The 52,027-nt window shown below is 55.0% G+C and carries 69 protein-coding genes, 3 tRNA genes and 4 rRNA genes (2 of these 76 only partly in view); 12 read left to right on the top strand and 64 right to left on the bottom strand.

Annotated elements, in window-relative coordinates:
* Positions 1–576, top strand: partial view of an amino acid ABC transporter ATP-binding protein gene (locus AC6I8F_RS01890; protein ID WP_283342576.1) — the 3' portion only. 186 nt of this gene lie to the left of the window's left edge; the window shows 576 of its 762 coding nt (coding positions 187–762); its start codon lies off the left edge, out of view; its stop codon occupies positions 574–576.
* 150 nt (positions 577–726) lie between these two features.
* On the opposite strand, the gene rrf (AC6I8F_RS01885) is transcribed toward AC6I8F_RS01890, so the two are convergent.
* The 7 genes from rrf (AC6I8F_RS01885) to AC6I8F_RS01855 form a co-directional block, all read right to left on the bottom strand.
* Positions 727–842, bottom strand: a 5S ribosomal RNA gene (gene rrf / locus AC6I8F_RS01885).
* A 32-nt stretch (positions 843–874) separates the two neighbouring features.
* Positions 875–950, bottom strand: a tRNA-Thr gene (locus AC6I8F_RS01880).
* 14 nt (positions 951–964) lie between these two features.
* Positions 965–1,080 (bottom strand): 5S ribosomal RNA (gene rrf / locus AC6I8F_RS01875).
* A 223-nt stretch (positions 1,081–1,303) separates the two neighbouring features.
* Positions 1,304–4,207: ribosomal RNA gene (locus AC6I8F_RS01870) — 23S ribosomal RNA — on the bottom strand.
* Positions 4,208–4,405: 198 nt separating this feature from the next.
* Positions 4,406–4,481 (bottom strand) — tRNA-Ala (locus tag AC6I8F_RS01865).
* Between the two features lie 149 nt (positions 4,482–4,630).
* Positions 4,631–4,707 (bottom strand) — tRNA-Ile (locus tag AC6I8F_RS01860).
* Positions 4,708–4,781: 74 nt separating this feature from the next.
* Positions 4,782–6,323: ribosomal RNA gene (locus tag AC6I8F_RS01855) — 16S ribosomal RNA — on the bottom strand.
* Together the 16S, 23S and 5S rRNA genes with 3 tRNA genes alongside form the textbook arrangement of a ribosomal RNA operon.
* 492 nt (positions 6,324–6,815) lie before the next feature.
* Between AC6I8F_RS01855 and AC6I8F_RS01850 the strand changes: the two genes are divergently transcribed.
* Entirely contained in the window at positions 6,816–7,370 is a 555-nt protein-coding gene (locus tag AC6I8F_RS01850; protein WP_059011757.1) for a gamma carbonic anhydrase family protein, read from the top strand.
* Here the strand turns inward: AC6I8F_RS01850 and AC6I8F_RS01845 are convergent.
* From AC6I8F_RS01845 to dprA, 6 genes are read right to left on the bottom strand one after another with little or no spacing between them, the layout of a single operon-like run.
* The gene (locus AC6I8F_RS01845; protein WP_058759902.1) at positions 7,346–7,594 is read right to left on the bottom strand and encodes a DUF1488 family protein; all 249 of its coding nucleotides are present in this window, start codon (positions 7,592–7,594) and stop codon (positions 7,346–7,348) included. The genes AC6I8F_RS01850 and AC6I8F_RS01845 overlap by 25 nt on opposite strands.
* Positions 7,591–8,409: a shikimate dehydrogenase gene (gene aroE, locus AC6I8F_RS01840; protein ID WP_059011755.1), complete on the bottom strand. Its 819-nt coding sequence runs from the start codon at positions 8,407–8,409 to the stop codon at positions 7,591–7,593. Before aroE ends, AC6I8F_RS01845 begins: the two co-directional genes overlap by 4 nt.
* 2 nt (positions 8,410–8,411) lie before the next feature.
* On the bottom strand, positions 8,412–8,987 hold the full coding sequence (gene tsaC, locus AC6I8F_RS01835) for an L-threonylcarbamoyladenylate synthase type 1 TsaC (protein ID WP_059011753.1): 576 nt from the start codon (positions 8,985–8,987) through the stop codon (positions 8,412–8,414).
* A gap of 2 nt (positions 8,988–8,989) precedes the next feature.
* Positions 8,990–9,538, bottom strand: coding sequence for a DNA topoisomerase family protein (locus tag AC6I8F_RS01830; protein WP_031279837.1), 549 nt, complete (start codon positions 9,536–9,538; stop codon positions 8,990–8,992).
* Between the two features lie 24 nt (positions 9,539–9,562).
* Positions 9,563–10,036, bottom strand: a complete 474-nt coding sequence (gene smg, locus AC6I8F_RS01825) for a DUF494 family protein Smg (RefSeq protein ID WP_031279836.1) — start codon at positions 10,034–10,036, stop codon at positions 9,563–9,565.
* Positions 10,008–11,132: a DNA-protecting protein DprA gene (gene dprA / locus AC6I8F_RS01820; protein WP_059011752.1), complete on the bottom strand. Its 1,125-nt coding sequence runs from the start codon at positions 11,130–11,132 to the stop codon at positions 10,008–10,010. The genes smg and dprA overlap by 29 nt, the downstream gene beginning before the upstream one ends.
* Before the next feature lie 115 nt (positions 11,133–11,247).
* On the opposite strand from dprA, the gene def reads away from it, so the two are divergent.
* From def to mscL, 5 genes are all read left to right on the top strand, one after another.
* The gene (gene def / locus AC6I8F_RS01815) at positions 11,248–11,760 is read left to right on the top strand and encodes a peptide deformylase (protein ID WP_021508231.1); all 513 of its coding nucleotides are present in this window, start codon (positions 11,248–11,250) and stop codon (positions 11,758–11,760) included.
* Positions 11,761–11,781: 21 nt separating this feature from the next.
* Positions 11,782–12,726, top strand: coding sequence for a methionyl-tRNA formyltransferase (gene fmt, locus AC6I8F_RS01810; protein ID WP_058759898.1), 945 nt, complete (start codon positions 11,782–11,784; stop codon positions 12,724–12,726).
* Between the two features lie 45 nt (positions 12,727–12,771).
* Positions 12,772–14,058 carry a 16S rRNA (cytosine(967)-C(5))-methyltransferase RsmB gene (gene rsmB / locus AC6I8F_RS01805; RefSeq protein ID WP_238561428.1) on the top strand — a complete coding sequence of 429 codons (1,287 nt, stop codon included), beginning with the start codon at positions 12,772–12,774 and terminating at the stop codon, positions 14,056–14,058.
* Between the two features lie 31 nt (positions 14,059–14,089).
* The gene (trkA, locus tag AC6I8F_RS01800; protein WP_021508228.1) at positions 14,090–15,466 is read left to right on the top strand and encodes a Trk system potassium transporter TrkA; all 1,377 of its coding nucleotides are present in this window, start codon (positions 14,090–14,092) and stop codon (positions 15,464–15,466) included.
* 108 nt (positions 15,467–15,574) lie between these two features.
* A complete protein-coding gene (gene mscL / locus AC6I8F_RS01795) occupies positions 15,575–15,985 on the top strand; it encodes a large-conductance mechanosensitive channel protein MscL (RefSeq protein WP_021508227.1) in 411 nt (136 codons plus the stop codon).
* 19 nt (positions 15,986–16,004) lie between these two features.
* On the opposite strand, the gene AC6I8F_RS01790 is transcribed toward mscL, so the two are convergent.
* The 42 genes from AC6I8F_RS01790 to fkpA form a co-directional block, all read right to left on the bottom strand.
* Positions 16,005–16,223, bottom strand: a complete 219-nt coding sequence (locus AC6I8F_RS01790; protein ID WP_021508226.1) for an alternative ribosome-rescue factor A — start codon at positions 16,221–16,223, stop codon at positions 16,005–16,007.
* A 50-nt stretch (positions 16,224–16,273) separates the two neighbouring features.
* Positions 16,274–16,711 carry a Zn(2+)-responsive transcriptional regulator gene (gene zntR, locus AC6I8F_RS01785; RefSeq protein WP_021508225.1) on the bottom strand — a complete coding sequence of 146 codons (438 nt, stop codon included), beginning with the start codon at positions 16,709–16,711 and terminating at the stop codon, positions 16,274–16,276.
* Position 16,712: 1 nt separating this feature from the next.
* On the bottom strand, positions 16,713–17,084 hold the full coding sequence (locus AC6I8F_RS01780) for a DnaJ family domain-containing protein (RefSeq protein WP_058759896.1): 372 nt from the start codon (positions 17,082–17,084) through the stop codon (positions 16,713–16,715).
* 111 nt (positions 17,085–17,195) lie between these two features.
* Positions 17,196–17,582: a 50S ribosomal protein L17 gene (gene rplQ, locus AC6I8F_RS01775; RefSeq protein ID WP_003850180.1), complete on the bottom strand. Its 387-nt coding sequence runs from the start codon at positions 17,580–17,582 to the stop codon at positions 17,196–17,198.
* Between the two features lie 40 nt (positions 17,583–17,622).
* A complete protein-coding gene (locus tag AC6I8F_RS01770; RefSeq protein WP_007891688.1) occupies positions 17,623–18,612 on the bottom strand; it encodes a DNA-directed RNA polymerase subunit alpha in 990 nt (329 codons plus the stop codon).
* Between the two features lie 25 nt (positions 18,613–18,637).
* The gene (rpsD, locus tag AC6I8F_RS01765) at positions 18,638–19,258 is read right to left on the bottom strand and encodes a 30S ribosomal protein S4 (protein ID WP_010618555.1); all 621 of its coding nucleotides are present in this window, start codon (positions 19,256–19,258) and stop codon (positions 18,638–18,640) included.
* 33 nt (positions 19,259–19,291) lie between these two features.
* Positions 19,292–19,681, bottom strand: coding sequence for a 30S ribosomal protein S11 (gene rpsK, locus AC6I8F_RS01760; protein WP_004160563.1), 390 nt, complete (start codon positions 19,679–19,681; stop codon positions 19,292–19,294).
* A 16-nt stretch (positions 19,682–19,697) separates the two neighbouring features.
* Entirely contained in the window at positions 19,698–20,054 is a 357-nt protein-coding gene (gene rpsM, locus AC6I8F_RS01755) for a 30S ribosomal protein S13 (protein ID WP_021508223.1), read from the bottom strand.
* A 146-nt stretch (positions 20,055–20,200) separates the two neighbouring features.
* Positions 20,201–20,317, bottom strand: coding sequence for a 50S ribosomal protein L36 (gene rpmJ / locus AC6I8F_RS01750; protein ID WP_071813610.1), 117 nt, complete (start codon positions 20,315–20,317; stop codon positions 20,201–20,203).
* A gap of 32 nt (positions 20,318–20,349) precedes the next feature.
* Positions 20,350–21,681: a preprotein translocase subunit SecY gene (secY, locus tag AC6I8F_RS01745; protein ID WP_498028423.1), complete on the bottom strand. Its 1,332-nt coding sequence runs from the start codon at positions 21,679–21,681 to the stop codon at positions 20,350–20,352.
* Positions 21,682–21,688: 7 nt separating this feature from the next.
* The gene (rplO, locus tag AC6I8F_RS01740) at positions 21,689–22,123 is read right to left on the bottom strand and encodes a 50S ribosomal protein L15 (protein WP_021508221.1); all 435 of its coding nucleotides are present in this window, start codon (positions 22,121–22,123) and stop codon (positions 21,689–21,691) included.
* Positions 22,124–22,126: 3 nt separating this feature from the next.
* Positions 22,127–22,306: a 50S ribosomal protein L30 gene (gene rpmD, locus AC6I8F_RS01735; protein WP_013510758.1), complete on the bottom strand. Its 180-nt coding sequence runs from the start codon at positions 22,304–22,306 to the stop codon at positions 22,127–22,129.
* 5 nt (positions 22,307–22,311) lie between these two features.
* Complete coding sequence (gene rpsE / locus AC6I8F_RS01730; protein ID WP_010618560.1) at positions 22,312–22,812, bottom strand: 30S ribosomal protein S5; 501 nt, start codon at positions 22,810–22,812, stop codon at positions 22,312–22,314.
* A 14-nt stretch (positions 22,813–22,826) separates the two neighbouring features.
* Positions 22,827–23,180, bottom strand: a complete 354-nt coding sequence (gene rplR / locus AC6I8F_RS01725; protein WP_013510760.1) for a 50S ribosomal protein L18 — start codon at positions 23,178–23,180, stop codon at positions 22,827–22,829.
* 9 nt (positions 23,181–23,189) lie between these two features.
* The gene (gene rplF / locus AC6I8F_RS01720; protein WP_007891676.1) at positions 23,190–23,723 is read right to left on the bottom strand and encodes a 50S ribosomal protein L6; all 534 of its coding nucleotides are present in this window, start codon (positions 23,721–23,723) and stop codon (positions 23,190–23,192) included.
* Positions 23,724–23,735: 12 nt separating this feature from the next.
* Positions 23,736–24,128 carry a 30S ribosomal protein S8 gene (gene rpsH, locus AC6I8F_RS01715; protein WP_021508220.1) on the bottom strand — a complete coding sequence of 131 codons (393 nt, stop codon included), beginning with the start codon at positions 24,126–24,128 and terminating at the stop codon, positions 23,736–23,738.
* A gap of 32 nt (positions 24,129–24,160) precedes the next feature.
* Positions 24,161–24,466: a 30S ribosomal protein S14 gene (gene rpsN / locus AC6I8F_RS01710; RefSeq protein WP_010618564.1), complete on the bottom strand. Its 306-nt coding sequence runs from the start codon at positions 24,464–24,466 to the stop codon at positions 24,161–24,163.
* A 14-nt stretch (positions 24,467–24,480) separates the two neighbouring features.
* Entirely contained in the window at positions 24,481–25,020 is a 540-nt protein-coding gene (rplE, locus tag AC6I8F_RS01705; RefSeq protein ID WP_013510763.1) for a 50S ribosomal protein L5, read from the bottom strand.
* Positions 25,021–25,034: 14 nt separating this feature from the next.
* On the bottom strand, positions 25,035–25,349 hold the full coding sequence (gene rplX, locus AC6I8F_RS01700) for a 50S ribosomal protein L24 (protein WP_021508218.1): 315 nt from the start codon (positions 25,347–25,349) through the stop codon (positions 25,035–25,037).
* Positions 25,350–25,359: 10 nt separating this feature from the next.
* On the bottom strand, positions 25,360–25,731 hold the full coding sequence (gene rplN, locus AC6I8F_RS01695) for a 50S ribosomal protein L14 (RefSeq protein WP_006120590.1): 372 nt from the start codon (positions 25,729–25,731) through the stop codon (positions 25,360–25,362).
* A 168-nt stretch (positions 25,732–25,899) separates the two neighbouring features.
* Complete coding sequence (rpsQ, locus tag AC6I8F_RS01690; protein WP_010618568.1) at positions 25,900–26,154, bottom strand: 30S ribosomal protein S17; 255 nt, start codon at positions 26,152–26,154, stop codon at positions 25,900–25,902.
* Positions 26,154–26,342 (bottom strand): 50S ribosomal protein L29, encoded by a 189-nt coding sequence (rpmC, locus tag AC6I8F_RS01685; protein ID WP_021508217.1) that lies wholly within the window; start codon positions 26,340–26,342, stop codon positions 26,154–26,156. Before rpmC ends, rpsQ begins: the two co-directional genes overlap by 1 nt.
* On the bottom strand, positions 26,342–26,752 hold the full coding sequence (gene rplP, locus AC6I8F_RS01680; protein ID WP_002438716.1) for a 50S ribosomal protein L16: 411 nt from the start codon (positions 26,750–26,752) through the stop codon (positions 26,342–26,344). Before rplP ends, rpmC begins: the two co-directional genes overlap by 1 nt.
* Before the next feature lie 12 nt (positions 26,753–26,764).
* On the bottom strand, positions 26,765–27,463 hold the full coding sequence (rpsC, locus tag AC6I8F_RS01675; protein ID WP_021508216.1) for a 30S ribosomal protein S3: 699 nt from the start codon (positions 27,461–27,463) through the stop codon (positions 26,765–26,767).
* Between the two features lie 17 nt (positions 27,464–27,480).
* Positions 27,481–27,813: a 50S ribosomal protein L22 gene (rplV, locus tag AC6I8F_RS01670; RefSeq protein ID WP_007891659.1), complete on the bottom strand. Its 333-nt coding sequence runs from the start codon at positions 27,811–27,813 to the stop codon at positions 27,481–27,483.
* Between the two features lie 13 nt (positions 27,814–27,826).
* Positions 27,827–28,105, bottom strand: a complete 279-nt coding sequence (gene rpsS / locus AC6I8F_RS01665) for a 30S ribosomal protein S19 (RefSeq protein WP_001138115.1) — start codon at positions 28,103–28,105, stop codon at positions 27,827–27,829.
* A 16-nt stretch (positions 28,106–28,121) separates the two neighbouring features.
* On the bottom strand, positions 28,122–28,943 hold the full coding sequence (rplB, locus tag AC6I8F_RS01660) for a 50S ribosomal protein L2 (RefSeq protein WP_010618573.1): 822 nt from the start codon (positions 28,941–28,943) through the stop codon (positions 28,122–28,124).
* A 17-nt stretch (positions 28,944–28,960) separates the two neighbouring features.
* The gene (rplW, locus tag AC6I8F_RS01655; RefSeq protein ID WP_010618574.1) at positions 28,961–29,263 is read right to left on the bottom strand and encodes a 50S ribosomal protein L23; all 303 of its coding nucleotides are present in this window, start codon (positions 29,261–29,263) and stop codon (positions 28,961–28,963) included.
* Positions 29,260–29,865, bottom strand: a complete 606-nt coding sequence (gene rplD / locus AC6I8F_RS01650; RefSeq protein ID WP_021508215.1) for a 50S ribosomal protein L4 — start codon at positions 29,863–29,865, stop codon at positions 29,260–29,262. The genes rplW and rplD overlap by 4 nt, the downstream gene beginning before the upstream one ends.
* 10 nt (positions 29,866–29,875) lie before the next feature.
* The gene (gene rplC / locus AC6I8F_RS01645; protein WP_021508214.1) at positions 29,876–30,502 is read right to left on the bottom strand and encodes a 50S ribosomal protein L3; all 627 of its coding nucleotides are present in this window, start codon (positions 30,500–30,502) and stop codon (positions 29,876–29,878) included.
* A 32-nt stretch (positions 30,503–30,534) separates the two neighbouring features.
* Positions 30,535–30,846 (bottom strand): 30S ribosomal protein S10, encoded by a 312-nt coding sequence (rpsJ, locus tag AC6I8F_RS01640; protein ID WP_006120582.1) that lies wholly within the window; start codon positions 30,844–30,846, stop codon positions 30,535–30,537.
* Between the two features lie 306 nt (positions 30,847–31,152).
* Complete coding sequence (gene bfr / locus AC6I8F_RS01635; RefSeq protein WP_021508213.1) at positions 31,153–31,635, bottom strand: bacterioferritin; 483 nt, start codon at positions 31,633–31,635, stop codon at positions 31,153–31,155.
* 103 nt (positions 31,636–31,738) lie between these two features.
* Positions 31,739–31,933, bottom strand: coding sequence for a bacterioferritin-associated ferredoxin (gene bfd, locus AC6I8F_RS01630; RefSeq protein ID WP_021508212.1), 195 nt, complete (start codon positions 31,931–31,933; stop codon positions 31,739–31,741).
* A 177-nt stretch (positions 31,934–32,110) separates the two neighbouring features.
* Positions 32,111–33,295 (bottom strand): elongation factor Tu, encoded by a 1,185-nt coding sequence (gene tuf, locus AC6I8F_RS01625; protein ID WP_058770981.1) that lies wholly within the window; start codon positions 33,293–33,295, stop codon positions 32,111–32,113.
* A 69-nt stretch (positions 33,296–33,364) separates the two neighbouring features.
* Positions 33,365–35,479, bottom strand: coding sequence for an elongation factor G (fusA, locus tag AC6I8F_RS01620; protein WP_021507461.1), 2,115 nt, complete (start codon positions 35,477–35,479; stop codon positions 33,365–33,367).
* A gap of 93 nt (positions 35,480–35,572) precedes the next feature.
* The gene (gene rpsG, locus AC6I8F_RS01615; protein WP_007886246.1) at positions 35,573–36,043 is read right to left on the bottom strand and encodes a 30S ribosomal protein S7; all 471 of its coding nucleotides are present in this window, start codon (positions 36,041–36,043) and stop codon (positions 35,573–35,575) included.
* 96 nt (positions 36,044–36,139) lie between these two features.
* On the bottom strand, positions 36,140–36,514 hold the full coding sequence (rpsL, locus tag AC6I8F_RS01610; protein ID WP_010616440.1) for a 30S ribosomal protein S12: 375 nt from the start codon (positions 36,512–36,514) through the stop codon (positions 36,140–36,142).
* A 124-nt stretch (positions 36,515–36,638) separates the two neighbouring features.
* Complete coding sequence (gene tusB, locus AC6I8F_RS01605) at positions 36,639–36,926, bottom strand: sulfurtransferase complex subunit TusB (RefSeq protein WP_021507460.1); 288 nt, start codon at positions 36,924–36,926, stop codon at positions 36,639–36,641.
* A gap of 9 nt (positions 36,927–36,935) precedes the next feature.
* Positions 36,936–37,295 carry a sulfurtransferase complex subunit TusC gene (gene tusC, locus AC6I8F_RS01600; RefSeq protein ID WP_021507459.1) on the bottom strand — a complete coding sequence of 120 codons (360 nt, stop codon included), beginning with the start codon at positions 37,293–37,295 and terminating at the stop codon, positions 36,936–36,938.
* Positions 37,295–37,681 (bottom strand): sulfurtransferase complex subunit TusD, encoded by a 387-nt coding sequence (gene tusD / locus AC6I8F_RS01595; protein ID WP_021507458.1) that lies wholly within the window; start codon positions 37,679–37,681, stop codon positions 37,295–37,297. The genes tusC and tusD overlap by 1 nt, the downstream gene beginning before the upstream one ends.
* Positions 37,681–38,403 (bottom strand): helix-turn-helix transcriptional regulator, encoded by a 723-nt coding sequence (locus AC6I8F_RS01590; RefSeq protein ID WP_021507457.1) that lies wholly within the window; start codon positions 38,401–38,403, stop codon positions 37,681–37,683. Before AC6I8F_RS01590 ends, tusD begins: the two co-directional genes overlap by 1 nt.
* Before the next feature lie 186 nt (positions 38,404–38,589).
* Positions 38,590–39,420, bottom strand: coding sequence for an FKBP-type peptidyl-prolyl cis-trans isomerase (fkpA, locus tag AC6I8F_RS01585; protein ID WP_021507456.1), 831 nt, complete (start codon positions 39,418–39,420; stop codon positions 38,590–38,592).
* A gap of 280 nt (positions 39,421–39,700) precedes the next feature.
* On the opposite strand from fkpA, the gene AC6I8F_RS01580 reads away from it, so the two are divergent.
* On the top strand, positions 39,701–39,919 hold the full coding sequence (locus AC6I8F_RS01580; protein ID WP_010616434.1) for a SlyX family protein: 219 nt from the start codon (positions 39,701–39,703) through the stop codon (positions 39,917–39,919).
* Between the two features lie 55 nt (positions 39,920–39,974).
* On the opposite strand, the gene slyD is transcribed toward AC6I8F_RS01580, so the two are convergent.
* The 4 genes from slyD to kefG form a co-directional block, all read right to left on the bottom strand.
* The gene (gene slyD / locus AC6I8F_RS01575; RefSeq protein ID WP_021507454.1) at positions 39,975–40,538 is read right to left on the bottom strand and encodes a peptidylprolyl isomerase; all 564 of its coding nucleotides are present in this window, start codon (positions 40,536–40,538) and stop codon (positions 39,975–39,977) included.
* A 195-nt stretch (positions 40,539–40,733) separates the two neighbouring features.
* On the bottom strand, positions 40,734–40,928 hold the full coding sequence (locus AC6I8F_RS01570; RefSeq protein WP_498028422.1) for a YheV family putative zinc ribbon protein: 195 nt from the start codon (positions 40,926–40,928) through the stop codon (positions 40,734–40,736).
* A 44-nt stretch (positions 40,929–40,972) separates the two neighbouring features.
* Complete coding sequence (kefB, locus tag AC6I8F_RS01565) at positions 40,973–42,775, bottom strand: glutathione-regulated potassium-efflux system protein KefB (protein WP_021507452.1); 1,803 nt, start codon at positions 42,773–42,775, stop codon at positions 40,973–40,975.
* The gene (gene kefG / locus AC6I8F_RS01560) at positions 42,775–43,326 is read right to left on the bottom strand and encodes a glutathione-regulated potassium-efflux system ancillary protein KefG (RefSeq protein ID WP_021507451.1); all 552 of its coding nucleotides are present in this window, start codon (positions 43,324–43,326) and stop codon (positions 42,775–42,777) included. Before kefG ends, kefB begins: the two co-directional genes overlap by 1 nt.
* A 114-nt stretch (positions 43,327–43,440) precedes the next feature.
* Here kefG and AC6I8F_RS01555 point away from each other — a divergent pair, with 114 nt between their 5' ends.
* On the top strand, positions 43,441–45,345 hold the full coding sequence (locus AC6I8F_RS01555; protein ID WP_021507450.1) for an ABC transporter ATP-binding protein: 1,905 nt from the start codon (positions 43,441–43,443) through the stop codon (positions 45,343–45,345).
* 212 nt (positions 45,346–45,557) lie between these two features.
* Here AC6I8F_RS01555 and tauD read toward each other — a convergent pair whose 3' ends face one another.
* From tauD to tauA, 4 genes are read right to left on the bottom strand one after another with little or no spacing between them, the layout of a single operon-like run.
* Positions 45,558–46,397, bottom strand: a complete 840-nt coding sequence (tauD, locus tag AC6I8F_RS01550; RefSeq protein ID WP_021507449.1) for a taurine dioxygenase — start codon at positions 46,395–46,397, stop codon at positions 45,558–45,560.
* Positions 46,394–47,224: a taurine ABC transporter permease TauC gene (gene tauC / locus AC6I8F_RS01545; RefSeq protein ID WP_498028421.1), complete on the bottom strand. Its 831-nt coding sequence runs from the start codon at positions 47,222–47,224 to the stop codon at positions 46,394–46,396. Before tauC ends, tauD begins: the two co-directional genes overlap by 4 nt.
* A complete protein-coding gene (tauB, locus tag AC6I8F_RS01540) occupies positions 47,221–47,988 on the bottom strand; it encodes a taurine ABC transporter ATP-binding subunit (protein ID WP_021507447.1) in 768 nt (255 codons plus the stop codon). Before tauB ends, tauC begins: the two co-directional genes overlap by 4 nt.
* Positions 47,989–47,998: 10 nt before the next feature.
* The gene (gene tauA / locus AC6I8F_RS01535) at positions 47,999–48,979 is read right to left on the bottom strand and encodes a taurine ABC transporter substrate-binding protein (RefSeq protein WP_040679688.1); all 981 of its coding nucleotides are present in this window, start codon (positions 48,977–48,979) and stop codon (positions 47,999–48,001) included.
* Between the two features lie 235 nt (positions 48,980–49,214).
* On the opposite strand from tauA, the gene AC6I8F_RS01530 reads away from it, so the two are divergent.
* On the top strand, positions 49,215–50,195 hold the full coding sequence (locus tag AC6I8F_RS01530) for a LacI family DNA-binding transcriptional regulator (protein ID WP_021507445.1): 981 nt from the start codon (positions 49,215–49,217) through the stop codon (positions 50,193–50,195).
* A 1-nt stretch (position 50,196) separates the two neighbouring features.
* Here the strand turns inward: AC6I8F_RS01530 and AC6I8F_RS01525 are convergent, their stop codons facing one another.
* The gene (locus AC6I8F_RS01525) at positions 50,197–50,799 is read right to left on the bottom strand and encodes a LysE family translocator (RefSeq protein ID WP_031279689.1); all 603 of its coding nucleotides are present in this window, start codon (positions 50,797–50,799) and stop codon (positions 50,197–50,199) included.
* Positions 50,800–50,859: 60 nt separating this feature from the next.
* Between AC6I8F_RS01525 and AC6I8F_RS01520 the strand changes: the two genes are divergently transcribed.
* Positions 50,860–51,876, top strand: a complete 1,017-nt coding sequence (locus tag AC6I8F_RS01520) for a hydrolase (RefSeq protein ID WP_498028420.1) — start codon at positions 50,860–50,862, stop codon at positions 51,874–51,876.
* Between the two features lie 2 nt (positions 51,877–51,878).
* Positions 51,879–52,027 carry the 5' portion of a YheU family protein gene (locus tag AC6I8F_RS01515; protein WP_021507442.1) on the top strand. 70 nt of this gene lie beyond the right edge of the window, so the window shows 149 of its 219 coding nt (coding positions 1–149); its start codon is at positions 51,879–51,881; the stop codon falls past the right edge of the window.

Here is a 52,027-nt window from a genome sequence, read left to right as displayed (position 1 = left end):
GAAGAGCATCAGCAGGGACGGATTGTCGTAGACGGCATCCACCTGAATGATGATGTACGCAATATTGAACGCGTGCGCACTGAAGTCGGCATGGTATTTCAGCACTTCAATCTCTTCCCGCATCTGACCGTTCTGCAGAACTGCACGCTGGCACCGATGTGGGTACGCAAGATGCCAAAGAAAGAGGCCGAAGAGCTGGCGATGCACTATCTGCAGCGCGTGCGCATTGCTGAGCATGCCCATAAGTTTCCCGGGCAGCTCTCTGGCGGACAGCAGCAGCGCGTGGCCATCGCCCGTTCGCTGTGTATGAAGCCGAAGATTATGTTATTCGATGAGCCCACCTCCGCGCTCGATCCTGAGATGGTTAAAGAGGTGCTGGATACCATGATCGGTCTGGCGGAAGACGGGATGACGATGCTGTGTGTGACGCATGAGATGGGCTTTGCGCGTACGGTTGCCGATCGGGTGATCTTCATGGATCGCGGTGAAATTGTCGAGATGGCGCCGCCGGATGAGTTCTTTGCGAATCCAAAATCCGAGCGGACCCGGGCGTTTCTGTCGCAGGTTATCCACTAAGCGAACACGATTAGCCGCATCATTCAGCCCTTGCCAGCATGGCAGGGGCTTTTTTTATGCCTGTGGATTTTATTGAGCGTTTATTGAGATAAAGGTCATCGCGGAAAACAAAAAAGCCCTGAACAGATGTTCAGGGCTTTCGTGTTTGATGCCTGGCAGTTCCCTACTCTCGCATGGGGAGACCCCACACTACCATCGGCGCTACGGCGTTTCACTTCTGAGTTCGGCATGGGGTCAGGTGGGACCACCGCGCTGTTGCCGCCAGGCAAATTCTTTTAAACCGAACTCATGCCATAACTGGTGCTGATACCCAGAGTCGAACTGGGGACCTCACCCTTACCAAGGGTGCGCTCTACCAACTGAGCCATATCAGCACACTAAATTTGATGCCTGGCAGTTCCCTACTCTCGCATGGGGAGGCCCCACACTACCATCGGCGCTACGGCGTTTCACTTCTGAGTTCGGCATGGGGTCAGGTGGGACCACCGCGCTGTTGCCGCCAGGCAAATTCTTTGTGCCCTGTCCCGCGTCTTTCGCACTGATGCCGCGTTGGCCGCGCTCGCAAAGTCAGTCACATACTCGTGTATGCTCCTTCCTTTCCTTCGCTTGCCGCCTCGCCTCAGCGCGAAATCCTCCGGACTCGCGTCCGCAGAACAAAGCTGATTCTTTATCCGTCACAGGCTGAAAATTCTTTCGGTCTCTCAGACCAAAACGCCTCTGGCGTTGTAAGGTTAAGCCTCACGGGTCATTAGTACCGGTTAGCTCAACGCATCGCTGCGCTTACACACCCGGCCTATCAACGTCGTCGTCTTCAACGTCCCTTCAGGACCCTTAAAGGGTCAGGGAGAACTCATCTCGGGGCAAGTTTCGTGCTTAGATGCTTTCAGCACTTATCTCTTCCGCACTTAGCTACCGGGCAGTGCCATTGGCATGACAACCCGAACACCAGCGGTGCGTTCACTCCGGTCCTCTCGTACTAGGAGCAACCCCCCTCAATTCTCCAGCGCCCACGGCAGATAGGGACCGAACTGTCTCACGACGTTCTAAACCCAGCTCGCGTACCACTTTAAACGGCGAACAGCCGTACCCTTGGGACCTACTTCAGCCCCAGGATGTGATGAGCCGACATCGAGGTGCCAAACACCGCCGTCGATATGAACTCTTGGGCGGTATCAGCCTGTTATCCCCGGAGTACCTTTTATCCGTTGAGCGATGGCCCTTCCATTCAGAACCACCGGATCACTATGACCTGCTTTCGCACCTGCTCGAGCCGTCACTCTCGCAGTCAAGCTGGCTTATGCCATTGCACTAACCTCCTGATGTCCGACCAGGATTAGCCAACCTTCGTGCTCCTCCGTTACGCTTTGGGAGGAGACCGCCCCAGTCAAACTACCCACCAGACACTGTCCGCAGCCCGGATTACGGGCCTACGTTAGAACATCAAACATTAAAGGGTGGTATTTCAAGGATGGCTCCACGCAGACTGGCGTCCGCGCTTCAAAGCCTCCCACCTATCCTACACATCAAGGCTCAATGTTCAGTGTCAAGCTATAGTAAAGGTTCACGGGGTCTTTCCGTCTTGCCGCGGGTACACTGCATCTTCACAGCGATTTCAATTTCACTGAGTCTCGGGTGGAGACAGCCTGGCCATCATTACGCCATTCGTGCAGGTCGGAACTTACCCGACAAGGAATTTCGCTACCTTAGGACCGTTATAGTTACGGCCGCCGTTTACCGGGGCTTCGATCAAGAGCTTCTCCTTGCGGATAACCCCATCAATTAACCTTCCGGCACCGGGCAGGCGTCACACCGTATACGTCCACTTTCGTGTTTGCACAGTGCTGTGTTTTTAATAAACAGTTGCAGCCAGCTGGTATCTTCGACTGGCTTCGGCTCCGGGAGCAAGTCCCTTCACCTACGCGCCAGCGTGCCTTCTCCCGAAGTTACGGCACCATTTTGCCTAGTTCCTTCACCCGAGTTCTCTCAAGCGCCTTGGTATTCTCTACCTGACCACCTGTGTCGGTTTGGGGTACGATTTCGTGTTACCTGGAGCTTAGAGGCTTTTCCTGGAAGCAGGGCATCAGTTACTTCACCGCCGTAGCGGCTCGTCGTCACGCCTCAGTGTTAAAGAAGACCGGATTTGCCTGGTCTTCACACCTGCACGCTTAAACCGGGACAACCGTCGCCCGGATAACCTAGCCTTCTCCGTCCCCCCTTCGCAGTAACACCAAGTACAGGAATATTAACCTGTTTCCCATCGACTACGCTTTTCAGCCTCGCCTTAGGGGTCGACTCACCCTGCCCCGATTAACGTTGGACAGGAACCCTTGGTCTTCCGGCGAGCGGGCTTTTCACCCGCTTTATCGTTACTTATGTCAGCATTCGCACTTCTGATACCTCCAGCATGCCTCACAGCACACCTTCAGCGGCTTACAGAACGCTCCCCTACCCAACAACACATAGTGTCGCTGCCGCAGCTTCGGTGCATGGTTTAGCCCCGTTACATCTTCCGCGCAGGCCGACTCGACCAGTGAGCTATTACGCTTTCTTTAAATGATGGCTGCTTCTAAGCCAACATCCTGGCTGTCTGTGCCTTCCCACATCGTTTCCCACTTAACCATGACTTTGGGACCTTAGCTGGCGGTCTGGGTTGTTTCCCTCTTCACGACGGACGTTAGCACCCGCCGTGTGTCTCCCGTGATAACATTCTCCGGTATTCGCAGTTTGCATCGGGTTGGTAAGCCGGGATGGCCCCCTAGCCGAAACAGTGCTCTACCCCCGGAGATGAGTTCACGAGGCGCTACCTAAATAGCTTTCGGGGAGAACCAGCTATCTCCCGGTTTGATTGGCCTTTCACCCCCAGCCACAAGTCATCCGCTAATTTTTCAACATTAGTCGGTTCGGTCCTCCAGTTAGTGTTACCCAACCTTCAACCTGCCCATGGCTAGATCACCGGGTTTCGGGTCTATACCCTGCAACTTAACGCCCGGTTAAGACTCGGTTTCCCTTCGGCTCCCCTATGCGGTTAACCTTGCTACAGAATATAAGTCGCTGACCCATTATACAAAAGGTACGCAGTCACACCCTAAAGGTGCTCCCACTGCTTGTACGTACACGGTTTCAGGTTCTGTTTCACTCCCCTCGCCGGGGTTCTTTTCGCCTTTCCCTCACGGTACTGGTTCACTATCGGTCAGTCAGGAGTATTTAGCCTTGGAGGATGGTCCCCCCATGTTCAGACAGGATACCACGTGTCCCGCCCTACTCGTCGGACTCACAACCTGTGCATCTTCGTGTACGGGGCTGTCACCCGGTATCGCGCGACTTTCCAGACGCTTCCACTGATGCACAAGCTGATTCAGGTCCTGGGCTGCTCCCCGTTCGCTCGCCGCTACTGGGGGAATCTCGGTTGATTTCTTTTCCTCGGGGTACTTAGATGTTTCAGTTCCCCCGGTTCGCCTCGTTAACCTATGTATTCAGTTAACGATAATGCACAAGTGCATTGGGTTTCCCCATTCGGACATCGACGGCTGTAGCGGTTCATATCACCTTACCGTCGCTTTTCGCAGATTAGCACGTCCTTCATCGCCTCTGACTGCCAGGGCATCCACCGTGTACGCTTAGTCGCTTAACCTCACAACCCACAGGCGTTTTGCAACGCTGCAGACTGCAAGCATTTGAGAGACCCGAACGCATCGCCATTTCATTCTTATTACGGAGAATGAATACGACGCGTCGTTTCAAATTTTCAGCTTGTTCCGGATTGTTAAAGAGCAAATACTTCGCAGCACACCGTCGCCGGTATACTCTGAAGTAAGTTTCAGTACTGTAATGGTGGAGCTAAGCGGGATCGAACCGCTGACCTCCTGCGTGCAAGGCAGGCGCTCTCCCAGCTGAGCTATAGCCCCATACAGTCACTGCAGAGACCATCTACATCCACTCACCAGGAGTCACGTTTCTCACACGGGAAATGTGATTTCGTCTCAGGCAAGGCATGTTTTCGCGAAGCATAGTGAACTATGCGAGCCGGAAACATAACGCGGCATGAGAAGAAATCTGGTAGGCCTGAGTGGACTTGAACCACCGACCTCACCCTTATCAGGGGTGCGCTCTAACCACCTGAGCTACAAGCCTGTAGAGGTTTTTTCTGCTCGTTACTTTTCTATCAGACAATCTGTGTGAGCACTTCGCGGGAAGGTATCTTCAGGTAAGGAGGTGATCCAACCGCAGGTTCCCCTACGGTTACCTTGTTACGACTTCACCCCAGTCATGAATCACAAAGTGGTAAGCGCCCTCCCGAAGGTTAAGCTACCTACTTCTTTTGCAACCCACTCCCATGGTGTGACGGGCGGTGTGTACAAGGCCCGGGAACGTATTCACCGTAGCATTCTGATCTACGATTACTAGCGATTCCGACTTCATGGAGTCGAGTTGCAGACTCCAATCCGGACTACGACGCACTTTATGAGGTCCGCTTGCTCTCGCGAGGTCGCTTCTCTTTGTATGCGCCATTGTAGCACGTGTGTAGCCCTGGCCGTAAGGGCCATGATGACTTGACGTCATCCCCACCTTCCTCCGGTTTATCACCGGCAGTCTCCTTTGAGTTCCCGACCGAATCGCTGGCAACAAAGGATAAGGGTTGCGCTCGTTGCGGGACTTAACCCAACATTTCACAACACGAGCTGACGACAGCCATGCAGCACCTGTCTCAGAGTTCCCGAAGGCACCAAAGCATCTCTGCTAAGTTCTCTGGATGTCAAGGCCAGGTAAGGTTCTTCGCGTTGCATCGAATTAAACCACATGCTCCACCGCTTGTGCGGGCCCCCGTCAATTCATTTGAGTTTTAACCTTGCGGCCGTACTCCCCAGGCGGTCGACTTAACGCGTTAGCTCCGGAAGCCACGCCTCAAGGGCACAACCTCCAAGTCGACATCGTTTACGGCGTGGACTACCAGGGTATCTAATCCTGTTTGCTCCCCACGCTTTCGCACCTGAGCGTCAGTCTTCGTCCAGGGGGCCGCCTTCGCCACCGGTATTCCTCCAGATCTCTACGCATTTCACCGCTACACCTGGAATTCTACCCCCCTCTACGAGACTCAAGCCTGCCAGTTTCAAATGCAGTTCCCAGGTTAAGCCCGGGGATTTCACATCTGACTTAACAGACCGCCTGCGTGCGCTTTACGCCCAGTAATTCCGATTAACGCTTGCACCCTCCGTATTACCGCGGCTGCTGGCACGGAGTTAGCCGGTGCTTCTTCTGCGGGTAACGTCAATCGGCAAGGTTATTAACCTCACCGCCTTCCTCCCCGCTGAAAGTACTTTACAACCCGAAGGCCTTCTTCATACACGCGGCATGGCTGCATCAGGCTTGCGCCCATTGTGCAATATTCCCCACTGCTGCCTCCCGTAGGAGTCTGGACCGTGTCTCAGTTCCAGTGTGGCTGGTCATCCTCTCAGACCAGCTAGGGATCGTCGCCTAGGTGAGCCATTACCCCACCTACTAGCTAATCCCATCTGGGCACATCCGATGGTGTGAGGCCCGAAGGTCCCCCACTTTGGTCTTGCGACGTTATGCGGTATTAGCTACCGTTTCCAGTAGTTATCCCCCTCCATCGGGCAGTTTCCCAGACATTACTCACCCGTCCGCCACTCGCCACCCAAAGAGCAAGCTCTTCTGTGCTGCCGTTCGACTTGCATGTGTTAGGCCTGCCGCCAGCGTTCAATCTGAGCCATGATCAAACTCTTCAATTTAAGTTTGATTTGCTGCAACCAGTGCAGCGATGCTCTGTGAATTAAACTTCGTAATGAATTACGTGTTCACTCAGCAAAGACTTGATATTTTTTTACGTCCGGAGACGCTGATATCAATCCTGCGAGTGCCCACACAGATTGTCTGATAAATTGTTAAAGAGCGGTGCGACGCGGCGTTCGGCCTGCTGTCGCGAGGTGGCGTATATTACGCTTTCCTCCTTCAGAGTCAAACACTTTTTTCAGCGTTTTTCTCCGGCGGGGTGAATCACTTCACGCCCTGCTGAGCCGCCTGCGTTGCCGCTTTGCCGTCTCAGTGGTGGCGCATTATAGGGATCCGGATTTTTTGCACAACCCCTTTTTTCGATCTTTTTTATCGACTGGCGAGTTTTCACTCTTTTCGCTGCGATCGCGAGCGATCCGCGCAAAAATCAGCTTGTTTACCCGCACCGGAAGCCGCAGGCTAGCGGGAAACATCAGAAAAGGAGAAATAGAATGTCTGTAGCCCTGCGCCCTTATAAGCAACATATTCCCCATACCGGCGAACGTGTGATGGTGGATAGCAGCAGCGTGCTCGTTGGCGAAGTCGAACTGGCTGATGATGTCAGCATCTGGCCACTGGTAGCAATCCGCGGTGACGTGAATAAAGTGGTGATTGGTAAACGCAGCAATATCCAGGATGGCAGCGTGCTGCACGTTACGCATAAATCCAGCAGTAATCCCGATGGCTTTCCATTGATCATCGGTGAAGACGTAACGGTGGGCCATAAAGCAATGCTGCATGGCTGCACCATTGGCAACCGCGTACTGGTGGGTATGGGCTCGATCCTGCTGGATGGTGCGATCGTCGAAGATGAGGTGATGATTGGCGCCGGCAGCCTGGTGCCACCCGGTAAACGCCTGCAAAGCGGCTATCTCTATTTAGGCAGCCCGGTGAAGCAGATCAGACCACTAAGCGAAGCGGAAATAGCCGGACTGCTTTACTCCGCCAGCAATTATGTCGGCTGGAAAGATGAATATCTGGCTCAGGGCAGCCACAGCCAGCCCTGATCGTCGGCCTGTTCCGCCCGGAGCAACTGCTCGGCCTCTTCCTCCAGATCCCAGCGATGCGCGCTAAACAGCGCCATCGCCTCTCCGGCACCAAAACGCTGCTGCAGCGCCGGCAGCGATATTGCGCAGGTCAGTCCCATACCATTCACTAATACCGGGAACAGCACCGCCTGCCGGACTGCGTCCCAGCTTTCCCGATCGGGAAACTGGATAGCCTGGTTCATGCCTGCATCGCCTGTTTAAGTTGATCGATGACCGGCGCGATCTCCGGCATAACACCATGCCACAGCTGAAACGCATGCGCCGCCTGGCCCACCAGCATGCCAAGTCCATCCGCCAGCTGCTGTGTGCCGTGCTGCTGGCACCACGCCAGAAATGGCGTCAGCCCCTGCTGATAAAACATGTCGTAACAGCGCACCTGCGCATCAATCAGCGTAACCGGCAGCGGCGGCACGTCGCCCGCTACGCCGCTGGAGGTGGCATTGATGATCAGATCAAAACGTTCGCCGGCCAGTTGATCAAAACTCATCGCCTGGATCGCCCCACTGTGCTGGAAAAGCTCAGCCAGCTGTTGCGCGCGTTCTGCCGTGCGGTTAACTACCACCAGCGCGCAGCCCGTCGAGAGCAGCGGCAGGATCACCCCACGCGCCGCTCCGCCCGCACCCACCAGCAGAATGCGATCGCCCGGCCGGATCAGCAGCAGCCGTTGCAGATCGCTCAGCAGGCCGATGCCGTCCGTGTTATCACCCAGAATCGAACCATCGGCTCGCTTCTTTAAGGTATTTACCGCGCCGGACAACGCCGCGCGTTCGCTGAGCTCATCCGCGAACTCCCATGCCTGCTGTTTAAACGGCAGCGTAACATTGGCGCCTTTGCCACCGGCCGCAAAAAACGCCTCTATCGCCTGCGGGAACCCTTCCAGCGGTGCGCAGATGCGTCCGTAAGGATGTTCAATACCGGTCTGCTCAGCAAAAGCGGCGTGAATAAACGGAGATTTGCTGTGGGCGATGGGATGACCAAAAACGGCAAACTTTTCCATAATCAGCCCTGACGAATGAGTTCACCGCTGATGGCATCGCGGATTTCAGAAGGATTCAGGCGACCGCCGGTGGCCGCCTGCAATACCGGAAACTGCGGGCCAAACTGCTCTGCCACTTCGGCAGCACTGCGGCACGGCGGCTGACCGGTTAAATTCGCGCTGGTTGAGACCAGCGGCTTGCCAAATCCGCGACACAGCGCCTGAACCTGCGGATGATCGCTGACGCGAATCGCCAGCGAATCAAAGCGGCCGGTTAACCAGCGCGGCGTATGCGGCGAAGCAGGCACCACATAGGTGACCGGACCCGGCCAGCTGGCAAACATACGTTCGCGCTGCAGCACGGTGAGTTCGCGATCGGCAATATAAGGCTCGAGCTGCGCATAATCAGCGGCGATCAGGATCAGCCCCTTTTCTACCGGGCGCTGTTTCAGCTCCAGCAGGGCCATCACCGCGCTTTCGCTGTCCGGATCGCAGCCAAGGCCGAATACGGCTTCGGTAGGGTAAGCAATCACTTGCTGTTGCTGAAGTTGTTCGATGCAGAAGTCGAGGCTTCCGGGTGCATGCTGGCTCTGGTTCATGATCACTCTTCATCCTGGGCGATGGGCTTGCCGCAGCGTTTGCTGGCGCAGAAGCGCTTCATGCCCTGTGCGGTTTTCTTTTCTATTAATAACGGGAACTGGCAATGGGGGCAGACACCTTCCAGCGGCGTGGCGTTGATCGCGAACTGGCAGTCGGGATAACGATCGCAGGCGTGGAAGGTTTTGCCATAGCGTGAACGGCGCTGCACCAGCTTGCCGCTGGCGCACTGCGGGCAGGCAATTGCGGTTTCGTCCGGCTTATCGATGGTTTCCGTGTAATCACACTCCGGATAGTGGCTACAGCCGACAAACATGCCGAATCGCCCCTGGCGCAGCACTTTGTCCGCACCACACTGCGGGCAGGCATGGCCTTCCAGCACTTTGACAATATGGCCATCACCCTGACTTTTCAGCGGGCGGATATAGTCGCAGGTTGGATAATTCACACAGCCGAGAAAAGGCCCGTGTTTGCCGGCACGTATCACTAATTCTGCCCCGCAGGCGGGGCAGGGATCGTGTTTACGCACGGTAAATAGTGCTGGTTTACTCATATTACCGAATGCATTAATCGCAAATTAATGCAGCATACCTTCATTGACGTCGAATAACAGTTCTTCCATCTGCTGATAGGCATTTTCACACCCGGGGATGTTAAACAGCACCATCAGCACCACCCATTTGAGATCTTCCAGATCGAATTCCAGCGTATCAAGCGCCATAACCCGTTCGATGACCATTTCGCGCGTTTCCATATTCAGCACCTGGATTTGCTCCAGGAACAGAATAAAACCACGACACTCGGCATCTAAACGCTGGCTCTCTTCTTCCGTGTAGATTCGCATGGAGAGCGGATCGTTAGCCAGCAACACTGGCGCGACCAGGCCATCCTGATAATCCGCTAACCGCTCAAGCCAATTCAACGCATTGTAGATATCTTCGCGATGAAAACCGGCATCGGTTAAGTCATCGGTCAATTTATCCTGGTCAACGCGCATTTCAGCCTCGTTGTGGATATACGTCTCAAACAAGTACATAAGTACGTCGAACATGGCATGCCCTCCTCAATCGGACATAGCCGCCGGGTACAGCTGCGATCCATCCTGCTAACTCCAGCTCCAGCAATTGCGCTGCGATAACTGGCACAGGTTGGCCGGCACGTTCAGCGACGACGTCAACAGGTGTAACCTCATCACCTACGTTAGCCAACACGCTGGGAAATGGCAATGGCACATCATCACTGAGTTGTGAATATATTGTTTCTGAGATGCTGGCCGGCAACCAATGCAGGGCAGAATGCAAATCCTCAAGGATATTGTTGGGATGCGCCACCAGCAGCGCCCCCTGCTGAATCAGCCAGTGCGTGCCTTCACAACCAGGGTTACCCAGCGCGCCAGGCAGCGCATACACGTTACGGTTTTGTTCCAGCGCATAGCGCGCCGTTACCAGCGAGCCGCTCTTCAGTGACGCTTCAACCACCAGCACGCCATGACTCAGGCCACTGATAATACGATTACGCCGCGGAAAATTTACCGCATGGGGCGCCATCGACAGCGGCAGTTCTGAAACCAGCGCGCCGCCGTTGGCGATAATCTCCTGTGCCAGCGGCTGATGGCTTTTCGGATAGAGATGATTCAGCCCGCTGCCCAGCACGGCCAGGGTTTTGCCCTGCACTTCCAGCGCGGCACGATGCGCCACGCCATCAATACCGCGCGCCAGCCCGCTGGTGATGGTCAAACCGCTTAGCGCCAGCTGCTGGGTAAACCAGCTGCCCCATTCTCTGCCATACGGCGAACAGTGACGACTGCCGACCACCGCCAGTTGCGGTGTCGCGAGTGCAGAGAGGTCGCCCGCTATATAAAGGGCAGCCGGATAGCGGCTGATTTCCCGCAAACGGGCGGGATAATGTGCATCGGTGCAGGCAATCAGATGATGTTGCGCCTGTTGCAGCCAGCGCTGCGTTTTTTCCAGCTGGCGTGGACAGAGGGCGAGAAACTGCTGCCGCTGCGTGTCGTCCAGCCCGTGCTGCTGCAGCCACGCGTCGTCAACGTGGCTGGCGGCCAGAAGCGCCATGATGAACTGATGGGCGCGCTCACCGCTTAAACCCCAGACGTAAGTCAGCCTGATAATCCTTTCACTGCGTTCCATGCTGCGCTCCCTGTCAGCCGTGCTCTGATGCGGCACAATGCTGTCAATCAGGCCCCAAAAAGTCTACAATATGAGGCAGTAATCTTTTCTTTAACGCATACAGATCTGGATATTTATGTCAGTTTTGCAGGTATTACATTTCCCTGACGATCGCCTTCGCAAAATTGCTGCACCCGTTGCGGCTGTGAATGCTGACGTTCAGCGTATTGTCGACGATATGTTTGAGACCATGTACGCCGAAGAAGGCATTGGTCTGGCGGCGACGCAGGTGGATATTCACCAGCGCATCATCGTGATTGATGTTTCTGAAAGCCGCGAAGAGCGCCTGGTGCTGATTAACCCGGAGCTGCTGGAAAAAAGCGGCGAAACTGGTATCGAAGAGGGTTGCCTGTCGATCCCGGAACAGCGGGCGTTTGTGCCGCGTGCCGAGCGGGTCAAAGTGCGCGCGCTGGATCGCGACGGTAACAGCTTCGAGCTGGAAACCGATGGTCTGCTGGCGATCTGCATTCAGCATGAGATCGACCATCTCGACGGTAAACTGTTTATCGATTATCTGTCGCCGCTGAAGCGTCAGCGTATTAAACAGAAACTGGAAAAACTGGCCCGCCAGAATGCGCGCGCATCCTGAGAGCGAACAGAAGGTTGAACTGTGTCTGCACCGTTAAAAATCATCTTTGCCGGTACTCCTGACTTCGCAGCGCGTCATCTCGACGCGCTGCTTGCTTCTGAGCATCAGGTGGTTGGCGTCTTTACTCAGCCCGACCGCCCTGCCGGACGTGGCAACAAACTCACGCCGGGCCCGGTAAAAGTGCTGGCTCAGGCGCATGATATTCCCGTGTTTCAGCCAAAGTCCCTGAAGCCGGAAGAGAATCAGCAGCTGGTTGCCGGACTGCAGGCTGATGTGATGGTGGTCGTCGCTTATGGTCTGATCCTGCCTCAGGCGGTGCTGACGATGCCGCGCCTTGGCTGCATCAACGTACACGGCTCGCTGCTGCCGCGCTGGCGCGGTGCGGCGCCGATTCAGCGCTCACTGTGGGCCGGCGATAACGAAACCGGTGTGACCATCATGCAGATGGACGTGGGTCTGGATACCGGCGATATGCTGCACAAAATAACCTGCCCGATTAATGCCGACGATACCAGCGCATCGCTGTACGACAAGCTGGCGCAGCTGGGCCCGCAGGGGATGCTGACCACGCTCAGTCTGCTGGCCGCCGGCAGCGCGCAGCCCGAAGTGCAGGATGAGACTCTGGTAACTTACGCGGAAAAGCTCAGCAAAGAAGAGGCACGTCTTGACTGGTCGCTCTCTGCTGTTCAGCTGGAACGGTGCATTCGCGCCTTCAATCCGTGGCCGGTGAGTTATTTCCTCATCGACGATCAGCCGGTCAAAGTCTGGCAGGCCAGCGTATTACCGCACCGCAGCGCCCAGCCGGGAGAAATTCTGCAGGCTGACAAACACGGCATCCAGATCGCGACCGCTGATGGCGTGCTGAATCTGCTCTCACTGCAGCCTGCCGGCAAAAAAGCCATGGCGGCGCAGGATCTGCTCAATTCGCGTCGTGAATGGTTTACACCCGGCACCGTTCTGGCCTGATTCTCCAGCCCGGTTTCCGCCGGGCTTTTTGTTTGATGAATGAATATGAAAAAAGCGACCAACCTGCGCAGCCTTGCCGCGCAACTGATTGAACGCGTGGTGGATAAAGGGGAATCGCTGAGCGCGATTCTGCCCGCTGCGCAAAAAACGCTGGCAAACAACGATGGCGCGCTGCTGCAGGAGTTGTGTTTTGGCGTGACGCGCACGCTGCCGCAGCTGGAAGCGTTGATTAATAAGCTGATGGCGCGGCCGTTAACCGGCAAACAGCGCGTGCTGCACTATCTGATAATGGTGGGCCTGTATCAGCTGCTGTATACCCGCGTTCCGCCGCACGCCGCGCTGGCAGAAACCGTGGCCGGGGCTGAAGCACTGAAGCGGGCAAATCTGAAAGGCTTGCTTAACGGCGTGCTGCGTCAGTTCCAGCGTCAGCAGGACGCACTGCTGGCGGAGGTCAATCAGGGCCCGCAGCGCTACTGGCATCCGGGCTGGCTGCTGAAACGGCTGCAGACCGCGTGGCCGGAGCAGTGGCAGCAGATTGTGGAAGCAAACAATCAGCGACCGCCAATGTGGCTGCGCGTGAATCGTCAGCATCACAGCCGTGACGCCTGGCTGGCGTTATTAACCCAGCAGAATCAAAATGCGTTTGGTGCTGACGCGCCGGACGCGCTGCGTCTTGAAGCTCCGGCTCCGGTCAGTCAGCTGCCAGGCTTTGAGCAGGGCTGGGTGACGGTGCAGGATCTCTCTGCTCAGCGTTGTGCCCTGCTGCTGGCGCCGGAAAACGGCGAAACCATTCTCGACCTGTGCGCTGCACCCGGCGGCAAAACCACCCATATTCTCGAAATTGCGCCGCAGGCCCGCGTGATGGCGGTGGATATCGATGCGCAGCGCCTGTCGCGCGTGACGGAAAACCTGCAGCGTCTGGGGATGCAGGCTGACGTGCGTCAGGGCGATGGCCGCACGCCAGCGGCCTGGTGCGACGAGCAGCAATTCGACCGCATCCTGCTGGATGCGCCCTGCTCGGCCACCGGCGTTATTCGACGCCATCCGGATATCAAATGGCTACGCCGCGATCGCGATATCGACGAACTCGCCGCGCTACAGCGTGAGATTCTGGCGGCCATCTGGCCACGCCTGAAATCGGGCGGTACGCTGCTTTATGCCACCTGCTCAGTGCTGCCGCAGGAGAACCAGCAGCAGATCGAGGCTTTCCTCGCGACGCATGACGATGCGGTGCCGCAGGCACTGCCACAGGGGCAACTTAACGGCTGGCAGGTTTTCCCTGCCATCGATGGCGGCGACGGTTTCTTCTACGCTAAGCTGATGAAAAAATAGTGCAGCGCACAGTGACAAGAGCAACGTATCCATGAAAATTATTATCCTCGGCGCCGGCCAGGTGGGCGGCACGCTCGCTGAAAACCTGGTGGGCGAAAACAATGACATCACCGTGGTTGATAGCGATCCCTCACGCTTACGCGTGCTGCAGGATAAGTTTGACCTGCGCGTGGTGCAGGGCCATGGTTCGCACCCGCGCGTGTTGCGTGAAGCCGGCGCCGAAGATGCGGATATGCTGGTGGCGGTCACCAGTTCTGACGAAACCAACATGATTGCCTGTCAGATTGCTTACTCGCTGTTTAACACGCCAAACCGCATTGCCCGTATCCGCGCCGCCGATTATCTGCGCGATGCGGAAAAGCTGTTCGTGCCGGAAGCGGTACCCATCGACCATTTGATCTCGCCTGAACAGCTGGTGATCGACAATATCTATCGGCTGATTCAGTACCCTGGCGCGTTGCAGGTGGTGAATTTTGCCGAGGGCAAAGTCAGCCTGGCAGTGGTCAAAGCCTATTACGGCGGACCGCTGGTGGGCAATCCGCTGTCGATCCTGCGTGAGCACATGCCGCATATCGATACCCGCGTAGCCGCGATTTTCCGTCAGGATCGCCCGATCCGCCCGCAGGGCTCGACGATCGTCGAAGCTGGCGATGAAGTGTTTTTCATTGCCGCCAGTCAGCATATTCGTGCGGTGATGAGCGAGATGCAGCGGCTCGAAAAGCCCTATAAACGCATTATGCTGGTCGGCGGCGGTAATATCGGCTTTGGCCTGGCGCAACGGCTGGAGAAGCAGTACAGCGTTAAGCTGATTGAACGTAATCAGCAGCGCGCAGCTGAACTGGCTGAACATCTGCAGGATACCATCGTGTTCTATGGCGATGCCTCGGATCAGGAACTGCTGGCAGAAGAGCATGTCGATCAGGTCGATCTGTTTATCGCCGTCACTAACGACGATGAAGCTAATATCATGTCAGCGATGCTGGCCAAAAAAATGGGCGCGAAAAAAGTGATGGTACTGATCCAGCGTCGCGCCTATGTCGATCTGGTGCAGGGCAGCGTGATCGACATTGCGATCTCTCCGCAGCAGGCCACAATTTCTGCGCTGCTTGGCCACGTGCGCAAAGCCGATATTGTCGGCGTCTCTTCACTGCGCCGCGGTATTGCGGAAGCCATCGAGGCCATTGCCCACGGTGATGAAACCACTTCGCGCGTGGTCGGCCGCCTGATTGAAGATATTAAACTGCCGCCGGGCACAATTATCGGCGCGGTGGTGCGTGGTGATGACGTGATCATCGCCAATGATAATGTGCGTATTGAGCAAGGCGACCACGTGATCATGTTCCTCACCGACAAAAAGTTTGTGCCGGACGTTGAGCGTCTGTTCCAGCCGAGCCCGTTCTTCCTGTAACGGGTTGTGATTGGGCTGCAGTGAGAGTGGTGTTTAATCCATTGTTATAATGGCAATTACACGAAGGTTTGTTAGACTTTAGCCACTGGCCAAGGCAAGGAGATAACAATGAGTTTATTCAAAGAGTTTCGTGATTTTGCGATGCGCGGCAACGTGGTGGACCTGGCGGTCGGTGTGATCATCGGTGCTGCGTTCGGTAAGATCGTATCGTCACTGGTTGCGAACATCATTATGCCACCGCTCGGTTTACTGATTGGCGGCGTCGACTTTAAGCAGTTTAAATGGGTACTCAAGCCAGCAGAGGGCGATATTCCAGCGGTGGTGATGGAGTACGGTAACTTTATTCAGACGGTATTTGACTTCATCATCGTGGCGTTTGCTATCTTCATTGCCATCAAAGTAATGAATAAACTGTATAAAAAGAAAGAAGTGGAAAAACCAGCGCCTAAACCGACTAATGAAGAAGTGCTGCTGACCGAGATTCGCGACCTGCTTAAGCAACAAAATAATAAAGTGTGATAAATAAAAGCCGCCAGTTTCAGGCGGCTTTTTTGTCACTAAAGCAGAAGGCCAGAGGTAAACACTGTTGCTTACCGCTGGCCTCCTGATTCGCTCCCTTCGCGTGTTTATCTTTACGCCGGTAGCTGCCTTTCCCCTTCTGATTGCGCTCAACTCGCTGGCGATACAGCGGATCGTGTAACAGGGCTTCCAGGGCGTTATCGTTAATTTTGCCTTTTCGATGCTGATAGTGACTCATATCGTCCTCCGGTTAGTGATGGCGCAACTATAGTCCCTGCGCGCCAGAATTCAATCCTTGCTACAACAAATTTCAGGATGCGGATCTTCACCGGTTTCCAGTGCCTCGAGGATCGAACAACAGGCGCTACTATGGCGGTCGCCACAACAGGTTTCCGCCAGCCGTTGCAGTGATCGCTGAATGGTTTGCAGCTCGCCAATCATACTGTTCACCTCATCCAGCCGTTTCGCCACGATCGCTTTTGACTCTTCACAGGTGTGATGCTCTGGATCGATGCGGATCGACAGCAGGTCGCGGATCGATTCCAGGCTGAAACCAAGCTGCCGGCCGTAACGGATAAAACGCAGGCGCTGCAGATCGTTATCGCTGTACAGGCGGAAGCCGCCCTCGGTGCGTACCTCATGATCCATCATCTGCTGCTTTTCATAAAAGCGGATGGTATCCGGCGTCACGTCCGCCAGTTTTGCCAGCTGACCAATGCGATACATACTATTTCTCCTGCTGTAGCCGCTGACCGATCGCCGGGCGGTATTCGCCACGCAGAAAATCGGTGCTCATGCCAGCCTGCTGCAGCTTCATCTCCAGCAGCGTCAGGCGTTTGGCCAGTTCGCGCGCCTCGCAGTCATCAGGATCGAGTTCGCGAAGCAGATCGCTCAGTGCCAGCGCGTCACGGCGCATCTCCAGTTCCGGAGGGAGATAGCCGGCGTTTTTCAGCAGTCGCCAGGCACTGCGCAATTCCGCCGGCACACCACTGTCATCGTCCAGCGTGAGCGGCGCACCTTCACCAGGCAGATTGCTCAGCTCGCCCTTTTCCTGAGCGGCGCGGATGTGTTGCTCAGCCAGCTGATCGATAAGCCACATAGAAACCTCCTGCAGGCATGTCTGCCAACAGCATAGCGAATGGAGGGGAAATGGGAAGAAATGACAGGCGATAAAAAACCCGCCGAAGCGGGTTTTTTACGTTACTGCAAATTACTCTGCAGCAGCTTCTGCTTGAGCTTCTGGACGATCAACCAGCTCGATGTATGCCATCGGAGCGTTGTCACCAGCACGGAAGCCACACTTCAGAATGCGAGTGTAACCACCGGCACGGCTCGCGAAACGCGGGCCCAGCTCGTTAAACAGTTTTGCCACGATCTCGTTATCACGAGTACGGGCGAATGCCAGACGACGATTAGCTACGCTGTCGGTCTTGGCAAGAGTAATCAGCGGCTCAACTACGCGACGCAGCTCTTTGGCTTTCGGCAGAGTCGTCTTAATGATCTCATGACGAACCAGAGAACCAGCCATGTTGCGGAACATAGCCTGACGATGGCTGCTGTTGCGGTTCAGTTGACGACCACTCTTACGATGGCGCATGACCTTATCCTTCTCAGTGAAACCTTAACCTGCGATCCGGTTATTCATCAGCAATGCTTGCCGGTGGCCAGTTTTCCAGGCGCATGCCCAGAGACAGACCACGTGATGCGAGCACGTCTTTAATCTCGGTAAGAGATTTTTTACCCAGGTTAGGCGTTTTAAGCAGCTCAACCTCGGTACGCTGTACCAGATCACCGATGTAGTGGATAGCTTCTGCCTTGAGGCAGTTAGCAGAGCGGACAGTCAATTCCAGATCGTCAACAGGGCGCAGCAGGATCGGATCGAATTCTGGTTTCTCTTCTTTGACTTCCGGCTGACGTACATCACGTAAGTCAACGAAAGCTTCCAGTTGTTCTGCCAGGATGGTTGCCGCACGACGAATCGCCTCTTCAGGATCGATTGTGCCGTTGGTTTCCATTTCGATGACCAGCTTGTCCAGGTCGGTGCGCTGTTCTACACGCGCTGCTTCAACATTGTAGGCGATACGGTCTACAGGGCTGTAGCAAGCGTCAACCAACAGACGGCCGATTGGGCGCTCATCTTCTTCCGAATGAATTCGGGCAGAAGCCGGCACATAACCACGACCACGCTGAACTTTGATACGCATGCTAATAGACGCGTTTTCATCGGTCAGATGGCAGATCACATGCTGCGGCTTGACGATTTCGACATCACCGTCATGGGTAATGTCGGCTGCAGTCACAGGGCCAATGCCAGATTTATTCAGCGTAAGGATGACTTCATCTTTACCCTGAACTCTTACCGCCAGCCCTTTCAGATTGAGCAGGATTTCCAGGATATCTTCCTGTACGCCCTCTTTGGTGGAGTACTCGTGCAGCACGCCATCAATCTCAACCTCGGTCACCGCGCAACCCGGCATGGAAGAAAGCAGAATACGGCGCAGTGCGTTACCAAGAGTATGGCCAAAGCCACGCTCTAACGGCTCAAGGGTCACCTTGGCGTGCGTCGAACTCACTTGCTCGATATCTACCAGGCGCGGTTTTAGAAACTCTGTCACAGAACCCTGCATTGTGTCCTCTCTTTGGTACTAAGCTTTACTTAGAGTAAAGCTCGACGATCAGGTGTTCGTTAATGTCCGCAGACAGATCGGTACGCTCAGGAATACGCTTGAACACACCTTCCATCTTAGTCGCATCAACTTCCAGCCAGGTTGGCTTTTCACGCTGCTCAGCCAGCTCCAGAGCGGCCTTCACGCGAGATTGCTTTTTGGCTTTCTCACGGATGCTTACGACATCATTCGGAGATACCTGATAAGAAGCGATGTTAACAACGCGACCGTTTACCATTACAGATTTGTGGCTAACCAGCTGACGTGCTTCTGCACGAGTGGCACCAAAGCCCATACGGTAAACTACGTTATCCAGACGACCTTCCAGCAGAGCTAACAGGTTTTCACCGGTGTTGCCTTTCAGACGCGCTGCTTCTTTATAGTAGTTACGGAACTGACGCTCCAGCACGCCGTAGATACGACGAACTTTTTGCTTTTCACGTAACTGGCCGCCGTAATCAGACAGACGCGGTTTACGCGCACCATGCTGACCAGGGGCTTGTTCAATTTTGCACTTGGAATCAATCGCGCGAACGCCAGACTTAAGGAATAAGTCGGTGCCCTCACGACGGCTCAGCTTGAGCTTAGGACCCAAATATCTTGCCATTTTCTTTCTCCAACTAACCTAAAAAACGGAACGTTAAACGCGACGTTTTTTCGGCGGACGACAACCGTTGTGAGGGATCGGAGTCACATCAGTAATATTAGTGATGCGGAAACCAGCGGCGTTCAGAGCACGAATAGTAGATTCGCGGCCTGGACCCGGACCCTTAACCATAACTTCCAGGTTCTTAATACCGTAATCTTTCACGGCTTCTGCACAGCGCTCTGCAGCGACCTGAGCAGCAAACGGAGTAGATTTACGTGAACCGCGGAAACCGGAACCACCGGCGGTTGCCCAACCCAGTGCGTTACCCTGACGATCAGTAATAGTAACGATGGTGTTGTTAAAAGACGCATGGACATGAGCCACGCCATCTGAGACTTGTTTTCTTACACGCTTACGTGCACGAACTGGTGCCTTTGCCATTATTTACTCACCCCGATTATTTCTTGATCGGTTTACGCGGACCCTTACGGGTACGTGCGTTGGTCTTAGTACGCTGACCGCGCACCGGCAGACCACGACGATGGCGTAAACCACGGTAGCAACCAAGGTCCATCAGACGCTTGATGCTCAGGGTGATTTCACGGCGCAGATCACCTTCAACAACGAATTTACCAACTGCTTCACGCAGCTGATCAATTTGTTCTTCAGACAGCTCACTGATCTTAACATTTTCAGCGATGCCCGTTTCAGCACAGATGGCTTTAGAACGGGTTTTGCCGATACCGAAGATCGAAGTTAATGCGATAACGGTATGTTTTTGATCAGGAATGTTAATGCCTGCTATACGGGCCACTATGCACTCCTATAATTAAATAAATGCGTACCATGCTGAAAAGCCCGTTTTCAGGATACTCAAATGGAAACGCATCGACATACAAAAGATTGGCTGGCTAATCTAGCCAGCTCAACCCGACTTTGCAAGAAAAATATGTGACTTAATCAGCCCTGGCGCTGTTTATGCTTAGGCTCGGAGCTGCAGATCACACGTACGACACCGTCGCGACGAATGATTTTGCAGTTACGACATAATTTCTTGACGGAAGCACGAACTTTCATTTTTACTCTCCGTAACTTCTCAAGCTACTGAATTAACGGCCATAGCCTTTCAGGTTAGCTTTCTTCAATGCAGACTCGTACTGACTGGACATCATCAGAGTTTGCACTTGAGCCATAAAGTCCATGATGACAACCACTACAATCAGCAGCGAGGTGCCGCCAAAGTAGAAGGGAACCTTCATGGCATCACGCATGAACTCCGGGATCAGGCAGATAAAAGTAATATACAGTGCGCCGATTAAGGTCACACGTGTCATTACTTTATCGATGTACTTCGCCGTTTGCTCTCCCGGACGAATTCCCGGTACGAATGCACCAGACTTCTTCAGGTTATCTGCTGTTTCACGCGGGTTGAAAACCAACGCCGTGTAGAAGAAACAGAAGAAGATGATTGCAGTCGCATAGAGTAGCACATAAAGCGGCTGTCCTGGCTGCAAATACAGCGAAATTGTTGTCAGCCAGTTCCAACCGGTACCGCCCCCGAACCAGGATGCTATCGTCGCCGGGAACAGGATAATGCTGGAAGCAAAGATGGCTGGGATTACGCCCGCCATGTTCACTTTCAACGGTAAATGTGTGCTCTGTGCAGCATATACACGACGACCTTGCTGACGTTTAGCGTAGTTGACCACAATGCGGCGCTGGCCACGCTCAACGAAAATAACAAAGAACGTCACTGCAAATACAAGAACTGCAACCAACAGCAACAGAAGGAAGTGCAGGTCGCCTTGCCGCGCTTGCTCGATGGTATGGCCAATGGCCGGCGGTAAACCCGCAACAATACCCGCGAAGATAATGATCGAAATACCGTTACCGATACCTCGTTCAGTAATCTGTTCGCCCAGCCACATCAGGAACATGGTTCCGGTAACCAGACTTACAACAGCGGTAAAGTAGAAAGCAAAGCCTGGATTTAATACCAGGCCCTGCATTCCAGGCATATTCGGCAGACCGGTAGCAATACCGATCGACTGGAATATAGCCAGAACCAGTGTGCCGTAGCGAGTGTACTGGCTGATCTTACGACGACCAGCTTCACCCTCTTTCTTAATCTCGGCCAACGCGGGATGAACCACCGTCAGCAGCTGGATAATAATAGAGGCCGAAATATACGGCATAATACCCAGCGCGAAGATTGAGGCACGACTGAGAGCACCACCAGAGAACATGTTAAACATTTCAATGATGGTGCCACGCTGTTGCTCAAGCAGTTTGGCAAGTACAGTGGCATCGATACCGGGGATTGGAATAAAAGAGCCAATACGGAAGACAATCAGTGCACCGATTACAAACAACAGTCTGCGCTTCAGTTCACCAAAGCCACCTTTGGCACTTTGAAAATCTAATCCCGGTTGCTTTGCCATCTGCTACTTATTCCTCGATTTTACCGCCAGCAGCTTCGATTGCAGCACGAGCACCTTTGGTGACACGCAGACCACGAATCGTAACAGGTGCAGATACTTCACCAGACAGGATCACTTTCGCGAACTCAATCTGTACACCGATGATGTTAGCTGCTTTCAGCGTGTTCAGGTCGACGATACCGCCTTCCACTTTCGCCAGATCAGACAGACGCACTTCTGCAGTCACGAATGATTTGCGCGAGGTGAAGCCGAACTTCGGCAGACGACGGTACAGAGGCATCTGACCACCCTCGAAACCACGACGTACGCCACCGCCAGAACGAGACTTCTGACCTTTGTGACCACGACCGCCGGTTTTACCGAGGCCAGAACCGATACCACGGCCCAGACGCTTGGAAGCGTGTTTAGACCCTTCGGCCGGAGACAGAGTGTTTAAACGCATCTCTTACTCCTCCACTTTCAGCATGTAAGAAATCGCGTTGATCATACCGCGTACAGCTGGCGTGTCTTCACGCTCAACGGTGTGACCAATACGACGCAGACCCAGACCAACCAGAGTGGCTTTGTGCTTAGGCAGGCGGCCGATTGAGCTACGGGTTTGTGTAATTTTGATTGTCTTAGCCATCGTGATTACCCCAGAATTTCTTCAACGGATTTACCACGCTTGGCAGCAACCATATCCGGAGACTTCATATTGCCCAGGCCGTCGATAGTTGCACGAACCACGTTGATCGGGTTAGTGGAACCATAGGCTTTAGCCAGAACGTTATGAACTCCAGCGACTTCCAGAACGGCGCGCATTGCACCGCCGGCGATGATACCGGTACCTTCAGAAGCCGGCTGCATGAACACACGAGAACCCGTGTGCGCACCTTTAACCGGGTGCTGCAGGGTGCCGTGAGTCAGCGCGACATTAACCATATTGCGACGAGCTTTTTCCATCGCTTTCTGGATCGCTGCTGGAACTTCACGCGCTTTACCGTAACCAAAACCAACGCGGCCGTTACCATCACCCACTACAGTCAGAGCGGTGAAGGAGAAAATACGACCACCTTTCACAGTTTTAGAGACACGGTTTACCGCGATCAGTTTTTCCTGCAGGTCGCCAGCTTGTTTCTCGATGTGTGCCATCTTAGACCTCTACCTTAGAACTGAAGGCCAGCTTCACGAGCAGCATCTGCAAGTGCCTGGACGCGACCATGATATTGGAAACCGGAACGGTCGAAAGAAACATCTTTGATGCCTTTTTCGATAGCGCGCTCAGCCAGAGCTTTACCTACAGCTGCAGCGGCGTCTTTGTTACCGGTATACTTCAGTTGTTCAGCGATAGCTTTTTCTACAGTAGAAGCAGCAACCAGAACTTCGGAACCGTTCGGGGCGATTACCTGTGCGTAAATGTGACGCGGGGTACGATGTACCACCAGGCGAGTAGCACCCAGCTCTTTGAGCTTGCGACGTGCACGGGTCGCACGACGGATACGAGCAGATTTCTTATCCATAGTGTTACCTTACTTCTTCTTAGCCTCTTTGGTACGCACGACTTCGTCGGCGTAACGAACACCCTTGCCTTTGTAAGGCTCAGGACGACGGTAGGCGCGCAGATCAGCTGCAACCTGACCAATCAGCTGTTTATCAGCGCCTTTCAGCACGATCTCAGTCTGAGTTGGACATTCAGCAGTGATGCCGGCCGGCAGTGCATGGTCAACCGGGTGAGAGAAGCCCAGGGCCAGACTCACAGAGTTGCCTTTAACAGCTGCACGATAACCAACACCAACCAGTTGCAGCTTCTTGGTGAAGCCTTCGGTAACACCGATAACCATGCCGTTCAGCAGCGCACGGGCAGTACCTGCCTGTGCCCAACCATCCGCATAACCTTCGCGCGGAGCGAAAGTCAGGGCGTTGTCTGCATGCTTAACTTCTACAGCACTGTTGATAGTACGAGTCAGCTCGCCGTTTTTGCCTTTGATCGAAACTTCCTGACCGTTGAGTTTTACCTCTACGCCGGCAGGAACAACGACAGGTGCTTTTGCAACACGAGACATTTTATCCTCCGATTACGCTACGTAGCAGATAATTTCGCCACCAAGACCAGCCTGGCGCGCTGCACGATCAGTCATGACACCTTTAGAGGTAGAAATTACAGCAATGCCCAGACCGGCCATAACTTTTGGCAGCTCATCTTTTTTCTTATAGATGCGCAGACCTGGACGGCTAACACGCTGAATGCTTTCTACAACAGCTTTACCCTGGAAGTACTTAAGAGTCAGTTCCAGTTCCGGCTTGATGTCGCCTTCGATTTTAAAATCTTGAATATAGCCTTCTTCCTTCAGCACGTTGGCAATTGCCACTTTCAGCTTGGAGGAAGGCATAGAGACCGCAACTTTGTTCGCGGCCTGACCGTTACGGATACGGGTCAGCATATCCGCGATCGGATCTTGCATGCTCATCTGTGTTACTCCCGTGATTCAAATGGTGACAATTACCAGCTAGCCTTTTTCAGACCCGGGATTTCACCGCGCATTGCGGCTTCACGGACCTTGATACGGCTCAACCCAAACTTCCGCAGGAAACCGTGCGGACGACCTGTCTGACGGCAGCGGTTACGCTGACGTGAAGGGCTGGAATCACGCGGCAGACTCTGCAGCTTGAGAACGGCGTTCCAACGGTCTTCGTCGGATGCGTTCACATCAGAAATGATCGCTTTCAGTTCAGCGCGTTTTGCGAAGAACTTGTCTGCTAATTTCACACGCTTAACTTCGCGTGCTTTCATAGATTGCTTAGCCATTAAGTAACCCTACCTTACTTGCGGAACGGGAAGTCAAAGGCAGCCAGCAGAGCACGGCCTTCATCATCAGATTTCGCAGTAGTGGTAATGGTGATATCCAAACCACGAACGCGATCGACTTTGTCGTAGTCGATTTCTGGGAAGATGATCTGCTCACGAACGCCCATGCTGTAGTTACCACGACCGTCGAAAGACTTCGCGGACAGACCACGGAAGTCACGGATACGCGGTACAGCAATAGTGATCAGACGCTCAAAGAACTCCCACATGCGCTCGCCACGCAGAGTTACTTTACAGCCGATCGGATAGCCCTGACGGATTTTGAAGCCTGCAACTGATTTGCGTGCTTTGGTGATCAGCGGTTTTTGACCGGAGATTGCTGCCAGGTCAGCTGCTGCGTTATCCAGCAGTTTCTTGTCAGCGATCGCTTCACCAACACCCATGTTCAGGGTGATCTTCTCGACCCGAGGGACTTGCATGACAGAATTGTAGCCAAACTCTGTCATGAGTTTCTGGACTACTTCGTCTTTGTAGTAATCATGCAGTTTCGCCATCGTACTACTCCAAATTACTTGATAGTTTCGCTGTTAGACTTGAAGAAACGGACTTTTTTACCGTCTTCGAATCTAAAGCCTACACGGTCAGCCTTGCCGGTTGCCGCATTGAAGATTGCAACGTTAGAAACCTGAATAGCAGCTTCTTTTTCAACGATGCCGCCTGGTTGGTTCAGAGCCGGAACCGGCTTCTGGTGTTTCTTAACCAGGTTGATACCTTCAACGATGACCTTACCAGAAGTCAGGACATTCTTTACTTTACCGCGTTTACCTTTGTCTTTACCGGTAAGCACGATAACTTCGTCGTTACGACGGATTTTCGCTGCCATTGTTCGCTCCTTAGAGTACTTCTGGTGCCAGAGAGATAATTTTCATGAACTTTTCAGTACGAAGTTCACGAGTTACCGGCCCAAAAATACGCGTTCCGATAGGCTGCTCGCTGTTATTGTTCAGAATAACGCATGCATTACCATCGAAGCGAATGACAGAACCGTCCGGGCGACGAACACCCTTCCTGGTGCGCACCACTACCGCTTTCAGGACATCACCTTTTTTCACCTTGCCACGCGGAATTGCTTCCTTGATGGTCACTTTGATGATATCGCCGACGCCTGCGTAGCGACGGTGCGAGCCACCCAGAACCTTGATACACATTACGCGACGTGCACCGGAGTTGTCGGCGACGTTCAGCATAGTCTGTTCTTGGATCATTTTAGTGCTCCGCTAATGTCAACTACTACTTCGGGACCCAAACCTCAGGTCGTTAAAAAGCCCCATAATTGAGGGCGCGGCATTATAACACCGGTTCTCGCAGATGGGTAGAAAAAATGAACGGCTCCATAGAGCCGTTCATTTTGTTTTTAGAGGAAGCGGATTCTATTACAGAATCGCTTTCTCTACAACGCGAACCAGAGTCCAGGACTTAGTCTTGGACAGTGGACGGGTTTCGCGGATTTCAACCACGTCACCAATACCACACTCGTTGTTCTCGTCATGGATGTGCAGCTTAGTCGTACGCTTAATGAATTTACCGTAGATCGGGTGCTTCACGAAACGCTCGATAGCAACAACAGCAGATTTCTGCATTTTGTCACTAACAACACGACCCTGCAGAGTACGGATTTTATCGGTCATTACGCCGCCTTCTCAGTCAGTAAAGTCTTAACGCGTGCAACATCACGGCGAACTTGCTTCAGCAGATGGGTCTGCTGCAGCTGGCCAGATGCTGCCTGCATGCGCAGGTTAAACTGCTCGCGCAGGAGGTTAAGCAGCTCAGTGTTCAGCTCTTCAACGCTTTTTTCACGCAGCTCAGTTGCTTTCATTACATCACCGTCTTAGTTACAAAGGTGGTTTTGATAGGCAGTTTTGCTGCTGCCAGCTTGAATGCTTCACGGGCCAGCTCTTCCGGTACACCGTCCATTTCATACAGGACTTTACCAGGCTGGATCAGGGCAACCCAATACTCCACGTTACCCTTACCTTTACCCATACGCACTTCCAGCGGCTTCTCGGTGATTGGTTTGTCCGGGAATACACGGATCCAAATCTTACCTTGACGCTTAACTGCACGGGTCATAGCACGACGTGCTGCTTCGATCTGACGAGCAGTCAGACGACCACGGCCAACAGCTTTCAGACCGAAAGTACCGAAGCTAACATCCGTACCCTGCGCCAGACCGCGGTTACGGCCTTTGTGCACTTTACGGAATTTCGTACGCTTTGGTTGTAACATCAGCGACTCTCCTTACTTACGGCCTTTACGCTGCTGCTTTTTAGGTTGAGCAGCCGGTTCCGGTTGTTCAACAGCAGCCATACCACCCAGGATCTCACCTTTGAAGATCCATACCTTAACGCCGATTACACCATAAGTGGTGTGCGCTTCAGAGGTGTTGTAGTCAATGTCAGCACGCAGAGTGTGCAGTGGTACACGACCTTCACGGTACCATTCGGTACGTGCGATCTCAGCACCGCCCAGACGGCCGCTAACTTCAACTTTGATACCTTTAGCGCCCAGACGCATTGCGTTCTGTACAGCACGCTTCATCGCACGACGGAACATCACACGACGCTCCAGCTGTGAAGTGATGCTGTCAGCAACCAGTTTTGCGTCCAGTTCCGGTTTACGGACTTCGGCGATATTGATCTGTGCAGGAACGCCAGCGATGTTCGCTACGACCGTGCGCAGTTTTTCAACGTCTTCACCTTTTTTACCGATAACGATACCCGGGCGAGCGGTGTGAATGGTCACACGGATGCTCTTAGCCGGACGCTCGATAACGATGCGAGATACAGACGCTTTTGCCAGTTCTTTGTTCAGGAACTGACGTACTTTAAAGTCGCTGTCCAGGTTGTCAGCGAATTCTTTGGTGTTCGCAAACCAGGTAGAGTTCCATGGTTTTACAATACCCAGGCGAATACCATTAGGATGTACTTTCTGACCCATTGCTAGTCTCCAGAGTCTCAGCGATCGGACACAACCACAGTAATGTGGCTGGTGCGCTTCAGGATGCGATCTGCACGACCTTTAGCACGCGGCATAATGCGCTTCATGCTAGGGCCTTCATCTACGAAAATTTTCGCAACTTTCAGATCGTCGATATCAGCGCCATCGTTGTGTTCGGCGTTAGCAATGGCAGATTCCAGGACTTTCTTAACCAGTACAGCCGCTTTCTTGTTGGTGTAAGTCAGAATATCCAGAGCCTGCGACACTTTCTTACCGCGAATCAGGTCAGCAACAAGGCGAACCTTCTGAGCAGAAGAACGAGCATGGCGATGTTGAGCAATAGTTTCCATCTCTTCCTCCTACTTATTTCTTCTTGGCTTTCTTATCAGCAGCGTGGCCGCGATAAGTACGTGTCGGTGCAAATTCACCCAGCTTGTGGCCGACCATTTCGTCGGAAACAAAGACAGGAACGTGCTGACGACCATTATGGACAGCGATGGTCAAACCGATCATGTTAGGGAAGATCGTTGAACGACGGGACCAAGTGCGCAGGGGCTTCTTGTCACCGCTTTCCACCGCTTTCTCTACCTTCTTCAGCAAGTGCAGGTCAATAAAAGGACCTTTCTTGAGAGAACGTGGCATGGCTTATCCTCTAAAATTATTTGCTACGGCGACGTACGATAAATTTATCAGTACGCTTGTTGCTACGGGTCTTCTTACCTTTGGTCTGAACGCCCCACGGAGTAACCGGGTGCTTACCAAAGTTACGACCTTCACCACCACCGTGCGGGTGATCGACTGGGTTCATCGCAGTACCGCGAACGGTAGGACGAACACCACGCCAACGGGTTGCACCGGCTTTACCCAGAACGCGCAGCATGTGCTCAGCGTTACCGACTTCGCCCAGGGTTGCGCGGCAGTCAGCTTCGACTTTACGCATTTCGCCTGAACGCAGACGCAGGGTAACGTAGGAACCTTCACGCGCAACAATCTGCACGTAAGCACCAGCAGAACGGGCAATCTGACCGCCTTTACCTGGTTTCATTTCTACGTTATGCACGGTTGAACCAACCGGGATGTTACGCATCGGCAGGGTGTTACCTGCTTTGATCGCAGCATCAACGCCAGACTGAATCTGGTCGCCAGCTTTCAGGCCTTTAGGGGCCAGGATGTAACGGCGCTCGCCATCTTTGTACAGAACCAGTGCGATGTTCGCAGAACGGTTCGGATCGTACTCAAGACGCTCAACAACTGCCGGGATACCATCTTTGTTGCGTTTGAAGTCAACAATACGGTAAGCCTGCTTGTGACCACCACCGATATGACGGGTAGTGATACGACCATTGTTGTTACGACCACCGGATTTGCTGTTTTTTTCAACCAGCGCGGCAAAAGGCTTGCCTTTGTGCAGCTCAGGGTTCACCACTTTAACTACGTGACGACGACCCGGAGATGTCGGTTTACATTTAACAACTGCCATTGTCTTTCTCCTCCGACTTACTCAGCGCCGCCGACGAAGTCCAGGTTCTGGCCTTCTTTCAGGGTGACGTAAGCTTTTTTCCAGTCGCTACGACGACCGATACGCTGTCCGTGACGCTTAACTTTACCCTTAACAACCAGGGTGTTTACGTCTTTCACTTCTACTTCGAACAGTTTCTCAACAGCAGCAACGATCTCTGCTTTGGTCGCGTCTTTGGCAACTTTGAGAACGATGGTATTGGTTTTTTCCATCGCGGTTGATGCTTTTTCAGATACGTGCGGCGCGCGCAGTACTTTCAGCAGACGTTCTTCACGGATCATGCCAGCATCTCCTCAACTTGCTTAACTGCTTCTGCAGTCATAACGACTTTGTCGAAGGCGATCAGGCTAACTGGGTCGATACCCGCTGCATCACGCACGTCAACCTTGTACAGGTTACGCGCAGCCAGGAACAGATTCTCATCCAGTTCACCGGTGATGATCAGCACGTCTTCCAGCGCCATGTCTTTCAGTTTCTGTACCAGCAGCTTAGTTTTAGGCGCTTCGACAGAGAACGACTCGACAACGATCAGACGGTCCTGACGTACCAGCTCGGACAGGATGCTTTTCAGCGCGCCGCGGTACATCTTTTTGTTAACTTTTTGACTGTGGTCCTGTGGACGCGCAGCGAAGGTCACGCCACCTGAACGCCAGATCGGGCTCTTGATAGAACCTGAACGCGCACGGCCGGTGCCTTTCTGACGCCATGGCTTTTTGCCTGAACCAGTTACTTCAGCACGAGTTTTCTGCGCGCGAGTACCCTGACGAGCACCTGCAGCGTAAGCAACAACAACCTGGTGAACCAGCGCTTCGTTGAAATCACGACCGAAGGTAGTTTCGGAAACAGTCAGCGCGCTCTGCGCGTCTTTCAGTACTAATTCCATTGCTATCCCCTTACGCCTTCACAGCTGGTTTAACAATCAGGTCGCTGCCGGTTGCACCCGGGACAGCACCTTTGACCAGCAGCAGGTTGCGCTCAGCGTCAACACGTACTACTTCCAGGCTCTGAACGGTTACGCGCTCATTACCCAGCTGACCAGCCATTTTCTTGCCTTTGAACACTTTGCCCGGAGTCTGGTTCTGACCGATAGAACCCGGAACGCGGTGAGACAAGGAGTTACCGTGTGTAGCGTCCTGGGTACGGAAGTTCCAGCGCTTAACGGTACCTGCGAAACCTTTACCTTTAGAGGTACCGGTAACGTCTACTTTTTTAACGTCAGCGAAAATTTCAACACTGATGCTCTGGCCAACAGAGTATTCTTCACCTTCGGTGCGGAATTCCCACAGACCACGGCCAGCTTCAACGCCAGCTTTAGCAAAATGACCTGCTTCCGGCTTACCAACACGGTTTGCTTTTTTCGCACCGGTGGTAACCTGGATCGCCTGGTAACCATCGTTTTCCAGACCTTTGACCTGGGTAACGCGGTTTGCTTCAACTTCGATTACGGTTACTGGGATTGAAACGCCTTCTTCAGTGAAGATGCGCGTCATGCCCACTTTTTTACCGACTAAACCAATCATTGTATCAACCTCTCAATCGCTCGATGACCTGATTAACCCAGGCTGATCTGCACGTCAACACCGGCAGCCAGATCCAGACGCATCAGAGCATCAACGGTTTTTTCAGTTGGCTCAACGATGTCTACCAGACGCTTGTGAGTGCGGATTTCGTACTGATCACGCGCATCTTTGTTAACGTGCGGAGAGATCAGAACGGTGAAGCGCTCTTTGCGAGTCGGCAGCGGGATCGGACCACGTACCTGCGCACCAGTGCGCTTGGCAGTCTCGACGATTTCCGCGGTTGATTGATCGATCAGGCGATGATCAAACGCTTTAAGACGGATACGGATTCTTTGGTTCGACATGAGACCAAGGCTCCAAACATTTTATAAACGAAAAAAATTACTACCCGCACCCATTACGATTGATGGGGGAGTGTAATCGTTCAGCATATAACTCCCCAATCGGGAGTATTGTCAGGCGATACACTAATCGCTATCGCCTGCGATTCTGCTCGAATCGCGCCACACCAATATCGGCAGGCCCGCGCATTATACGCAAATCTGTTCAGGAAGCAACCCATGCTGCGTTTTTAACCGCAAAAGCGCGCGCCAGTAAAAAAGCCCGCACGGGGCGGGCTGCAATCAACAGGTGGAACGGCACGGCAAACGCTACTTATCGCCCTCTTCTTTCAGCTGGGCCTGCAGATAGTTTTGCAGACCCAATTTCTGAATCAGGTCGAGCTCGGTTTCCAGCCAGTCGATATGGTGCTCTTCATCCGCCAGAATCTCGATCATCATGTCGCGGCTGACGTAATCATGAACTTTATCGGCGTACGCAATCGCTTCGCGTAAGTCTTTCGCCCCTTCCAGTTCGAGCGTCAGGTCCGACTGCAGCATTTCCGGTACGTCTTCACCAATGCGCAGCCGGCCGAGATCCTGCAGATTAGGAATGCCTTCGAGAAACAAAATGCGTTCGATGTACTTGTCCGCATGTTTCATTTCATCAATGGATTCATGGTATTCAACATCGTTGAGGCGTATTAAGCCCCAGTTTTTGAACATGCGCGCATGTAGAAAGTACTGGTTGATTGCAACCAGTTCATTTCCCAGCAATTTATTGAGGTGAGTAATGATTTTGCCGTCGCCCTTCATTGTGCTTCCTCCGCTTGCAGATAAATAGAGCGTAGATGCGGATAAAAAGAAGTCAAAAAAACGCGACAGTTTTTGGGGTTATTCAGGCGAAGCGGATGCGTAGTTACGCTATCTCTTTGTAAAGAGGCACGTTTTGCATTTCATCATCCATAATCTCGCGCGCCACGCGAATACACTTGCCGCATTGCTTGCCGATAGGCACCAGCTGGCGCAGTTGCTGAATCGATTTGGGTTGATAACGGCGGACAACTTCACGCAGGGTTCGGTCGCTTACGGCATTACACAGACAGACGTACATTTACAGCCCACTCCAGTACAATTTCTGATCAAAGTGTAAATGAGAATGGTTTTTATTTCAACGTAGCTTTTGTGTGGGATTAGGCGTGCCGGTCAATGCAAAGCAAAAAAAAAGAGCACCGAAGTGCTCTTTTTCATGCTGCGGTGGCAACCGGAGTTACCACCGTTATTAACGCAATTAAGCGAGAACTTCAGCAACAACGCCCGCGCCAACGGTACGGCCGCCTTCGCGGATTGCGAAACGCAGACCCTGGTCCATCGCGATTGGGTGGATCAGCTCAACGGTCATTTTGATGTTGTCGCCTGGCATTACCATCTCAACGCCTTCTGGCAGTTCGATGTTGCCGGTCACATCAGTAGTACGGAAGTAGAACTGTGGACGGTAGCCTTTGAAGAACGGAGTATGACGGCCGCCTTCGTCTTTAGACAGTACGTACACTTCTGATACGAACTTGGTGTGTGGCTTGATGGTGCCTGGCTTAGCCAGAACCTGACCACGCTGGATCTCTTCACGCTTGATACCGCGCAGCAGAACACCACAGTTCTCGCCTGCCTGACCCTGGTCCAGCAGTTTGCGGAACATTTCAACACCGGTACAGGTAGACTTAGCAGTCGCTTTGATACCAACGATTTCTACTTCGTCGCCCACTTTCACGATGCCGCGCTCAACACGACCGGTAACAACGGTACCACGGCCAGAGATTGAGAATACGTCTTCGATTGGCAGCAGGAACGGCAGATCGATAGCACGTACTGGATCTGGAATGTAAGTATCCAGGTGACCAGCCAGCTCAACGACTTTCGCTTCCCACTCAGCGTCGCCTTCCAGCGCTTTCAGCGCAGAACCGCGTACGATTGGGGTATCGTCGCCAGGGAAGTCGTACTGAGACAGCAGGTCACGCACTTCCATCTCAACCAGTTCCAGCAGCTCTTCGTCATCAACCATGTCGCACTTGTTCAGGAACACGATGATGTAAGGAACGCCAACCTGACGACCCAGCAGGATGTGCTCACGGGTCTGTGGCATTGGGCCATCAGTCGCAGCAACAACCAGGATCGCGCCGTCCATCTGCGCAGCACCGGTGATCATGTTTTTCACATAGTCGGCGTGGCCTGGGCAGTCAACGTGTGCGTAGTGACGGGTCGGGGTTTCATATTCAACGTGAGAGGTGTTGATGGTGATACCACGAGCCTTCTCTTCTGGCGCGTTATCGATCTGATCGAATGCACGCGCCTGACCGCCGTAGGTTTTAGCCAGAACGGTGGTGATGGCTGCAGTCAGAGTGGTTTTACCGTGGTCAACGTGACCGATGGTGCCCACGTTTACGTGCAGTTTGTTACGTTGAAATTGCTCTTTCGCCATGGCGATAATCCTTACGTTATGCCTTCATCAGTGATGAAGGCATCAGTTCACAATTTTTAAACCGTAGCCTTATTTGCTACGAGCTTCAATAACGGCCTGAGCGACGTTGTTCGGCGCATCATCGTACTTCAGGAACTCCATGGAGTAAGAAGCACGGCCTTTAGTCAGAGAACGCAACTGAGTCGCGTATCCGAACATTTCAGACAGCGGAACTTCAGCGTGAATCTGAACGCCAGTTGCGTTAGATTCCTGACCTTTCAGCATACCACGACGGCGGCTCAGGTCACCGATAACGTCACCGGTGTTCTCTTCTGGGGTTTCTACTTCAACCTTCATGATTGGCTCAAGCAGAACCGGCTGTGCTTTCTTAAAGCCATCTTTGAAGGCGATAGAAGCGGCCAGTTTAAACGCCAGCTCAGAGGAGTCAACGTCATGGTAAGAACCGAAGTGCAGTCGCACGCCCAGGTCAACTACCGGGTAACCGGCCAGTGGACCAGACTTCAGCTGCTCCTGGATACCTTTATCAACCGCAGGGATGTATTCACCAGGAATCACACCACCTTTGATATCGTTGACAAATTCGTAGCCTTTCGGATTCGAACCCGGCTCCAGTGGGTACATGTCGATAACAACATGACCGTACTGACCACGACCACCAGACTGCTTGGCGTGTTTACCTTCGATATCGGTAACTTTAGAGCGAATCGCTTCGCGGTAAGCAACCTGAGGTTTACCGACGTTCGCTTCAACGTTGAATTCACGCTTCATGCGGTCAACGATGATGTCGAGGTGCAGCTCACCCATACCAGCGATGATGGTCTGGTTAGACTCTTCGTCAGTCCATACGCGGAATGACGGGTCTTCTTTCGCCAGACGACCCAGAGCCAGACCCATTTTTTCCTGGTCAGCTTTGGTTTTCGGCTCAACGGCGATAGAAATTACCGGCTCAGGGAATTCCATACGCTCCAGAATGATCGGGTTAGAGGGATCACACAGGGTATCACCGGTGATCACGTCTTTCAGACCGATTGCTGCAGCGATGTCGCCTGCGCGAACTTCGCTGATCTCTTCACGTTTGTTGGCGTGCATCTGAACGATACGACCGAAACGCTCACGTGCAGATTTCACGGAGTTCAGTACGGTATCGCCCGAGTTAACCACACCCGAGTAAACGCGGAAGAAGGTCAGGTTACCTACGAACGGGTCGTTGGCAATTTTGAACGCCAGCGCAGAGAACGGCTCGTCGTCAGTTGCGTGACGCTCAGCCGGGGTATCTTTACCGTCGTCCAGGATACCGTTGATCGCCGGAACGTCAGTTGGTGCTGGCAGATATTCAACGACTGCATCCAGCATCGCCTGAACACCTTTGTTCTTAAATGCAGAACCACAGGTCACGAGGATGATCTCGTTGTTCAGTACGCGCTTACGCAGAGCAGATTTGATCTCTTCTTCAGACAGTTCTTCACCGCTAAAGAATTTCTCCATCAGCTCTTCAGAAGCTTCAGCAGCTGCTTCAATCAGCTTGCCACGCCACTCTTCAGCCAGTTCCTGCAACTCAGCACGGATATCTTCGTAAACGAAGGTAGTACCCTGATCGGCGTCGTTCCAGTTGATCTCTTTCATCTTGATCAGGTCAACAACACCGGTGAAGTTCTCTTCTGCGCCGATAGCCAGCTGCAGTGGAACCGGAGTCGCGCCCAGACGTGATTCGATCTGACCAACAACTTTCAGGAAGTTCGCACCCATACGGTCCATTTTGTTAACGAACGCGATACGTGGAACTTTATATTTGTTTGCCTGACGCCATACGGTTTCAGACTGCGGCTGCACGCCACCTACTGCACAGTAAACCATTACTGCGCCGTCGAGCACACGCATAGAACGTTCTACTTCGATGGTGAAGTCAACGTGTCCCGGGGTGTCGATGATGTTGATGCGGTGCGGCTCAAACTGCTTCGCCATACCTGACCAGAACGCAGTGGTCGCTGCAGAGGTGATGGTAATACCACGCTCCTGCTCCTGCGCCATCCAGTCCATGGTTGCAGCGCCATCGTGCACTTCACCGATTTTGTGGTTAACACCGGTGTAGAACAGGATACGCTCGGTGGTAGTGGTTTTACCGGCGTCAATGTGTGCGCTGATACCGATGTTACGGTAGCGCGCAATGGGTGTTGTACGAGCCATTTGATTCCTCTGATTCTCGGACGTTCAATGTAAGTCGACCCCAGCGGGTTGGCTGAATGAGCGCCCGCTGGTTTAACAACAACTACGTGGCGATTACCAGCGGTAGTGTGCGAACGCCTTGTTGGCTTCAGCCATACGGTGAACGTCTTCACGTTTCTTCACTGCAGTACCTTTGTTTTCTGCAGCGTCAGAAAGTTCGTTCGCCAGGCGGAGAGCCATCGATTTATCACCGCGTTTACGAGCAGCTTCTACGATCCAACGCATTGCCAGGGCATTACGACGAACCGGACGGACTTCAACTGGAACCTGGTAGGTTGAACCACCAACGCGACGTGACTTAACTTCGACTGTCGGACGTACGTTTTCGAGTGCAACTTCGAAAGCTTCCAGACCATCTTTACCAGCACGTTGAGCCAGGGTATCAAGTGCGGTATAGACGATTGATTCAGCAGTAGATTTTTTACCATCTACCATCAGGATATTTACAAATTTAGCCAGCAGCTCTGATCCGAACTTAGGATCCGGCAGAATTTTACGCTGACCAATGACGCGACGACGTGGCATGGAAATACTCCGTTGTTAATTCAGGATTGTCCAAAACTCTACGAGTTTATTTTGACATTAAAGTTAAAACGTTTGGCCTTACTTAACGGAGAACCATTAAGCCTTTGGCTTCTTCACGCCGTACTTGGAGCGAGCCTGCTTACGGTCTTTAACACCTGAGCAGTCCAGCGCGCCACGAACGGTGTGGTAACGCACACCTGGCAGGTCTTTTACACGACCGCCACGGATCAGGATCACGGAGTGCTCCTGCAGGTTATGACCTTCACCGCCGATGTAGGAGGTGACTTCAAAACCGTTAGTCAAACGCACACGGCAGACTTTACGCAGTGCGGAGTTTGGTTTTTTCGGGGTAGTGGTGTAAACACGAGTACAAACACCACGTTTTTGCGGGCAAGCTTCCAGCGCCGGCACGTTGCTTTTAGCAACCTGACGAACGCGTGGTTTGCGAACCAGCTGGTTAACTGTTGCCATTAAATAGCTCCTGGATTTAGCTTTTGCTTCGTAAACACGTAATAAATCGCCTCGTATTACTACGAGGAGGCAGAATTTTAGGGCTGTGCCCATAGGGTGTCAAGAAATAACCAGGTTTTACCCTTCACCAGGCCACTTGTTGTGGGTGCTTCGTCGTCAGCGTAACGAAACCAGTATAGTTCAGACGCGACACATTGGTCGAAATTTGCGCAGTCAGCCCGCGCGCCATCACGTCTTCTTCTAATACCCACAGCGTGGCGGGCGACGCCAGCAGCTGCTGCAGCTTCTGACTGCCTGCCAGCGCGGCCGTCACACCATCCTGTAACAGCAGCACGTCATCGCCCTCCTGCAACAGCAGCAGCAGGCTATCGAAATCGCATTGCCAGGGAGAGTGCAGCAGGGTGTAGAGCATGGTCAGTTCTCAGAAACGGAGGATACGGTCATAAGTTGCCAGCGTCTGGCGCAGCGCGGCAGGTTCCAGCAGCTGCGCATCCAGCACGCGCGCTGCCGTGAGACTCTGGCCACGTGCCAGCAGAGACGCCTGACAGATATAGCAGCGATCGATGTCGTATAGCGCCAGCACGCCAAAGGTCGCAATATAGTCACGCGCCAGAATCTGCGCCGGCTGCTGATCGCGGTTGAGCTGCAGCACGCCGTCGCCAATAAAGAACAGGCCGATGTCCTCGCTCAGCGCGCCGGTCGCCAGCACGGCATCCAGCCCTTCCCGGCCAGCACTGCTGCCGTGCGGAGCCTGCGTAAACAGAAACGCCACGCGGTTCATCAGAACTGCACCAGGCGATCGCAGCTCAGCGCGGCTTCCGCCAGCGCGCCCAGGCCGCTAAGGGTAAATCCGGGCTGCAGATTGCTGCCCGCCAGCTGCAGGCGCGCCGCCTCCTGCGCATCGGTCACGCCGCGCCGTAACGCGGCTGCCACACAGATATTCAGCGCCGCGCCACTGTCGTCGCGCAGCTGCTGCCAGGCGCGCACCATGTCCACTTCATCGCTGGCCGGCGCGCTGAGCTGGTTAGCATTCAGCACGCCTTCGCGGTAAAAGAACACGCTTTCCAGCTGATGTCCCTGTGCCAGCAGCGCACGGGCAAACAGCAGCGCGCTACTGGCGTGCTGTGTGCCGTAAGCCGGTCCGGTCACCAGCAGCGTGTAGCGCATTAGCGATCCTGCCCCTGCAGATCGCCACTCTTAAACTGGCGGATATACAGATACACGGTGTGCTTAGAAATATTGAGGCGATCGGCCACCTGGTTAATGGCGTCCTTAATATCGAAAATGCCCTTCTCGTACAGATTGAGGACGATCTGGCGATTCTTGGCGTTATTCGACACGTTGCGGTCGGCGCTCACCTCTTCAATAGTGAACTCCAGCGTCTGGGTGACCAGATCCTCTACCGAGCTGGCAAAGTTGACGTTGGAATCCACCTGCTGCGTTTCCGGCGGCATGAAAGTCGACATAATCTGCGAAAACGGTACGTCCAGGTTCATATTGATGCACAGCAGGCCAATCACCCGCTGCTGCCGGTTACGAATCGCAATGGTTACCGACTTCATCAGTACACCACTTTTGGCCCGCGTGAAGTAGGCGCGCGACACATTGCTCTCCGCGCCGTGCATATCATGCAGCATGCGCAGCGCCAGATCGGTAATCGGGGAACCCACTTTGCGGCCGGTATGTTCGCCGTTGGCGATACGCACGGCGGAGCATTTAAGATCTTCCAGAGAGTGCAGCACGATTTCGCAGTGCGAGCCAATCAGCATCGCCAGACCGTCGACCACCGCTTCGTAGGATTTAAGAATATCGTAGTCTGCTTGTTCGAACGGACGCTGCTCCAGTAAATCGAAGTCAGTCAGTTCGCCGGGATTGAATGGATTAGACATCGAAGACATTACCCTAAATGGCTGGAGCCTGTCTCGACAGCATTGGGGCAGACTCATCTTATGATCATTGTGCAGGCGCTAGTCTGGCAAATGTCGCCGTTTTTAGCCAGAGCTTTACTCATCGCGCCGCAAATTCAGGATGAGCGAAAACAAAACCGCCGCCCGAAGGCGGCGGTGCAAGTCAGCTTACTGCGCTTTCTTGTCAGCAGCGGCCGGAGCCTGCGCTTTCTCATCGGCTTTCGGCGCCGGCTTGATGTCGAGCAGTTCAACATCGAACACCAGCGTTGAGTTGGCCGGAATACCCGGCACGCCGTTTTTGCCGTAAGCCAGGTTCGGTGGGATCACCAGCTTGATCTTACCGCCTTTCTTCACGTGCTTCAGACCTTCGGTCCAGCCCGGGATTACGCCGTCCAGACGGAACGACAGCGGCTCGCCGCGCGTGTAAGAGTTGTCGAACTCGGTGCCGTCAATCAGCGTACCTTTGTAGTTAACCACTACGGTATCGCTGTCTTTCGGGGTCTCACCGCTGCCCTCTTTCTCTACCTGATACAGCAGGCCAGATTCGGTTTTCTTCACGCCCTTCTCTTTGGCGAACTTGTCCGCGTAAGCGGTGCCTTTGTCGGCATTCTCTTTCGCGTCTTTTTCCATCTTCGCCTGAGCGGCCCCTTTCACGCGGCCTTCAAACGCCTGCAGCGTCTGCTCAATCTCTTCGTCAGACAGCTTGCTCTTGCCGCCAAACGCATCCTGAACACCGGCAATCAGCTGGTCTTTGTCCAGTTTGATACCCAGTTTCTCCTGCTCCTTCAGAGAGTTGTCCATGTAGCGACCCAGGGAAGCACCCAGCGCATAGGCTGACTGCTGGTCTTCGTTTTTGAAGGCAGCATTTTTCGGCGCCTGTGGCGCAGCCTGCGCTGCGTCAGCCGGTGCCGCAGTGGTTTCTGCTGCCATTGCCAGCGGTGCATTCAGCGCGACGGCCATGGTGGTAGCTAACAATGTGACTTTAAACAGTGATTTCATCCTTTCTCCAAAACCGAAGCTTCAAAACCTCGGGAATCATTGCGGACAGTGGCCCACACTATAACTTTACGTGGCAGTGGCGAACACTCCCACAGTGTAATTACCCGGTCAACCTCCGACCTTTTTTGCTTCAGGAAGTTTCATCAGAGATATAGGCGCAACGCGGGAATTCAATGCATACGCCAGACCGAAGGTGAAATATCAGGTGATTCTGACACGAAAGACCGTAGAATCACGCCCGACAAAATCAACGCGCAGCACCGTGACAGGAGGAGTGATGATGCAACAACCAGAATGGGATCAACGCCTTGAGGCGCTGGAGAGCAAGCTGGCTTTCCAGGAACATACCATTGAGCAGCTCAATCAGACGGTGGTTCAGCACGAGCTGGAAATGAGTAAACTGCGTGAGCAGGTGCGTCTGCTGGTGGATAAAGTGAAGGCCGCCGCCCCGTCCATGGTCGCTTCGCAAGCGGAAGAGACCCCGCCGCCGCACTATTAATATCGCGTGCTTTGCTGCCCAATAAAAAGGCCACCCGCAGGTGGCCTTTTTACGCTTAGTGGTTGCAGCCGCAACCACCGTGGCCGCCGCAGCCGCCGTGACCGTGCTCATGATCGTGACCATGGTCGTGGTCATGATCGTGATGATGGCCGTCAGCGCCATGAACGTGGCCGTGAGCGATCTCTTCTTCCGTGGCTTCACGGATAGCAACCACTTCCACATTGAAGTTCAGGTTCTGACCCGCCAGCATGTGGTTACCGTCAACCACCACGTGCTCATCTTCCACTTCGGTGATCTCGACCGGCACCGGGCCCTGGTCGGTTTCTGCCAGGAAGCGCATGCCAACCTGCAGCTCGTCAACGCCCATGAACACGTCTTTCGGTACACGCTGCACCAGGTTGTCATCGTACTGGCCGTACGCGTCGTTTGCCGGGATATGCACGTCAAACTTGTCGCCGACCGCGTGATTTTCCAGCGCTTTTTCCAGACCAGAAATCAGGGAACCATGACCGTGCAGATAATCCAACGGCGCACTCACCGGTGACTCGTCAACCAACACACCGTCTTCGGTACGAACCTGATACGCCAGGCTCACCACCAGGTCTTTTGCTACTTTCATGATATCTCCTAACCGTTGAGAACAAAGAATCCCGTCTCATTGGTCTATTCTCGCGTGCAATAACCAACCAGAAAGGTTCAGTACTGAGGATGCCAACAGTGCTGTTGGACCATACTGCTCAGCGTTAATGGCGCCGATTGTAGCGGAATTCAATACCGCTGTAAGGCTAAGCTTAAAAAAAGCTGCGCCATCGCGCTACTCCGGATGAAAAATGCCAATCACTTGCTCAGTGCTGCGAACCTGATCGCGCGCCTGCTTGTCCGCCTCACGCATCTGGTGGCCGCACTTCATGCACTCCACCACATCGACATTGTTTTCACGCCACATCGCCAGCGTGTCTTTCTCCTGACAGTGCGGACAGACCGCACCGGCAATAAAACGTTTACGCATAGTCTTTCCTGCCCGTTATCAGAACGGATACGTTAAGTGTAGCCTTACTCATCATCCCAGCCGTCAAACTGCCGTTTTTCATGCTGCATTTCACGCTGGAAAATGTCCTCCAGCTCGCGTCGCGCCTCACGCACGCGTGAAACCTGCACGCTGTCGTCGTGGCTCGGCACCAGTTCACGCAGCATGCGCATATCCAGCCGGCGGAAGTGCTGCTGCGCGCGCTGCGCCTGATGCGGATGCATGCCCAGCGATATCAGCGCTTTGCGGCCTAACTCCAGCGCACTGGAGAAGGTTTCACGCGAGAACAGCGTGACGCCCGCCTGCAGCAGCTCATGCGCCTCGACACGACCGCGCGCCCGCGCCAGGATCTCCAGTTGCGGGAAGTGCTGCTGGCACAAGTGCACGATGGTCATCGAATCTTCCGGATCGTTACAGGTGATGACGATCGACTGCGCATTCTCCGCCCCGGCGGCACGCAGCAGCTCGAGCTCAGTGGCATCGCCATAGTAAACCTTGTAGCCATATTTGCGCATCAGGCTGACCGCCGAGATATCGCGCTCCAGCACGGTGATGCGCTTGTTGTTGGCCATCAGCAAACGCCCGACCACCTGACCAAAACGGCCAAAGCCCACCACAATCACCTGTGGCTGATCGTCCTCGACAAACGGCTTTTCGCCGTCCTCTTCCGGTTCGTTGAAGCGGCGCGCCAGAATCTTATCCACGCCCTGCATCAGCAGCGGCGTGGTCATCATCGACAGCGTCACCGTGACCAGCAGCAGCGGCAGCTGATCGCCACTGAACAGTTTTGCCGACGACGCCGCCGAAAACAGCACGAAGGCGAATTCACCGCCCTGACTCAGCACGCCGGCAAACTGCAGACGCTCCGAACTGCGCAGACCATAAATGCGCGCCAGCACGTAGAGCACCAGCGTTTTCACCGCCACCAGCAGCACCACGCCGATCAGAATTTCGAGGATGTGGGTATAAAGCACGCCGAGGTTGAGCGCCATGCCCACCGAAATAAAGAACAGCCCGAGCAGCAGCCCTTTAAACGGTTCAATGGCGACTTCAAGTTCGTGGCGATACTCACTCTCTGCCAGCAGAATACCGGCGATAAACGTCCCCAGCGCCATCGACAGGCCCAGCGCATCCATAAACAGCGCGGAACCGAGCACCAGCAGCAGCGAGGCGGCGGTAAACACTTCCCGCACGCCGGACGCGGCAATGAAACGGAAAATCGGCCGCAGCAAATAGCGGCCGCCCACCAGCATACCGGCGAATGCCAGCACCTTCATGCCCACCTTGAGCCAGTCAACGTGGCCACTGTCGCTGCCAGCCAGCAGCGGCACCAGCGCCAGCGCCGGAATCACCGCCAGGTCCTGGAACAGCAGCACCGAGAAGCCCAGCTGGCCCGCTTCGCTGCGGTTCATGCCTTTGTCGCGCATCAGCTGCAGCGCCATGGCGGTCGAGGACATCGCCAGGCCAATACCGCCAATCACCGCGGCCTGCCAGCTGAAGTCGGTCAGCCACAGCAGCACGCCGAGGATCGCTGCCGAAACCAGCACCTGCGCGGCACCGACGCCAAAAATAGAGCGCCGCAGCGCCCACAGCTTGGCCGGGTTCAGCTCCAGTCCGATGATGAACATCAGGAACACCACGCCAAGCTCCGAGAAGTGCAGAATCTCGTCCACATCGCTGATGAAGCCCAGCCCCCACGGGCCGATGGCGATACCGGCCAGCAGATAGCCCAGCACCGCACCAATGCCGAGCCGGGCGGCAATCGGCACCACCAGCACCGCCGCCACCAGATAAATCACGCCGGCAGTGAGTAACGTTTCGCCTTGCATCACACTCCTCCGTTCGGCAGCGGTGACGCCAGCCAGTCGCCATAGGCGCGCGCAAAATTGCGCAGCACCTCGGGTGTCTGTCGACGCGCCCAGTAAATCACCATCGGCGTCAGCCAGTGCATGCGACACATCTGCGCCGTCAGCTCAAACGGTCGCATAATGTCGCTCATCGGGTAGCGATTGAGGCCGCTGTGGTGATACGCCGTCTCCGGCTCACCGGTGGTCACCACGCTGCGCCAGTATTTACCTTCCAGCGCATTACCGTCCTGGCCGCTGGCAAAGCCGCGCGACAGCACGCGATCCAGCCACTCTTTCAGCAGTGCCGGACAGCTATAGGTATAAAGTGGATGCTGAAACACCACGATTTGATGGTCGCGCAGCAGTTGCTGCTCGTAATGAATATCAATAAAGAAATCCGGATAGTGGGCGTATAAATCGTGCACCGTGACGTGGTCCAGTTCCATAGCCGACTGCAGCAAAACCCGATTAGCAATCGAATCCTGTGATTCCGGATGGGCGTAAAGCAGCAATATTTTGGGCGGCTGCGACATCGTTCCCCTCCAAAGCGTCGTCACCGCGGCGGAATTCCGCTACCATGCTCGACGCAACAAACATTATCGAATTATGTTGCCGATAAATTAACATATTCTGACGATACGGCGCTTATGATTGTCTTTTCCGCATTACAAATCCGTCGCGGCACTAATGTGCTGCTGGATAACGCAACGGCCACCATTAACCCGGGGCAAAAAGTCGGCCTGGTGGGTAAAAACGGCTGCGGTAAATCCACGCTGCTGTCACTGCTGAAGGGTGAAATCAGCAGCGATGCCGGCAACGTCACCTTTCCCGGCAACTGGGCGCTGGCGTGGGTGAATCAGGAAACCCCGGCGCTGAGTAAAGCCGCGCTGGAATATGTTATCGACGGCGACCGCGAATATCGTCAGCTCGAATCCGAATTAGCGGCAGCCAATGCGCGCGACGATGGCAACGCCATTGCGCTGCTGCACGGCAAGCTGGATGCTATTCAGGCGTGGAGCATACACGCACGCGCCGCCAGTCTGCTGCACGGATTGGGCTTCAGCCAGGAACAATTAATGCGGCCGGTGAGCGATTTCTCCGGCGGCTGGCGTATGCGTCTCAACCTTGCTCAGGCGCTGGTATGCCGTTCCGACCTGCTGCTGCTCGATGAACCGACCAACCACCTCGATCTCGACGCGGTGATCTGGCTGGAGCGCTGGCTGAAGAGCTATACCGGCACGCTGATCCTGATCTCGCACGACCGCGACTTCCTCGACCCGGTGGTGGACAAAATCATCCATATCGAACAGCAGACGATGTTCGAATACACCGGCAACTACAGCTCGTTCGAGCGTCAGCGCGTAGCCAAACTGGCGCAGCAGCAGGCGCTGTACCAGAGCCAGCAGGAAAAAGTAACGCACCTGCAAAAGTACATCGATCGCTTCCGCGCGCAGGCCACTAAAGCCAAACAGGCGCAGAGCCGCATCAAGATGCTGGAGCGCATGGAGCTGATTGCCCCGGCGCACGTCGATAACCCGTTCAGCTTCAGCTTCCGCGCGCCAGAGAGTCTGCCTAACCCAATCCTGAAAATGGAGCAGGTTTCGGCGGGGTACGGTGAGCGGGTGATTCTGGATGCCATCAAACTCAACCTGGTGCCGGGTTCGCGCATCGGCCTGCTGGGGCGTAACGGCGCCGGTAAATCCACGCTGATCAAACTGCTGGCGGGCGAGCTGGAGCCGCTGGCGGGCAAGGTGGGTCTGGCGAAAGGGATCAAGCTGGGTTACTTCGCGCAGCATCAGCTCGAGTATCTGCGCGCCGATGAGTCGCCGCTGCAGCATCTGGCGCGCATCGCCCCGAAAACGCTGGAGCAGCAGCTGCGTGACTACCTGGGCGGCTTTGGTTTTCAGGGCGATAAAGTCAGCGAAGCCACCGAGCGTTTCTCCGGCGGCGAGAAAGCGCGGCTGGTGCTGGCGCTGATCGTCTGGCAGCGGCCGAATCTGCTGCTGCTCGACGAACCGACCAACCACCTCGATTTGGATATGCGCCAGGCGCTGACCGAAGCGCTGATCGACTTTGAAGGCGCACTGGTGGTGGTGTCGCACGATCGTCATCTTCTGCGTTCAACCACCGACGATCTTTACCTGGTGCACGACCGCAAAGTGGATGTATTCGAGGGCGATCTGGATGATTATCAGCAGTGGCTTAGCGACCTGCAGAAGCAGGAAACGCAGCAGGATGCCGCGCCAAAGCAGGACAACGCCAACAGCGCGCAGTCCCGCAAAGATCAGAAGCGCCGCGACGCCGAGCTGCGCGCGCAGACGCAGCCGCTGCGCAAAGAGATCGAAAAGCTGGAGAAGCAGATGGCCAAATGGCAGACGCAGCTCAGCGAAGCCGAAGCACAGCTGGCCGACAGCGCCATTTACGAGCAAAACCGTAAGGCCGATTTAACCGCCGCCCTGCAGCGCCAGGCGGAGAGCAAATCGGCGCTGGAAGAGGTCGAAATGGCGTGGCTGGAGGCGCAGGAGCAGCTGGAGCAGATGCTCGCGGGGTAAAGGTGCGCGATGAGGTCATAGAGGGTGCGCGATGATGCCCTCACTCTGACCCTCTCCCATAGGGAGAGGGAATAAACCTTACTCCCGCGCTGGAACAGCCTCCTCCCACAGGAGAGGGAACAAACCTTAATCCGCCTTACCTGCTACGCACCGTCGGCCCCCTCTCCCGCTGGCGGGAGAGGGTTGGGGTGAGGGCAATCAACGCTCCGAAATCACACCGGCACATCCCCTAACACCGTCGCGCGATGCATCACGCGCCGCGCCGGATAATAATCCGCGTTGGCATAATGCTGCGTCACGCGGTTATCCCAGATTGCCACATCGTTCGGCTGCCAGCGCCAGCGCACCTGAAACTCCGGTTTGGTGGCGTGCGCAAACAGATAGCCCAGCAGCGCCTCGCTCTCCTTCTCGCTTACGCCCAGCAGCCTGGTGGTAAAACCTTCATTAACAAACAGCGCCTTGCGTCCGCTCACCGGATGGGTGCGGATCACCGGATGCTGCACCGGCGGATGCTTCGCCACGGCCTGCTGCCAGCGCTGATGCTCCTCTTCCGTCTTACGGTACTTATACTCCTGGAACGATTTCTTAAAGTCGTGCTCCGCCTGCAGGCCACTCAGCAGCTGTTTGAACGGCTCTGACAGCGCCTCGTAAGCGGCAATCCCGCTGGTCCACAGCGTATCGCCGCCGCTCTCCGGCAGCAGCTTTGAGGCCAGAATAGCGATCGCCGGCGGCGTCTGAATAAAGGTGACGTCGGTATGCCAGTTATCGTTGTCCGGCGGATTATCCTGATGCGTATCCAGCACGATAATCTCTTCCACGCCTTCGGCATGCGGATAAACCGGATGAATGTGCAGATCGCCGAAGCGGATCGCCAGCGCGCGCTGCTGCTCCGGCGTAATGCGCTGATCGCGCAGAAACAGCACCTGATGACGCAGCAGACCGTGGTAAAGCTGCTCAAACTGCGCGTCACTCAGCGGACGGCTGAGATCAACATCGCTGACCTGCGCCCCGATATACGGACCCAGCGCGGTAAAATTCACTCGTTCGTTCATTGCTGTTCTCCATTCCAGGGCGTCAGTCGGCGCTGTAGCGCACGTAAACCCAGTTCTAAACTAAAGGCAATCAGGGCGATCACCGCGATGCCCGCCAGCACCACATCGGTGGCGAGAAACTCCCCAGCCGACTGCACCATAAAGCCCAGTCCGCGCGTCGCGGCAATCAGTTCGGCCGCCACCAGCGTGGACCAGCCCACGCCAAGACCGATGCGCAGACCGGTGAGAATCTCCGGCAACGCTCCGGGCAGAATGACAAAACGCAGCAGCTGCACGCGCGTCGCCCCCAGCGCCTGAGCGGCACGGATCCGCACCTGCTGCGTATTCTTCACGCCGGCCAGGGTGGATAAAGTCACCGGCGCGAAAATTGCCAGATAAATCAGTAAAATCTTTGAGGTTTCGCCAATGCCAAACCAAATCACCATCAGCGGCAAATAGGCCAGCGGCGGCACCGGTCGATAGAGTTCAATCAGCGGATCGAGCAGCCCGCGCACCGCCGGACTAAGCCCCATGGCAATGCCCACCGGAATGCCGATCAGCGCGGCAAAGAACAACGCCACCAGCATGCGCGTCAGGCTGGCACCAAGGTGCTGCCATAGCGTGGCATCCATAAAGCCCTGCGGACCGGCAATAACCAGCAGCTTATGCAGCACCTGCTGCGGCGGCGGCAGAAACAAGGGCGCAATCAGCCCCAGCGCGGTCACGCCCCACCACAGCAGCAGCAGCACGGCCACGCTCAGCAGGCTCAGCGACAGCTGGCGGGAAAACGGCCAGCGCAGGCGACGAACGCGGGACGTCCGGCGCTTGTCATCAATAACGGCACTCATACAAACGCCTCCCGCTGCGCGAACACCTGGTTCAGGACATACTCACGTCGTTCGATAAATGCCGGATCGGATTTGATGCTGCGGCACGGCTCGCCTGCGGCGAAGCGCTGGCCAAAATCGAGCTTCAGGCGTTCCACTACGCGACCCGGACCCGGCGACAGCAGCACCAGTTCGCTGGCGAGAAAGACGGCTTCTTCGATGTCATGGGTGATCAGCAGAATCTGCTTGCCGGTATCGCGCCACAACGTCAGCAGCAGCGTCTGCATTTGCTCGCGCGTGAAGGCATCCAGCGCACCGAACGGCTCATCTAACAGCAGCAGCTGCGGATCAGCGGCCAGCGCACGGGCAATCCCCACGCGCTGACGCTGCCCCCCAGAGAGCTGCCAGATAAAACGCTTTTCTGCGCCCTCGAGCCCGACCTTACGGATCAGACGGCGGGCGATCGCGTGCCGTTCAGCTTTTGCCATGCCCGCCAGCTGCAGGCCAAACGCCACGTTATCGATGACATTACGCCACGGCAGTAGCCCTTCGTTCTGAAAGACCACGCCGCGCTCTGCGCCCGGTCCGCGTACCGGCTTGCCATCCAGCGTGATACTGCCGGACTCCAGCGGCAGAAAGCCGGCGATCAAGTTCAGCAGCGTGGTTTTGCCACAGCCGGATGGCCCCAGCACCACCAGCAATTCGCGGCTGGCCAGCTGCAGATTGATATCCTGCAGCGCCGGTTGCCCGGCGTAACGTGCGTTGAGATGGGTGATGCTGAGCATAAGGCCTCCGTTATTTGGCTAAGGGAGCAACAAAGCGCGTGGTGACAAAGCTGCTGTAGTCACTGGCGGCATCCGGCACTTTGCCCTGCTCTTTCAGAAACTGTGCGGTATCGACAATCGCCTTGTTGACCGGTTTGCCCAGCTGTTCCACCTGCTGCTGCGCCGTCAGGTAGGTATTGCCTTTCACCAGCCCGGGGACGTCACTTTCCGGCACGCCGCTCAGGCGCGACAGCTTGCTGAGATTATCCGGCTGCTGCAGCCACTGTTCCGGGTTGGCGATATAAGCCTGCTGCGCGGCAATCGCGCTGCGGGCGAAAGCGGTGACCACTTCAGGATGCTGCCGGGCAAAATCCTTGCGCACCACCCAGACGTCGAGCGTCGGTGAGCCCCACTGCCCGACCTGCGACGAGTCGGTCAGCACCTTGCCGTCTTTCTCCAGTTCATTGACGGCGGGTGCCCAGACGTAAGCGCCGTCGATATCACCGCGCTGCCAGGCAGCAATGATCGCCGGCGGCTGCAGATTAACCAGTTGCACCTGGGTCGGTTTGATGCCCCAGTGTTTCAGCGCGGCCAGCAGGCTGTAATGGGTGGTAGAGATGAAGGGAACGGCAATGCGTTTGCCGATCAAATCTTTGGGTGAGCTGATGCCTTTTTTCACCACCAGCGCTTCAGAATTGCCCAGCTGTGAAGCCAGCAGGAAAGCTTCAATCGGCAGCTGTTGCGTGGCGGCCACCGCCAGCGGGCTGGAACCGATGTTGCCAATTTGCACATCGCCCGAGGCTAACGCGCGCAGGACGCTGGCGCCGCTGTCGAATTTGCGCCAGTCAACCGTGGCACCGCTCTCTTTGGCAAAGGTATTGTCAGCCTGCGCCACTTTGGCCGGTTCCGCCGACGTCTGATAAGCCACGGTCACATTGACCGCCTGCGCCTGAAAGGTCATCAGCGCTAACGCGGCTGCTACCGCGCTTATTGTTTTGGTTACTGCCATCATCATGCACCCCAATGTTGAGTCGTGACGGCAGTGTCGCCAGCAGCAATGATTTCATAAAGGAATTAAAAATTATCCCTAATAAAAATCGGTTCTTAGATCAACATTGGGTAACGCTATGCAAAAAGTGCAAATACAAAACCGCTGGTGCGGAAGAAATATGTCAGGCGCTCACATGCCGACTGTGGTATTGATCTCGTCTTGATTTTTTCCCCCTTTTACAGCGGTACTGGCCTCCATGTCGATTGAGAAAGTTGCGCGCCTCGCGGGCGTGTCGAAAGCCACGGTTTCACGGGTGTTAAACCAGCATCCTGGCGTCCGGCCAGATACGCGTAAACGGGTGCTGGCCGCAATTAATGTGTGCGAATACCAGCCCAACCTGCTGGCGCGCCAGCTGCGTACCGCGCAAAGCAACATGTTGCTGGTGCTGATTTCCGATATCACCAATCCGTTCTGTTCACGGGTGGTGCAGGGCATCGAGGCGGAGGCCGAAGCGCACGGCTATCACATCCTGTTATGTAATTCCGCCTCACAGCTGCGGCGCGAAACCGCCTATCTGGCGCTGCTGGCCGGCAAAGTGGTAGATGGGGTGATCACCATGGACGCCGCGGCCTGTCTGCAGGGACTGAAAGAGTTGATTGGTGATGCGCCGTGGGTGCAGTGTGCGGAGTACGATCCCTCGGTGAACGCCTCCAGCGTCACCATCGATAACCGTCAGGCGGCCTATGACACGGTGCATTATCTGGCCGGCAAAGGGCGTCAGCGCATTGCGCTGGTCAACTGTGATATGCGCTATCTCTATTCGCACCAGCGCGAAAGCGGCTATCGCGACGCCATCACGCAGCTGGGGCTTGACTGGCACGGCGTCGCTTACGCCAGCGACATCTCCTGCGAAGCGGGCAGCGCGGCGCTGCGCGAACTGCTAACGCAGCCAGAGCGGCCGGATGCGGTGTTTGCGGTATCGGACGTGCTGGCGGTTGGCGTGATTCACGCTGCTCTGGAAGCCGGACTGCGCGTGCCAGAGGATCTGGCGGTGGTCGGCTTTGACGGCATTCCGTTCACCAGCAGCATCAACCCGCCGCTGACCACCATTGCCCAGCCGATGAACCAGATGGGTGCCCGCAGCGTGCAGCTGCTGCTGGCACGCATCCGCCAGCGTCAAGCGGCAGTGGTGCATGAAGTGCTGCCGTGGACGCGCATTGAGCGCGCCTCCAGCTGACTCAGTGCCAGATCAACAGCACGCAGGCTGCGGTCAGCGCACCCATGGCGAGGTTGAAGATTTTCCACGCGCGCGGGCTGCGCAGCAGGCGGCCAATCAGCGAGCCGAAACCCATCCAGATCACGCCGGAAACCACGTTCACCAGCGCCATGCCAATGCTGATCGCCACCACGGAATGCAGATAGGCGCTGCCGGCAAGGCTAAAGCTGGCGACCGCACCCAGCGCCATCAGCCAGGCTTTCGGGTTGATCAGTTGCAGTAACCCGCCCTGCCAGAAAGGCATCTGCTTCACGCTGGCATCGTCGGTTTCCAGCGTTTCATATTCGGCGGTGGCAATTTTCCACGCCAGCCACAGCAGGTAGAGGCTACCGGCCACTTTCAGTACCAGATGCAGTGAGGGATAGAGCAGAATCAGGCTGCCGATGCCAAACGCCACCATCAGCAACATCACCTGCATGCCAATCATGATACCAATCAGCAGTGGAAAGGTGCGCAGGAAGCCAAAATTAGCACCTGAGGCGGTAAGTAACATATTATTGGGCCCTGGCGTGATGGCCGCGACCCAGAGAAAGCCCAGCATTGATAAAAAAAGACTCAGTTCCATGTATATTCGGGTGCTCCTCACCCAGAAAAGCGAACAACCCATCGAAGCTATCAGCGAGTTATGCATCAGACAAGTACTATCCCAGGCTATTTTGATCGCCCGAGCGGCGAGCGCTTTACCCCGCTGCGCGGCTTCGGCAATGCGCATCTGCAAACGCTGCTGCCGCGCCTGCTGCGCCGGCGCGTCACGCTGCGCCCGCACTGGCAGCGCCTCGATCTGCCGGACGGCGACTTCGTCGATCTGGCGTGGAGCGAAGATCCGGCACAGGCACTTCACAAGCCGCGCATGGTGCTGTTCCACGGGCTGGAAGGCAGTTTCCGCAGCCCGTATGCCCATGGGCTAATGCAGGCGTGTCAGGCGCGCGGCTGGCTGGCGGTGATCATGCACTTCCGCGGCTGCAGCGGCGAGCCTAACCGTCTGCAGCGCATCTATCACTCCGGTGAAACTGAAGATGCCACCTATTTTCTGCACTGGCTGCAGCGCGAATGGGGCACGGTGCCGACGGCGGCGGTCGGCGTTTCGCTTGGCGGCAATATGCTGGCCTGTCTGCTGGGGCTGCAGGGCACGTCGGCCCCGCTGGATGCCGCGGTCGCCATCTCCGCGCCGCTGGCGCTGGAGCCGTGCAGCCAGAAGCTGGACGTGGGCTTTTCACGCTTTTATCAGCACTACCTGCTAACCCAGCTGAAGAAAAACGCCACGCGCAAACTGCGCGCCTGGCCGGGCACGCTGCCGGTCGATCTGACGCAGCTGCGCGCCTTCCGCCGGCTGCGTGAGTTTGATGATGCGATTACCGCCCGCGCCCACGGGTTTATTGATGCGCGCGACTATTATCAGCGCGCCAGCGCCATGCCATTGCTGACCGGCGTGCGCAAGCCGCTGCTGATCATCCATGCTAAAGACGATCCCTTCATGACCGATGCGGTGATCCCGCAGCCGCAGCAGTTGTCTGCCACAATTGAGTATCAGCTGACGCAGCAAGGCGGTCACGTCGGCTTCGTGGGCGGCAGCCTGCTGCGACCCAAAATGTGGCTGGAGCAGCGCGTGCCGGACTGGCTCTCAACTTATCTGGATATGTAATTGTGATTATTCCCTGGCAAGAACTCGACCCGACAACGCTGGAAAACCTGATAGAAAGTTTTGTGCTGCGTGAAGGCACCGATTATGGCGAGCAGGAGCGCAGCCTGACGCAGAAAGTGGCCGACGTGCGCCGCCAGCTCGAGCAGGGCGA

It is taken from the genome of gamma proteobacterium symbiont of Axiagastus rosmarus, assembly GCF_059730925.1.
Note: the sequence above shows the minus strand (reverse complement) of the source record. Positions and strands in the feature narration are given on the sequence as shown.

What these genes read in the sequence shown, in the direction of transcription:
- rpmC (WP_021508217.1), bottom strand. Translation starts at nt 26,342, where the DNA reads ATGAAAGCAACTGAGCTGCGTGAAAAAAGCGTTGAAGAGCTGAACACT.
- AC6I8F_RS01850 (WP_059011757.1), top strand. Translation starts at nt 6,816, where the DNA reads ATGTCTGTAGCCCTGCGCCCTTATAAGCAACATATTCCCCATACCGGC.
- rplP (WP_002438716.1), bottom strand. Translation starts at nt 26,752, where the DNA reads ATGTTACAACCAAAGCGTACGAAATTCCGTAAAGTGCACAAAGGCCGT.
- def (WP_021508231.1), top strand. Translation starts at nt 11,248, where the DNA reads ATGTCAGTTTTGCAGGTATTACATTTCCCTGACGATCGCCTTCGCAAA.
- rplF (WP_007891676.1), bottom strand. Translation starts at nt 23,723, where the DNA reads ATGTCTCGTGTTGCAAAAGCACCTGTCGTTGTTCCTGCCGGCGTAGAG.
- AC6I8F_RS01790 (WP_021508226.1), bottom strand. Translation starts at nt 16,223, where the DNA reads ATGAGTCACTATCAGCATCGAAAAGGCAAAATTAACGATAACGCCCTG.
- rpmJ (WP_071813610.1), bottom strand. Translation starts at nt 20,317, where the DNA reads ATGAAAGTTCGTGCTTCCGTCAAGAAATTATGTCGTAACTGCAAAATC.
- bfd (WP_021508212.1), bottom strand. Translation starts at nt 31,933, where the DNA reads ATGTACGTCTGTCTGTGTAATGCCGTAAGCGACCGAACCCTGCGTGAA.
- AC6I8F_RS01570 (WP_498028422.1), bottom strand. Translation starts at nt 40,928, where the DNA reads ATGCGTAAACGTTTTATTGCCGGTGCGGTCTGTCCGCACTGTCAGGAG.
- rpsN (WP_010618564.1), bottom strand. Translation starts at nt 24,466, where the DNA reads ATGGCTAAGCAATCTATGAAAGCACGCGAAGTTAAGCGTGTGAAATTA.
- rpsG (WP_007886246.1), bottom strand. Translation starts at nt 36,043, where the DNA reads ATGCCACGTCGTCGCGTCATTGGTCAGCGTAAAATTCTGCCGGATCCT.
- rpsJ (WP_006120582.1), bottom strand. Translation starts at nt 30,846, where the DNA reads ATGTCGAACCAAAGAATCCGTATCCGTCTTAAAGCGTTTGATCATCGC.
- rplV (WP_007891659.1), bottom strand. Translation starts at nt 27,813, where the DNA reads ATGGAAACTATTGCTCAACATCGCCATGCTCGTTCTTCTGCTCAGAAG.
- rplE (WP_013510763.1), bottom strand. Translation starts at nt 25,020, where the DNA reads ATGGCGAAACTGCATGATTACTACAAAGACGAAGTAGTCCAGAAACTC.
- tauB (WP_021507447.1), bottom strand. Translation starts at nt 47,988, where the DNA reads ATGCTCAGCATCACCCATCTCAACGCACGTTACGCCGGGCAACCGGCG.
- tusB (WP_021507460.1), bottom strand. Translation starts at nt 36,926, where the DNA reads ATGCTCTACACCCTGCTGCACTCTCCCTGGCAATGCGATTTCGATAGC.
- zntR (WP_021508225.1), bottom strand. Translation starts at nt 16,711, where the DNA reads ATGTATCGCATTGGTCAGCTGGCAAAACTGGCGGACGTGACGCCGGAT.
- rpsE (WP_010618560.1), bottom strand. Translation starts at nt 22,812, where the DNA reads ATGGCACACATCGAGAAACAAGCTGGCGACCTGCAGGAAAAACTGATC.
- rplQ (WP_003850180.1), bottom strand. Translation starts at nt 17,582, where the DNA reads ATGCGCCATCGTAAGAGTGGTCGTCAACTGAACCGCAACAGCAGCCAT.
- rplD (WP_021508215.1), bottom strand. Translation starts at nt 29,865, where the DNA reads ATGGAATTAGTACTGAAAGACGCGCAGAGCGCGCTGACTGTTTCCGAA.
- rpsS (WP_001138115.1), bottom strand. Translation starts at nt 28,105, where the DNA reads ATGCCACGTTCTCTCAAGAAAGGTCCTTTTATTGACCTGCACTTGCTG.
- AC6I8F_RS01520 (WP_498028420.1), top strand. Translation starts at nt 50,860, where the DNA reads ATGCATCAGACAAGTACTATCCCAGGCTATTTTGATCGCCCGAGCGGC.
- rpsH (WP_021508220.1), bottom strand. Translation starts at nt 24,128, where the DNA reads ATGAGCATGCAAGATCCGATCGCGGATATGCTGACCCGTATCCGTAAC.
- AC6I8F_RS01845 (WP_058759902.1), bottom strand. Translation starts at nt 7,594, where the DNA reads ATGAACCAGGCTATCCAGTTTCCCGATCGGGAAAGCTGGGACGCAGTC.
- fkpA (WP_021507456.1), bottom strand. Translation starts at nt 39,420, where the DNA reads ATGAAATCACTGTTTAAAGTCACATTGTTAGCTACCACCATGGCCGTC.
- bfr (WP_021508213.1), bottom strand. Translation starts at nt 31,635, where the DNA reads ATGAAGGGCGACGGCAAAATCATTACTCACCTCAATAAATTGCTGGGA.
- trkA (WP_021508228.1), top strand. Translation starts at nt 14,090, where the DNA reads ATGAAAATTATTATCCTCGGCGCCGGCCAGGTGGGCGGCACGCTCGCT.
- rplC (WP_021508214.1), bottom strand. Translation starts at nt 30,502, where the DNA reads ATGATTGGTTTAGTCGGTAAAAAAGTGGGCATGACGCGCATCTTCACT.
- AC6I8F_RS01555 (WP_021507450.1), top strand. Translation starts at nt 43,441, where the DNA reads ATGATTGTCTTTTCCGCATTACAAATCCGTCGCGGCACTAATGTGCTG.
- AC6I8F_RS01525 (WP_031279689.1), bottom strand. Translation starts at nt 50,799, where the DNA reads ATGGAACTGAGTCTTTTTTTATCAATGCTGGGCTTTCTCTGGGTCGCG.
- secY (WP_498028423.1), bottom strand. Translation starts at nt 21,681, where the DNA reads ATGGCAAAGCAACCGGGATTAGATTTTCAAAGTGCCAAAGGTGGCTTT.
- AC6I8F_RS01530 (WP_021507445.1), top strand. Translation starts at nt 49,215, where the DNA reads ATGTCGATTGAGAAAGTTGCGCGCCTCGCGGGCGTGTCGAAAGCCACG.
- kefG (WP_021507451.1), bottom strand. Translation starts at nt 43,326, where the DNA reads ATGTCGCAGCCGCCCAAAATATTGCTGCTTTACGCCCATCCGGAATCA.
- tuf (WP_058770981.1), bottom strand. Translation starts at nt 33,295, where the DNA reads ATGGCGAAAGAGCAATTTCAACGTAACAAACTGCACGTAAACGTGGGC.
- AC6I8F_RS01590 (WP_021507457.1), bottom strand. Translation starts at nt 38,403, where the DNA reads ATGTCTAATCCATTCAATCCCGGCGAACTGACTGACTTCGATTTACTG.
- tusC (WP_021507459.1), bottom strand. Translation starts at nt 37,295, where the DNA reads ATGAACCGCGTGGCGTTTCTGTTTACGCAGGCTCCGCACGGCAGCAGT.
- dprA (WP_059011752.1), bottom strand. Translation starts at nt 11,132, where the DNA reads ATGGAACGCAGTGAAAGGATTATCAGGCTGACTTACGTCTGGGGTTTA.
- rplR (WP_013510760.1), bottom strand. Translation starts at nt 23,180, where the DNA reads ATGGATAAGAAATCTGCTCGTATCCGTCGTGCGACCCGTGCACGTCGC.
- rplW (WP_010618574.1), bottom strand. Translation starts at nt 29,263, where the DNA reads ATGATCCGTGAAGAACGTCTGCTGAAAGTACTGCGCGCGCCGCACGTA.
- tauC (WP_498028421.1), bottom strand. Translation starts at nt 47,224, where the DNA reads ATGAGTGCCGTTATTGATGACAAGCGCCGGACGTCCCGCGTTCGTCGC.
- AC6I8F_RS01770 (WP_007891688.1), bottom strand. Translation starts at nt 18,612, where the DNA reads ATGCAGGGTTCTGTGACAGAGTTTCTAAAACCGCGCCTGGTAGATATC.
- tusD (WP_021507458.1), bottom strand. Translation starts at nt 37,681, where the DNA reads ATGCGCTACACGCTGCTGGTGACCGGACCGGCTTACGGCACACAGCAC.
- rpsC (WP_021508216.1), bottom strand. Translation starts at nt 27,463, where the DNA reads ATGGGTCAGAAAGTACATCCTAATGGTATTCGCCTGGGTATTGTAAAA.
- fusA (WP_021507461.1), bottom strand. Translation starts at nt 35,479, where the DNA reads ATGGCTCGTACAACACCCATTGCGCGCTACCGTAACATCGGTATCAGC.
- AC6I8F_RS01580 (WP_010616434.1), top strand. Translation starts at nt 39,701, where the DNA reads ATGCAACAACCAGAATGGGATCAACGCCTTGAGGCGCTGGAGAGCAAG.
- kefB (WP_021507452.1), bottom strand. Translation starts at nt 42,775, where the DNA reads ATGCAAGGCGAAACGTTACTCACTGCCGGCGTGATTTATCTGGTGGCG.
- rpsK (WP_004160563.1), bottom strand. Translation starts at nt 19,681, where the DNA reads ATGGCAAAGGCACCAGTTCGTGCACGTAAGCGTGTAAGAAAACAAGTC.
- rpmD (WP_013510758.1), bottom strand. Translation starts at nt 22,306, where the DNA reads ATGGCTAAGACAATCAAAATTACACAAACCCGTAGCTCAATCGGCCGC.
- smg (WP_031279836.1), bottom strand. Translation starts at nt 10,036, where the DNA reads ATGTTCGACGTACTTATGTACTTGTTTGAGACGTATATCCACAACGAG.
- rpsL (WP_010616440.1), bottom strand. Translation starts at nt 36,514, where the DNA reads ATGGCAACAGTTAACCAGCTGGTTCGCAAACCACGCGTTCGTCAGGTT.
- tauD (WP_021507449.1), bottom strand. Translation starts at nt 46,397, where the DNA reads ATGAACGAACGAGTGAATTTTACCGCGCTGGGTCCGTATATCGGGGCG.
- slyD (WP_021507454.1), bottom strand. Translation starts at nt 40,538, where the DNA reads ATGAAAGTAGCAAAAGACCTGGTGGTGAGCCTGGCGTATCAGGTTCGT.
- rpsQ (WP_010618568.1), bottom strand. Translation starts at nt 26,154, where the DNA reads ATGACCGATAAAATCCGTACTCTGCAGGGTCGTGTTGTTAGTGACAAA.
- rplO (WP_021508221.1), bottom strand. Translation starts at nt 22,123, where the DNA reads ATGCGTTTAAACACTCTGTCTCCGGCCGAAGGGTCTAAACACGCTTCC.
- rplN (WP_006120590.1), bottom strand. Translation starts at nt 25,731, where the DNA reads ATGATCCAAGAACAGACTATGCTGAACGTCGCCGACAACTCCGGTGCA.
- AC6I8F_RS01780 (WP_058759896.1), bottom strand. Translation starts at nt 17,084, where the DNA reads ATGTGGCTTATCGATCAGCTGGCTGAGCAACACATCCGCGCCGCTCAG.
- rplB (WP_010618573.1), bottom strand. Translation starts at nt 28,943, where the DNA reads ATGGCAGTTGTTAAATGTAAACCGACATCTCCGGGTCGTCGTCACGTA.
- rsmB (WP_238561428.1), top strand. Translation starts at nt 12,772, where the DNA reads ATGAAAAAAGCGACCAACCTGCGCAGCCTTGCCGCGCAACTGATTGAA.
- tauA (WP_040679688.1), bottom strand. Translation starts at nt 48,979, where the DNA reads ATGATGGCAGTAACCAAAACAATAAGCGCGGTAGCAGCCGCGTTAGCG.
- rplX (WP_021508218.1), bottom strand. Translation starts at nt 25,349, where the DNA reads ATGGCAGCGAAAATCCGTCGTAACGACGAAGTTATCGTGCTTACCGGT.
- mscL (WP_021508227.1), top strand. Translation starts at nt 15,575, where the DNA reads ATGAGTTTATTCAAAGAGTTTCGTGATTTTGCGATGCGCGGCAACGTG.
- tsaC (WP_059011753.1), bottom strand. Translation starts at nt 8,987, where the DNA reads ATGAACCAGAGCCAGCATGCACCCGGAAGCCTCGACTTCTGCATCGAA.
- rpsD (WP_010618555.1), bottom strand. Translation starts at nt 19,258, where the DNA reads ATGGCAAGATATTTGGGTCCTAAGCTCAAGCTGAGCCGTCGTGAGGGC.
- aroE (WP_059011755.1), bottom strand. Translation starts at nt 8,409, where the DNA reads ATGGAAAAGTTTGCCGTTTTTGGTCATCCCATCGCCCACAGCAAATCT.
- AC6I8F_RS01830 (WP_031279837.1), bottom strand. Translation starts at nt 9,538, where the DNA reads ATGAGTAAACCAGCACTATTTACCGTGCGTAAACACGATCCCTGCCCC.